Raw genomic sequence first — 46,864 nt, 5'->3', positions numbered from 1 at the left:
CGATAAGACGGACGTTACAGCATTACAGAACACTGTTCAAGCTATGATTACTTCAATCAGTCAAGCCGACTACGATGCGTTAGTTAGTGCTGGAACTGTTGATCCAAAAATTTTGTATGTGATTCCTGATGCTTAAGGAGGTATCTAAATGAATTTAAAAATTGGAGGTAGCAACGTGGGTAAAATTATGTATGGCGGTCAAGAGTTTGGTGGCAGTCAAATGTTGGAGAGTGGAACTATTCTTTTACTTTTAGATATAAACAACAAAGACTGGGCTAAGAGAAGATTGGGGTTAGAATTTTATGGGCTTGCTCCTGGCGATTCAATTACTTGTAAAGCGTTTGGAGTTGAAAAAGATTGGAAAAACGTCTCTCAAATACGCGTGTATGTGGATAATCACGACCCTGAAATTATTGATATCTCAGAGTTAAAAAACGGTCCATGCGATGTTGGTAATAAGGATCTCACTTTGAAACTTGAAGGAAACGAATTTACTTTCAAAAACAACGGACACATCAGATACGAATCAATTCTTGTAGAAGCATACAATGAGTAAAAGTGAGGAGATGATTATTTATGAGAAAGCTATATCTTGACAACGGCGATAAACAGTTTAAATTTGCCGATACCACTACTGAAATCCTTTTGGAAGCGTTCGATAATGGTGACGCCAGAAGACGTCATGTAATTTATAAAAGGAGACAATGATAAAGAAGACCAGCCGTTTGGCTAGTCTTTTTTATTGTTTAAATTTTAGGAGATGAAATATATATGTATGGAACACCAGTACCACTACCAAATGCTGGTTTTACTGATTGGCAATTTGCTATCGAGCATGTGGGAAATAACACTTTACTAAATACACTATTTATTTTGATTATTGCCGACGTGATTACAGGAATAGCAAAATCAATCATTACTCATTGTGTGGATAGTTCGATTGGCAAGAAAGGGTTGGCAATACACTTCACGATTATTTTACTAGTTGCGTTGCTTTATCCATGGTCGATTGCTATTAACTATCAATGGCTAGGCGATTCAGTTTTAAGTTTGTGGATATTCATGTATGCAACCTCAATTGTAGAAAATATAGGACAAATGGGGTTGCCACTACCGAAGTTCATTAAAAAAAGGCTAAATAAATTTGGTCAAGATATGGAAAATCAAGAACCAAAACAAGAAAACGATAACGAAAAGGGGGATAAATAAATGAATTTTAATATTGATAATACTTACGAATTAGGAGCCAATGAAGGCTCATCTCAAGCAACCGGAAACAAGTATATTGTTCTACACGAAACAACAAACATTGGTGCTAAAGCCAATGCAAGTTACTTTAAAAATAATTGGGCAAAAACACAGACATACGTTCAGATTGTTATGGGAGACGGAGGTAAGATTTACCGTGTAGGTGCGGACGGTTACCAGGCTTGGGGAGCTGGTAGCTACGCTAATGCCAATTCACCAGTTCAAATTGAATTGGCTAGAACTACTGATAAGGCTACTTTTAAGAAGGACTATGCAACTTTTGTTAATTTTGCTCGTGCAAAGGCAAAACAGTATGGTATTCCTTGTGTGCTAGACGGTTCAGATAATGGAATTAAAACTCATAAATGGATTAGTGAAAATATCTGGGGTAATCATACTGATCCTGTAGAAAGCTACCTAGAACCATTTTGGGGAATCACTCACGAACAACTAGCTCATGACATTGCCTATGGAATTAAGAATGTGGTAGAACCTAAGAAAGTATTTACAAATATTAATAATGTTGTCACTGTATTAAAAGGCAATGTCAAGGCTTATGCTACTTATAAGCTCGATGGTTCAGCTAACAAAACCACAGACATCGCCCCAGGTACTGGTTGGATTTCAGCTGGTATTGAAATGATTAACGGTAAGCCTTACTACTTAATTGGTGGTAACATTTACATCCCTCAATCAATTACAACCTTTAAAGACAAGGTATTGATTAACTCCGACATCCCTGTACACGCTGTAAATCTCAAGGGTGAGGTTGTAGGTGCTAATCTCAATGGTGGTTCAGCATGGAAATATGCAAGTGTGGTTAATGTTCCTAAGGTTGGTTACTGCTACAAGATCGCCACGGATATGTATCTACCACTTAAATATGCTCAAGGTTCTGGATATAAAGGATAAATTTTAATGGTAAATGCTAGACAAATTAAATAATATGCGTTAATTTAAAGGTGTTCATTGACGTGGACAATATTGTAAACTACCTCGATTTTGAACTAGCTTTGATAGTGTTAAAAGAACCCATCATCTATTAATTTAGGTGGTGGGCTTTTTTATTTTGAAGGCTCTGGACAATTGATTGAGAAAGAACGATATCTTAAATGTATCCACATAGTGGGTAATTCTTTTTTATAAGAATTTAATAAATCCCTTCATGAAAAAATCACTGTTTTTAATTAAGACGGTGATTTTTAATTTACATAGATAATAAAATAAAAAAACTTGACATTTTTACTTTCGAGAGTAATATAATATTTTTAGGAGGTAAGCATATGAAATATCGTATTCAACTAAATACGGATTCACAATTGTTTACCGTTTCAGATAAAAACAACACAAATGTTTCAGCAAACGGTAAGACAATTTCAGAAGCCGTAAACAAACTTCAAAATAATTAAAAACGACTCTCACTCTATAATTTTTAGAGTGAGTTTTTTTATTGAATTAATAAAAAAATCGCTAGTCAATTAAGACTAACGATTATAATTTGCATTCCCACTTTATTTTTTTTCATGACACACCCGTGACACACTTTTTTTGAATCTATATGATACTTATTGAAGTTTATGAAAATCAAAAGCCTATTAAATCAACATTTTGAATCCTATTGAGGTTCATTAAAACCCATATAAGCGAACTACGAGAATCGAACTCGCGACACTAGCTTGGGAAGCTGGTATTTTACCATTAAACTAAGTTCGCATTTATCAACAACTACTAATTATACAACAAAAAATCACTGAATGATAAAGATTAATTAAATTTATATGGGAAACTTGTAATATAAATTGATTTTTTCCCGTCGTTACCATAGAATCAAGGATGTTAGTATTTATTAGAAAAGTTTTTCAAGGAGATTGAAATATGAAAAAAGCACTAGTTACATTATTAGCAACTGTTTCGCTAATGGGTGTTGCAACCGTAGCAACTGGTTGTTCAAATTCTAGCACAAGCCAAACTCAACAATATTCTGCTGATAAGATCACTAAAGCAGAAATCAAAGGTCACGACTATGTTGGGGTAAGTAAGAACAACAAGAACGAGTATGTTACATTCTTTACTGGTAAGGACAACAAGAAAGTTCAATATGTTCGTGTAAACAAAGATGGTTCAAAGAAGACAATTACCAACTTCCAAAAAGCTAAACTTGTTATGAACAAGAAGAATGCTAAGAAGTTCAAGATCGATGGTTTCAGAATTATTGCTGAACCTGACTTTGAATGGAATTTCGTTAAGGTTGGCAAAACAACAATCAAATCTCCTGATGGCAAGAAGTGGAAACTATATCAAGGTAGCCACAAGAAAGCTATAAAAGAAGTTCAAAAGAACGCTAAGTAGTAATTCATTATAAATATGGTCGAAAACACCGAAATTTATCAGTGTTTTACGATCATTTTTTATTTTTTTAATTTTTTAAGCGATAACCATTGCTATTATCTGATTTATGAAGTATAGTTATTGCATTGTGTTAGTAGTTAAGTGTAGGTTTCATTTCACATTCATGAATGAATTTCTGAGCTTTACTTTAAATGCAAAAATAAAATGCGCACAGCGCGGAGGTTTCATTCATAATGGAAAACGGAACAGTTAAATGGTTTAATGCAGATAAAGGCTTTGGTTTTATTACTCGCGAAGATGGTAGTGATGTATTCGTACATTTCTCAGCTATCCAAGGTGACGGCTTCAAGACATTGGACGAAGGCCAACACGTTACTTTCGATGTAGAAGACAGCGATCGTGGACCACAAGCTACAAACGTTACAAAGAACTAATTAACGTTTTAAAGACAACCCCTCAGAGGTTGTCTTTTTTTGTCCAAATTTGTGCGTTAGATTTGCTTTCATTTCAGATACTCGATAAGATGTAAGAGACAAATGATGTTCCATAAAACATTTTTGAGAGGGCGATTAATTATGTTTAAGTTTCAAACTAAACTAGGATCATTGATTGGTTCAATTGGCGGCGACATCTTAGGTGAAGTATTCGTTCTACGTGATAAATTAATTAATAACAAAAAATAAAAAAAGGAATCTTTCGAATTTTCGAAAGGTTCCTTTTTTTGGAGAAACAGCCGTATTATAGCAATTTTTTACAAAAATTCATCATTTCTGAAAACGTTTATAAAATTTTGCTGTTGGTTTTGTAAATGAATAAAATTAAATCTGTCTTAAGCCCTTTCTAATTTTATGCAACCGTTGTCACTGTTGACGCCGATTAAGGGGAGGTTAAAATATTAGAAAATAAAAAAATATATGAAAAAGTTGTGAAATCACTTGCAAAGTTAATCCTAGTATTATATTGTGAGTACTGGTAACGGAATACAAATAAGGAGTGATTATTTATGACTAAACCAATTCATGTTACATCTGAAATTGGCAAACTAGATGTAGTAATGTTGAAACGTCCCGCTGAGGAAGTTGAAAACATTACACCCGACACAATGCCCCGACTATTGTTCGATGACATCCCATATTTGCCAATTGCTCAAAAAGAGCATGATAATTTTGCCCAAATTTTACGTGATAACGGAACGGAAGTTCTCTATCTAGAAAACTTGGCAGCAGAAGCAATTGATGCCGGAAATGTTAAGAGTTCATTTCTTGACAAAATGCTTGCAGAATCTGGTTACGCAGTAGGTGCTGATCATGACGCATTAAAGGAATACTTGATGAGTCTTGATACACAAGCAATGGTTAACAAATTATTCGCAGGAGTTCGCAGAAACGAAATTGACTTTACCCCGACAGATCTAGTCAGTGCTGCTGAAGACCCTGATTATCCATTCTTTATGGATCCTATGCCTAACGCATACTTCACACGTGACCCTGCAGCTTCAATCGGTGATGGATTAAGTATTAACCATATGACATTCGCTGCTAGACAACGTGAATCAATGTTTATGGAAACAATTATTGCTCACCACCCACGTTTTGCTAATAAAGGCTTACACGTATGGCGCAATAGAGATCACACACACCGTATCGAAGGTGGAGATGAACTTGTATTGAGCAATCACGTATTAGCAATTGGTGTTTCACAAAGAACATCAGCAACTGCTATTCAAGATATTGCTAGAAACTTGTTCAAGGAAGACAGTGGCTATGACACAGTTATTGCTATCTCAATTCCTCACAATCACGCTATGATGCACTTGGATACTGTATTTACAATGATCAATACAGATCAATTTACAGTTCACCCAGGTATCCTTGGCGAAGGTGGCAAGATCGATACATGGACAATTCACCCAGGTAAAGACGGCGACCTAACTATGGAACACAACCAAGACCTAAAGGCTACTCTTAAGAGTGCTCTTGATCTTGATGATTTGGACTTGATCCCAACAGGTAACGGTGATCCAATCGTTGCTCCTAGAGAACAATGGAATGATGGTTCTAACACATTAGCAATTGCACCTGGTGTTGTTGTTACATATGATAGAAACTACGTATCAAACGAAATGTTAAGACAACACGGCTTGAAGGTATTGGAGACAATATCAAGTGAATTATCACGTGGTCGTGGGGGCCCTCGTTGCATGAGTATGCCATTGGTTCGTGAAGATCTTAAATAATAATAAATTAAAATTTAATATTAGACTGCAAACCTCATGCAGTTTAGGAGGACACTAATTTGGATTATCAAGGAAAAGAAACATCAGTATTTCAAGGCAGAAGCCTTTTAGCAGAAAAATACTTTACACCTGCTGAACTCGAATATCTTATTGACTTCGGTATTCACTTGAAGGCACTTAAGAAAAAGGGTATTCCTCACAAATATCTTGAAGGCAAGAATATTGCTCTTCTATTTGAAAAGAACTCAACTCGTACACGTTCAGCATTTACTACAGCTGCAATTGACTTAGGTGCACACCCAGAATTCTTAGGTTCTAACGATATTCAACTAGGTAAAAAAGAAAGTGTTGAAGATACAGCTATTGTTCTTGGTAGCATGTTTGACGGAATTGAATTTAGAGGATTCAGTCAACAAGTTGTTGAAGATCTTGCTAAGTACTCAGGCGTTCCTGTTTGGAATGGCTTAACTGATGAATGGCACCCAACACAAATGATTGCTGATTTCATGACTATGAAGGAAACATTTGGAACACTTCAAGGCAAGACATTGACATTCGTTGGTGATGGACGTAACAATATGGCTAACAGTTTGTTAGTTACAGGTTCAATGCTTGGTGTTAATATCCACATTGTTGCCCCTAAGGAATTATTCCCAGAAGACGACGTTGTTAAGACTGCTCAAGGATATGCTGACAAATCAGGTAGCAAGTTCTTGATCACAGACGATATCGACGAAGGTGTTAAAGGCTCAAACGTTATCTATACTGATGTATGGGTATCAATGGGTGAAGAAGATCAATGGGACGAAAGAATCAAACTTCTCAAACCATATCAAGTAAACATGGATATGATGAAGAAGACTGGATTACCAGATGATCAAGTAATCTTTATGCACTGCTTACCAGCTTTCCACGATATCACTACTAAATATGGTAAAGATATCAACGCTAAGTATGGTTTAACAGAAATGGAAGTAACAGATGAAGTATTCAGAAGTAAGTATGCTCGTCAATTCGAAGAAGCAGAAAACAGAATGCACTCCATCAAGGCCATTATGGCAGCAACTCTAGGTAACTTGTTCATTCCTAAGGCTTAATTAGTTATTGAAGAAGAGCTAATCTAATGGGTTGGCTCTTTTTTGCTTTAAAACAGAGGGTGAAAGAAAGACTATTCGTAGTAAGCGGAGGAAGTTGTCTCTCTGTAACCCGTTTATAACAGAGTGAAACAAAGTAATTAGTCACGGATCATTATTGCGATTAATAACCGTTTCACGTAGAGGATTATTGTCGTAATAAGTGCAGTTGGCATGCTTTGTGAACTCCTATTCCAATTCTAAAAATTAGAGAGAATGTATAACATGGAAGAAAAAAAAGGATTATCACTAGGCGCTCTTACAGCTGCCGTAGTTACTAGTTCAATCGGTTCTGGTGTATTTACACTAACTAGTTCATTAGCAGGGGGGGCCGCACCTGGCCCTGTATTGCTAGCATGGGTCGTAGTTGGATTCGGTATTTTAATGCTAGCTATGTCACTAAATAATTTATTATTAAAGAAACCTGAAGCTGAAGGTATTCACGCATATGCTCAAGCTGGATTCGGTAACTTTGCCGGATTCGTAAGTGGTTGGGGATATTGGCTAAGTGCCTGGCTAGGAAACGTTGCCTTCGCCACAGTTTTGATGAGTTCACTTGGATACTTCTTCAAAGTATTTGCTGGCGGACAAAATGTACCATCAATTATTGTCGCAAGTATCGTTTCATGGATTTTGACATATATCGTTAACCGTGGTGTTGAATCAGCTGCGGCTATGAATACGATCGTTACTATTTGCAAGTTGATTCCTCTATTTGCATTTATCATCGTTGCTATTTTCGTCTTCAAAGGCGGAATGTTCACGGCTCACTTCTGGAGCAATGTTGCTTCTAGTGTAGCCGGCGGTGACAACACTTGGACACAATTCAAATCATGTTTAATGATCATGATGTGGGTGTTCGTTGGTGTTGAAGGTGCAAGTATGCTTTCATCACGTGCCGAGAGTAAAAAAGACGCTGGTAAAGCTACTATTATTGGTATTATCAGTTTGTTAGTAATTTATGTATTGGCATCAGTTTTACCTTATGGTTACATGACACAAACAGAATTGGCTAAAATCAACCAACCTGCTATGCTTTACATTTTCCAAGATATGGTCGGAAAATGGGGCGGTATCTTTATCGCTGTCGGTTTGATTATTGCTATTTTAGGTTCATGGTTATCATGGACAATGCTACCAGCTGATACAACAATGCTTATGGCTGAGGAAAAACTCTTGCTTCATACTTTGGTAAGAAGAATAAGAATGGTGCACCTACATTTTCACTTATCTTAACTGCAGCACTTATTCAAATTTTCCTATTTATTCTCTTGTTCTCACAAGAGGCTTATAACTTTGCCTTATCACTATGTACGGCTGCTATCGTTGTTTGTTACATTTTCGTTGGTTTGTTCCAAATCAAGTTCTCATATCAAAATAAAGATATGAAACAAATGTGGATTGGTATTTTCGCAGCTGGCTTCCAGATCTTTGCTATTATCTTGGCCGGTGTTCACTTCTTGATGCTTGTATGTATTGGATACATTCCTGGAATTTACTTCTATTACAAAGCTAAGAAAGAATTCAATATTGATGGCGGAAAGTTAACTAAAGCTGAAGTTATTTACTCAATTCTTCTTGTTATCTTTGCTGTCGCAAGTATTGTTATGGTTGCAACTGGAAAAGTTTCAATTTAGGAGAGTGTAAAGAATGAAAATACCTGAATTTGGTGTCGAAGGTTGGCTCAACGTTCATGAACGTGAAGCTAAGTATGATTTGGCTCAAAGTACGATCACGTCATTCTCGATGAACGAATTAGTTAAGTTAACTGATTCTGATGTTTATGGCGAATTAGATCAACAAAAGATGAACTATGGTTGGATCGAAGGATCACCAACCTTTAAAAAAGAAGTAAGTAAGTTATACAAGAACGTTGACCCCGACAACGTTTTACAAACAAATGGTGCTACTGGTGCCAATATGTTGGCCATCTATTCATTAATAGAGCCAGGAGATCACGTTATCAGTGTTTATCCAAGTTACCAACAACTATATGACATTCCTAAGTCATTGGGTGCTGATGTTAGTTTTTGGAAGCTACACGAAGAAGATAACTGGTATCCAGACATCGAAGATTTGAAGAAGATGATTCGTCCAAATACTAAGATGATCTGTATTAATAATGCCAACAACCCAACTGGAACAATTTTGGACCGTAAGTTTATGGAACAAGTTGTTGAAGTTGCTAAGACCGTTGGTGCTTATGTTCTTGTGGATGAAGTTTATCTACCATTTGATGACTCAGTTGATTTTGCCCCAATCATCGATTTGTATGACAAGGGTATCTCAACAAATTCATTATCTAAGACATATTCAATGCCTGGTATTCGTGTTGGTTGGACTGCAACTAACAGTGAATTAGCTGATTTATTCAGAAAGTATCGTGATTACACGATGATTTGTTCTGGTGTCTTCAGTGATCAAGCTGCTTGTGTTGTATTGCAAAATAGAGACAAGGTTCTTGCTCGTAACAAGAAGATCGTGCTCGATAACTTGAAGATATTCAAAGATTGGGTTGAACGTACTCCTAAGGTTAGTTGCGTATTTCCTAACGGAGTTTCAACATCATTTATCAAGATGGACACAAAGAAATCTAGTATCGACTTTTGTCGAGATCTATTGAAGGATACTGGTGTGCTATTAGTACCTGGTGAAGCCTTCGATGTTCCTGGCCATGCCAGATTAGGTTACTGTGCACCAACTGAGACCCTTAAAAAAGGTCTAGAAGTTTTAGGAGACTATCTAGAAAAGAATTAAGAGTGAAAACTCTATCATAAAAAATCAATTAATTTCTGAGGAGAGATTTTATAATGACAAAAGAACGTATAGTAGTTGCATTGGGTGGAAACGCCATTTTAAGTTCAGACGCTAGCGCAGAAGCTCAACAAGCCGCTGTAAAGAAGACTTGTGAATCATTAGTAGAATTCGTTAAGAATGGTCAAGAATTGATCATAACTCACGGAAATGGCCCACAAGTTGGTAACCTATTATTACAACAAGCTGCTGCTGACAGCAAAAAGAACCCTGCACTTCCACTTGACACATGTGGTGCCATGACAGAAGGTAGCATTGGTTACTGGTTCCAAAATGCTATGAAGGAAGTTATGTTGAAGAACGGTATCAACAAACAAGTTGTTACTTTGATCACACAAACAATCGTTGACAAAAACGATCCAGCCTTTGGCGATCCTTCAAAGCCAATCGGTCCTTTCTACAAGGAAGAAGAAGTAGCACAACTTAAAGCAGATCACCCAGACTGGAGCATCATTGAAGATGCTGGCCGTGGATACAGACGTGTAGTTCCATCACCAAAGCCTGTTGAAATCAATGAATATCCAGCTATCAAAGCTATTGCTGAAGCCGGCGTAATTCCTATCGTTGCCGGTGGTGGTGGTATCCCTGTTGTTAAAGACGGAGACCAATTGATCGGTAAAGAAGCCGTTATTGACAAAGACTTCGGTGCATCAAAGATTGCTCAACTTGTTAATGCTGATAAGTTGATCATCCTTACATCTGTTGGTGGAGTATTCTACAACTTTGGTAAGCCTAACCAAGAAGAAATCTTCGACGTTACAGCTGACGAAGTACAAGAACATATCGACCGTAATGAATTTGCTAAGGGTAGCATGATGCCTAAGGTTAAGGCTGCTGTTAGCTTCGTTCAAGCAACTGGCAAACCAGCTGTTATCGGTGCTCTAGAAGATGTTAAAGAAATCATCGCTGGAGATAAGGGAACTGTTATTCACAAATAAGTATTGTTATTGTGAAAATTATGTGCTATCATGTTTTTGCAAAAGAAGGATTAATTAGTCGGTAGATTCTAAGCGAGATCAGGCATTGGTGAGAGCTGATCGATTCGAAGATTAAGTCGCACTTTCTTTACATTTAAATAAGTAAATTAATGAGTGGATATTAATCAATTAGAGTGGTACCGCGGGAAATCTCGTCTCTTTCAATGAAGTAGTTTATTGAAAGAGGCGTTTTTTTTATCCAGAGGAGGAAAATATGGATTCAAAGAAATTAGTAGTTGATGCATTACTTAAGGTTTTACCTGATGAAATAACAGAAGAGCAAGTACAAAAATTAATTGAAAAACCTAAGACATCAGATTTGGGTGATTATGCTTTTCCAACGTTTATCTTAGCTAAGTCATTACACAAGGCTCCAAACATGATTGCTGAAGATTTAGTTGGTAAGATCGATCAAGCTGGATTTGAAAAGGTAGTTAATACAGGTGCATACATTAACTTCTTCTTGGATAAGAGTTCGTTCTCAAATGACGTATTACACGCTGTTATCAACGATAAAGCAAACTATGGTAACCAAGATGAAGGTAAGGGCAGAAACGTCCCTATCGACATGTCATCACCTAATATCGCTAAACCTATGTCAATGGGTCACTTGCGTTCAACAGTTATCGGTAACTCAGTTGCTAAAATCGAAAAGAAATTAAATTATCAACCAATTAAGATCAATCACTTGGGTGATTGGGGTACACAATTTGGTAAGTTGATTGTTGGTTATAAGATGTGGGGTTCAGAAGCTGACGTTGAAGCTGATCCTATCAACAACTTATTGAAATATTATGTTCGTTTCCACAAGGAAGCAGAAGACAAACCAGAACTTGACGATGAAGCGCGTGCTTGGTTCAAGAAGATGGAAGATGGCGATGAAGAAGCTCTTAAGTTATGGGCATGGTTCAAGGACTTGTCACTTAAAGAATTCAACCGTATCTATGCTCGTTTAGGTGTTACTTTTGACCACTACACTGGTGAATCATTCTACAATGACAAGATGGATGCCATCGTTGATACATTGAGAGAAAAGGGTCTATTAAAAGAAAGTCGCGGTGCTGAAATCGTTGATCTTTCAGACCATGATCTATCGCCTGCCTTGATCAGAAAAACTGATGGTGCAACATTATATATCACTCGTGATTTGGCTGCTGCTAAGTATCGTAAAGATACATTCGACTTTGTTAAGTCACTATATATTGTTGGTAGCGAACAAAGTGAACATTTCAAGAAGCTTAAACTCGTATTGAAAAAAATGGGTTATGACTGGTCAGACGATATTACACATATCGAATTCGGACTTATCACAACTGGTGGTAAGAAACTCTCAACACGTAAGGGTAATGTTATCTTGCTAGAAGGTGTTCTACAAGATGCTGTTGATCTAGCTAAGAAGCAAATCAACGAAAAGAATCCAGACCTTAAGAACAAAGACGACGTTGCTGAAGCAGTTGGTGTCGGTGCGGTTGTCTTCCATGATCTTAAGAATGAGAGACGTGATAGTTTTGACTTTAACCTTGAAGAAGTTGTTCGTTTCGAAGGTGAAACTGGTCCTTACGTTCAATATACAAATGCCCGTGCATTGAGTATCTTGAGAAAAGCCGCAAACCTTGATTATGCTGATGCAGACGATTTGTCACTAGCTGATCCTGAAGCATGGGATACAATCAAGTTGCTACAAGAATTCCCAGCAGTTATCAAGCGTGCTGGTCGTATCTACGAACCATCAGTAATTGCTAAGTATGCATTGAAACTTGCTAAGAGCTTCAACCAATACTATGCACACAGCAAGATTCTTAATGAAGACGCCGGCTTGAATGCAAGATTAGCTCTTGTTAAGTCAGTAACAACAGTTCTTCAAGAATCACTAAACTTATTAGGTGTTAAAGCACCAGAAGAAATGTAAGGTAGCGTGACTTGAATCGAAAACTATTTGTTGAGTTATCTGAAGTAAAAACTACAGTTCTCGATCTTGCGTGGTTTATTCTTACTATAAGTTATGCATATTTAAAATTTAATACCTTCGATTTTATCAATGGCATACTAGGATTTATTGCAGTTATATTTATTCATATAATTATTAATTTTCACAATAACTATATGGATTATAAGAACTCAAAGGATTTAGAGTATCGTCAAAAAATCAGCACTATCGGTATTAATCGTGAATCACTGGCAGTAGTCAAAAAATGGATGTACGGTTTGACCATTTTTCCATTAATAATCGGAGCTTTCCTAGTATACAGAACCGGATGGCCGATCATGGTGATCGGGGTCATCTGCATCGGTATCGGTCTATTATACTCAGGAGGTCCGAAGCCACTCAATTCAACAATGTTTGGAGAAGTAGTGGTGGCTATTGCCATATCCATTCTGATTCCCTTGACTTATTCCTACTTGGGATTGGTTGGAACTGGAAACTTTGATTCTAGCTCGGCAATCGATATTGTGATTATCTGCTTGCCAAATACATTTGCAATCTTTGCCGCACAATTGTGTAACAACACTTGTGACATAGAATCAGACATAAAAAATGGCCGTCATACGTTGGTTTACCACATTGGAAAAACTAATGCATTGAGTTTATTCAAAGCCAGTTGGGCCTTGACCTTCCTGTTGATACCCATACTAGCTTTGTTACAAGTAGTACCTTACGTTACATTGTTAGTGTTACTACTATATCCTGCAATTTGGGATAAGTTCCATCCTTATCTGAAGGAACAAGTTAAAACGCAAACTTATCCTTTAGTTATCAAAGCTGTAACTCAATTAGTTCTAACATATATATTCCTAATCGCTGTCGGGGCGATTATAAATAAGATAATGTCATTACTGTAGTTGCAACTCCTCAGAAAGAGTCCTAAAAAATCACTCCTAAAACTTCTTTCTGAAATAAACAAAAAAAGAAGTCAACTGATCTGTCGGGGATCGGTTGGCTTCTTTTGTTTTGTCAGAAAGTGTAAAAAATCACTCCTAAAACCTCTTGTCGCTCAAAATTCATTGGTAATGAAGTCGGTCATAAAGTCGGGTAGATCGGCTTCAACCGTCTGAATGTCGTCTGAAAATGGCGTAATAAAATTTAATTCATGAGCGAACAACAATAGATTACCATTTTTTGGCTCAGGATTGTAGAGTAAATCGTTAACTATTGGCCATTTTTTGTAACTTAAGTGCACTCTTAGTTGATGAGTACGTCCAGTTAGTAGGTTCAGTCGCAATAAAGCATATTTTTTATTTTGTTTTATGACTTCGTACTTAGTTATAGCTATTTGACCATCTGGGCGAACCATTCGCTTTCGTTTGTCATTTGGGTCCAATCCGATTGGATCATAAATGGTTCCAGACATTTCAGAAATCGGTTGATTCAATTTCACAATGGCCAAGTATTCTCGATGAAGTGTTTTGGAACTTAGTTGTTGATCGAAGATCGGGACTAGATATGGCGTCTTAGAAATTAACATTAAGCCACTTGTTTCCATATCGATACGGTGAACCATATATGGATGTGCGTGTGGAGTCAAGTAGGTTTCAACGTCGTTCATCAATGAATCATCTTCGGTTTTGAGATTGGGATGAGACTTTATACCAGCTTTTTTGTTAACAACGATTATATCGTCATCTTCATAACAAACTTCCACTGGATGATGCCCAGGTAAGTAAGTTTGATTTTCAGAACGAGGTGGGAAATTAAAGTTTAAAGTAATAATGTCGTTATTTTTTACGATCGTATTGAAAGGATGATATGTTTCATTGATCAATACATCATGTTGGATCCTAAAAAAGTGTTGCCATTTTTTGGGAATTAACCATTTTTTTAACAATTCTCGAATAGTAATATTGGATTCGTTTTGGCTCAAATACTTGATTTGGCGACGATACATTGATTAATGTCTCCTTAAGAATTTTTTTGTATTTCAATTATACCCATGTAATGTGATAAAATTTACTTTTATAGCAGAGGTATTAACAATGAATAATAATAATGGTTTTTGGGATTGGTTAAAACCAAAATTACAAATTGCTTGGGCTTTTATTAGGAAGTACTGGAGAAGATTCCAACTTACACGTTGGTTGATCTTACTTTTCCTAACGCTAGTTTTAGTTTTGAGTACTATTTGGACTTATCAAGCTAAAACAGCAAACGTTGAGGATCTGAAATCTTCACTGCAAACAAAAACAACAGTGTTAGATAAAGATAATGATGATGCTGGTGAACTGTATGCCAGCAAAGGTACATATGTAAGTTTAGACAAGATTTCTGAGAATATCCAGAACGCGGTTATTTCAACCGAAGATAGAACGTTCTGGACTAATCCAGGATTCAGTATTAAGGGATATGCTAGATCGGCTCTTGGATATTTGATTTATCATCACATTACTGGTGGTGGTAGTACATTGACACAACAATTGGCTAAGAATGCTTTATTGACACAGAAACAAACTCTGGCACGTAAAGGGGAAGAACTATTCTTGTCGATTGAGATCAATCGAGTTTATTCTAAGAAGACGATTCTGACGATGTATTTGAACAATACATACTTTGGTAATGGTGTCTGGGGTGTCCAAGATGCCTCGGAGAGATACTTTGGTAAGAGTGCCAGTGAATTGAACGCTGGGGAAGCAGCCGTGTTGGCAGGTACTCTTAAAGGTTCCACTATGTACAATCCAATTGATAACATGGATAACTCTAAGGCTCGTCGTAATTTGGTCTTAGATCTGATGGTCGAGAATAACAAATTAACGTCGTCACAGGCTAGCTATTACAAGAGTCAACCTATTACATTGAGTAATAATTATAATGGTGGTAATTCTTATAAATACCCATCATTCTTTGATTCTGTTATCGCTGAAGCTGTTGATAAATACGGCATTAGTGAAGATGATATTTTGAATAAGGGTTATAAGATCTATACGACACTTGATCAAAGTATTCAAAGATCCATGGAGAATTCTTTTGACAATAATTATTTATTCCCAGCTAATGCAAGTGATGGAACTGCAGTTCAAGGTGCTTCGGTTGCTATCAATCCATCTAACGGTGGGGTATTAGCAGTTGTTGGTGGTCGTGGAGAACATACCTTCAGAGGTTTCAATCGTGCCACGCAGATGAAGCGTCAGCCAGGATCGACTATTAAGCCATTAGCAGTGTATACACCAGCAATCGAAAATGGCTATAGTTATGATTCTGAATTACCGGATCAAGTTACTAGTTTTGGTAAGAATAAGTATACGCCGACGAATGCTGACGGGTTGTATCAAGATGAGATTCCGATGTATAAGGCTTTGGCACAAAGTGAAAACGTTCCGGCGGTAGCTTTGTTAGATAAAATCGGAGTGAAAAAAGGTGTATCTTCAGTTGAGAATTTTGGTATCAAGGTACACAAGAATGATCAAAACTTAGCTTTGGCATTGGGTGGATTGGAAACAGGTGTTTCACCGCTACAAATGGCACGCGCCTATACAGCCTTCGCTAATGAAGGTAAGTTATCAGATACACACTTTATTCGTAAGATCGTTGATTCGACTGGAACGGTGATCGTTGATAACACAAGTAATTCTACTAAGCAGATCATCAGTAAAGATACTGCTAAAGAAATGACTAGTATGATGCTTGGGGTCTATAACGAGGGTACTGGTAAGACTGCCAAACCGAGTGGTTATAAGATTGCCGGTAAGACGGGTAGTACCGAGGTTCCTAGTTCATACGGTTATGCCGGTACGAAGGATCAATGGATGATCGGCTATACTCCAGATATTGTTGTTGCCAGTTGGATCGGTTTTGATAACACGGATAAGAATCATTTCTTATATGGGGTGAGTGAGAATGGTGTTGCTTCACTATTTAAGAGTGAAATGACGAATATCCTGCCGTATACAGATCAAACCAGCTTTGGTGTTAAGGATGCTGCAACTATTGCGACTGAAGACAGTAATAGTGACAATAATAATGGCAGCAACGATATTGTTAAATCTTTCCAAGATGGAGTAAATAACGTTAAAGACAAGGCTTCGGAATGGTATAATGATGTTAAGAATTTTTTTGGTCAGTAGGAGGACTGTATGAATATTTATGATAGCGCCAATTCACTAGAACAAGATTTGAGAAAGACAACAGAAGTAGCTGATCTCAAGATTGCTTTTGAGGCTGTTAAGGCTAATGATTTGGCTTTCAAACTTTTTGATAAGGTTCAAAACAAACAATTTGAACTTCAACAAAAACAAATGCAAGGTCAAGAAATCACTGATGACGATATCGAATCAATGCGTCAATTGACAGATCAACTTCAAAACTATGATGAAATCAAGAACTTGATGGATAAAGAACAAAAAATGAATTCTATGATGGAAGAATTGAACAAAATCATTTCTAAGCCAATCGCAGAAATCTATCAAGATAACAAATAATTAATAATTATTAAAAAAGGAGCTGAGACAGTTAATGTCCCGGCTCCTTTTTGTAAAGAGGAGATTCAATGAAATTTATACATGCTGCTGACCTGCATCTAGATACACCATTTGTTAGTATTAGTAATTTTTTCTAATTCATTGCAGGAAGATTTGAAGAAGTCCACGTATACCGCTGCAGACAAGGTTTTTGCAACAGCAATTACTGAGCAAGTAGACTTTGTGATTCTTGCCGGGGATACATATGATAATACTGAGCGAACGCTATCGGCTCAAATCTATTTGCAGGAACAGTTCGAAAGACTTAGAAAAAATGGAATCAGAGTTTATTTAGTTTACGGTAATCATGATTATTATCGTAATGATTTTTCGGTTATTAACATGCCAGATAATGTGACAGTATTTGGAGGTGAAATAACGACTTCTGAAGTCACCGCCAGCGACGGTCAACGTGTTGGGATTACGGGATTTAGCTATTACCAGAACCATATCAGTGATGATATGGTCGCAAGTTATCCTACCCGTGGCAACTATGATTATCAAATTGGAATTTTACATGCCGGAATCGGCGATGGTAATTATGCGTCTTTTACGGTCAATGAATTATTGACCAAGGGATATGATTATTGGGCTTTGGGTCATATTCACAAACGTGAGGTGTTACATCAGAATCCAATGATTATCTATTCTGGTGATACTCAAGGTCGCAATCAAAATGAATTAGGGACCAAGGGTTTTTATTTGGTAGATGTTGCGAACGGGACAACAAATACGAAATTTGTTCCCAGTTCAGTATATGTGTGGGAGTCAGCACAAATTGATGCAAATGAATCTGATACGATCAACGGTTTGTTTGATAAGATCACAAGTACCTTAAGTAGATATAATAATGTTGAAGCCAAGCATTTGGTGACTCTAACTATAAATGGTTCACAAAATCTGGATGAGAATGTTATACGATCAATTGATCGTAATGAACTTTTGAATCATTTTGCTGCAATGAATTCGAATACGATTTTGTATAAGGTCTATACGAAATTTGATCGAAAATCGCAATTAGTCGGAATAGATCAGAAATATTGGGACGAAAGTGAAAAGAATGTTTTTGATCTTAATGATATTAAAGATATGGACAATCGCTTGTTTGGTGAAGAGGTTATCCGCCAGCATATTGATAGTCCAGATTTTGTTGAACATATCAAAGAATTGACCAAAAATACAATTAATAAAAAATACATCGGAGACTGATCGTGAAATTAACTAAAGTTAAGATATACGGCTTCGGTAAGTGGTCCGATGTCGAATGGAATTTTAATAAAGATTATCAAGTTATCTATGGACAGAATGAAGCTGGTAAAACAACATTACTGACATTTATTCAGAGTGTATTGTTTGGTTTTGCATCTGCGCGTGGGGATGAAAAGTTTCAACAATATAAGCCTAAGAATGGCAGCAATTATGGTGGAGAGCTGCAATTTGTCGATCAAAATAATGTTACTTGGATCGTTAGACGAGTCGATGGTAAAAATGGCGGTGATTTAACTCTTTATCGTGGGACTCAACAGGTTCCTGAATCATTGATGACTCGAATAACTGGGGGATTCACCAAAGAGGATTATGTGGGCAGCCATGTATTGAACGATACAAGCATTATGTCGATCTATAAGTTGAATGAGGAACAGCTAGAAACCGAAATAATGGCCGTAGGAGCTGTCGGAAGCAAGGAATGGTTGATGACCGCTGATAACCTAGAAAAGTCTAGTGAGGTGGTCTACAAAGCACGTGGACGTAAACAACCGTTAGTGGAACGGATGGAAGAGCACGATAAGCTGATGAAACGTAAGTCAGAGTATGAAAACCAGCAGGTTGCTTATAAAAAAGCTAGTGCAGATCTGGAAGCAGCAAAGCAAGAATATGATTCCAACACTCAAAAACTAAATGTGATCACGAAACAACAAAGTGAACTGGCGAATCTGAATAAACAATGGCCTAGGTTTGTATCCTATCGAGAATTGAACCAGGTGGATGTCAGCTTAAGTAACCCTATTTCTCGTAACGATTGGGATCAGAGCTTGCAGCTTGAGCAAGAATTAAGAACATTGAAGCAAAACATGGAAAGTATTAATTTGTCCAAACTTGATGATGAAGATGAAGATTTTCGTGATTATTATCAGGCCAATAAAGATGATCTTGATTATTTGAATGCGCAAAAGGGTAATATTAGTGATTTACAGTTCCAACAAAGGAACCTCAATCAGCAAATAAATGATAATGATACTAAAATAGATAATCTATATGCTACAAATAGAAACTTGAAAGACAATATGCAATTGTTGACGGAAGATGAATTGGTGCAGTTAAATACGCCAAAGACTAATTCAGATAACAGTCATAATTTAAATTGGCCGATCATCGGCGTGTCACTAGTTGCCTTAGTTTTGGCAACTTTTACGTCTGGAGCGTTGAGAATTGGTGCAGGATTAGTTTTTGTAGCGGGTATTCTGTATGCCTGGCATGAGAATCAACAAGTTGATGAACCGGAACAAGATAATAATTTGGAATTTTTAGATAAAAAAAGTTATAACGGATTATCAGTCTCTGATATACAAGCGCTACAAAATGTTATTAGACAGCTACATGATTTGAATTCCGAACAAGATCATTTGGAGAAATTACTGCATTCAACTGAGGCAAACCTTGATCAGTGGAAATCACAACTCAATAATTTTGGATTGTTGGATTCGTCTGATAATTTGGCTGAGAATATTGAACATTATTTTGCGCGTTTGAGTTCTATCAATACTAAATCGGAATTGATAGAAAAGAATAATCTTGAGAATAAGCAATCACAACAAGGTAAGTTGAATCGAATATCTGATTTACAAGTTCAGCTTAATAATATTTTGAAACGATATTCTGTGGATTCAATGGATGGTCTTATGAAACTGCATAGTGAACAATTGCAAAAACGCGGTATTGTTAATAAATTAGAACAAGACCGGGAGATACTGGGTAATGATGTTGATTTGCTAAATAAGTTCAGTAATGAGATGGAGTTGCAAAGTAAATTAAGATCTGTGGATCAAGAGTTCAAATCACTTTCCCAACAAAACAATGACCTAAATCGTCAAATTGGATCAATAAAGACAAAACGTGAACAAATATTCAATAATACTGAATATCAAAAATTGGTTGATGACATCGCACAGAATGAAACTGATATGATAGAGTTGTATGATGAATGGTTGGCTGATAAACTTGCTAGCAAGTGGGTTCATTCAATGCTGGATCTAGCGACTGAGAATCGATATCCTAAGATGTTGAAGCGAGCTACGCATTATTTTAATTTATTGACAAATGGTAATTATATCGATATTTTGTTTGATTCAAGTAGTTTGAAGTTAACTCGTCATGATAAGGTTAAATTTGATGTCCATGAGTTATCGAAGGCGACAACAGTACAGTTATATATCTCTTTGCGTTTGGCATTTGTGATTGAAATATCAGATTTGATAGATTTACCAATATTAGTTGACGATGCTTTTGTGGATTTTGATAAAATAAGAACAAATAGTATTTTTGATTTGATCAAGGAAGTTTCAACAGATAATCAAGTTATTTATGTTACTGCTAACTTGAATGCGGAATTGCCTAAGGATCACGTTATTAATTTAGAGGAGGTAAGCAATGACTAAGAAAATTATTGATTATAAGAATGGCGAGCCAATGAGTTTGGAAGCAATTATTAAGAAGTCAGACTTCCGGTTAGCCAAAAATGGTAAGAACTTTTTATCATTGGTTTTTGAGGATAAGTCAGGACAAATTCCTGGTAAGTATTGGGATGCTAAGGAAAATGATGCAGAAACTTACAAGGTAGGAACGGTCGTACAACTTGACGGTAAGAGGGATGTTTACCAAGGTAAACCTCAGGTCATCATCAATCGTCTGGGTGTATTAGATTCTGAAACTGTTGATATGTCGCAATTTGTTCAAACTGCGCCAATCAAGCGCGCCGACATGGAGAACGAGTTCGAGGATATTTTCTTGGAAATAACTAACGGTGCTTGGAATCGTATCGTTAGATACTTGTTTAAGAAGTATCATGATAAGTTCTTTACTAGTGCGGCGGCTAAGAGTAATCATCATGACTTTCAAGGTGGACTAGCTTATCACACGTTGAGTATGGTTCATTTGGCGCAAAAGATTTCTGATCAATATCCACAGATCAATCGTGCATTGCTGATTGCCGGAGCATGTTTACATGACTTGGGTAAGACAATTGAGTTATCTGGTGGATTGGATATTGAATATACTTTTGAGGGCAATATGTTAGGTCATATTACAATTATCGATGAAGAAATCGTCAAGGCTGCGACAGATATGGATATCAGCCTTGATTCAGAAGATATGATCTTGTTGAGACATATGGTCTTGTCTCACCATGGATTACTAGAATATGGATCACCTGAGCGTCCTAAGTTGTTAGAGGCTGAAGTGTTACACGGAATCGATGAAATGGATGCAAGTATCAATATGATCACTAAGGCCTTGGATAAGACTGAGAACGGTAAGTTTTCTGAACGTATTTTTGGCTTGGATAATCGTTCATTTTATAAACATAGCTAAAATTAGACATAAAAAAAGAGCTCGATTTTAAAAAATCGAACTCTTTTTAATTTGCTTAATTATTTTTTAGCAGAGCTTGATGATGAAACATATCCTGAAAGAACATCTTTCAAATCGCTATCCTTGATGGATACATCAGCTTTCTTCAATACCTTAGAAATAACTTTTTGCATTACAGTTGAATCTTGCATCCAGCTAGCATAAATCTTAGATTTAAGTTCAGCTGTGTGGTCACTCATCTTACCCTTTGAAGGTTTCTTATCAAGTTTGATGATGCTGTAACCATAGCTAGTTTTAACTGGTTCTGATGAATAGTCGCCAACTTTTTCAAGTTTGTATGCGGCTGTCTTGAAGTCTGAATCAACACTAGTACTGTCGTTATCGAATGCAGGCATCTTGCCGCCGTTACTCTTTGTGGCATTATCTGTTGAATATTTCTTAGCTAGTTTTGTGAAATCTTCACCATTTTGAAGTTTTGTAATAACTTCTGTGGCTGTATCTTTCTTAGCAACTAAGATTTGAGAAACAGTGATCTTAGGTTGATATGATTTCCATTCTTTTTTAAGTTGAGCATTTGAAACTGACTTATTCTTCTTCAAAGCTACCTTTGTAAGAAGGTTAGTACGAATGTTCTTCTTGAATTGAGCAGTAGTCATACCGTTTTGTGAAAGAATTGAGCTGAATGAAGAACCATATTGGCTCTTGTACTTGTTGAATTCTTTGTCAACTTGCTTCTTAGAAACATCTTTACCATATTGATTCTCTAGGGCATCGGTAATGATCATTGTTTGAAGTGTTTGCTTACCTGACGAAGAACTCTTCATTTCCTTGTAATATTGTTCTTCGGTGATTTTGCTACCCTTAAGTGTAGCAACTGTCTTGTTACCAGAACAACCAGCAACAACTGTTACCATCAATAGGCCTGCTAATGCTAGGACCCATTTTGTCAAACGTTTGTTCATCCTTTACACATCCTTATTTAATATGTCTTCAATTGACAAGATTACCATAAAACAATGGAAATAGTTAATTTATTGATGAAAAAATCACAAAAAATTCATAAATTAGTTACTAATATCTTTGAATTCTTCCAAATTACTCTGCATTTCTGAAACTGATGATTTTAAGTTTTCAACGGCAGGTGCGATGTCTTCCGCGTAATTTGTAATATCAGACTGAAGTCCGGAAAGAACTCCGGGAACGATAGACGCATTGTCTTTAAGTTCAACTAATGTATTCTTTAAATCTTTTATATTGTGGAATAAGTTGGTACTATTATCTACAGATGCATTTTTTTGTGATTGGAGCATTTCTAGTGCTGCACCTGAAATTGCACCAATAATAAATCCGCTAAAAAATTTCATCTTAGTCCTCCAAATGTTGTTTGATCGAATCAGCACGTTTTTGCAATTCTTCGTTAGAGGCCTTGCCAGTGTTGTCGCCCCAAGTCATTGAGAAGTCATCATCCTTGGAGTAACGAGGTACTAGATGGAAGTGTGAATGCATAACACTTTGGTATGCAATTTCACCATTATTTTGGCAAATGTTCATGCCGATAATATCAGGATTAGAATCTTTGATTGCACGAGCAATCATTGGGATTTTCTTGAATACTTTTTGAGCTAGTTCTTCGTCGTATTCGAAAATATTTTGGACATGTTTCTTAGGTACCACCAAAGTGTGACCAGGAGTTACTTGAGAAATATCGAAGAATGCCTTAATGTCGTCATCCTCATAAATCGTAGTGCTAGGAATTTCGTTATTAATTATTTTGCAAAAAATGCAGTCGTCCATATAAAAATCTCCTTTCAAAAAACATTAATATTAATTATCATGCTATCATAATTAGGATAGTAAAAACAGAATAATAGGTGGTTTACCATGACTTTAGAGATAAAAGAACTGACCGGTGGATACGGTCAAGTTTCAGTTTTAAAAAAAGAAACTTTTACAGTTGAAGACGGACAAGTTGTTGGATTGATTGGGCTTAACGGTGCCGGTAAATCAACAACTATCAAGCACATCATTGGACTATTGACGCCACGTGGTGGACAAATTCTGATCGATGGGATGAGTCTGCACGACAATGTTGAAGCATATCGTAAAAAAATTGCTTATGTTCCCGAAATGCCAATTTTATATCCTGAATTAACATTGAAAGAACACATTGAAATGACGATCATGGCGTATGGCTTGGATCATGATAAAACTTGGGAAAATGCCAATGAATTGTTGAAGACCTTCAGACTTGATAACAAGTTGGATTGGTTCCCACAGAACTTTTCAAAGGGTATGAAGCAAAAGGTTATGATTGTTTGTGCATTCATGACTAATGCCAGATTGTTCATTATTGATGAGCCATTTACTGGCCTTGATCCTTTGGCAGTCAATGATTTGTTAAATATTGTTGAAGCTAAGAAAAAGTCTGGATGTTCAGTTTTGATGTCAACTCATGTCCTGGCTACTGTTCAAAACCACGCTGATAAGTTTGTGTTGCTTAATCATGGACAAGTTCGTGCTGATGGAACTTTGGATCAATTAAAAGATAAGTTCGATATGAAAGATGCCAATCTTGATGATATCTACATTAAGATGTCAAATGAGGATCTCTGATGAAAGAACTTTGGAAAAATAGATTAAGAAGACATCAAATCGATCAATTCAAATATTTAAGATTAATTTTTAACGATAATTTTGTGTTAGCGTTTATCGTGTTGATAGGTGCATTAGGATTCTGGTACTCCAACTTTTTGGGAACGATCAAACATGAGTTGTTATTAGGTAAGCCAGTGGTTATTTTGATTTTGTTCTTGATAGCTCAAGTCGGTAGGATCGCCACTTTACTGGAAGAGCCAGACAGTACGTTCTTATTAGTAAAAGAAAAAGAATTTTATCAGTATTTCAAGTCAGCATTGAACTATAGTATTGCGTTACCAGTAGTAGCAATCGTGATCGTTAATTTCTTATTGTCACCATTTGCGTTTACTGGAGCAGGACTGAGCATCATGGATATATGCCTCATTGCTGCCGGGTTAGTATTCTTCAAATTAGCATTTTTGAATGTTGAAATGTTCAAGATCTACGGTCGTGAACAAGTGTCAGGAATGAATTTAAAATTATTACTTAATATATTTTTGATAGTTTCTTTAATAATTTCTGTATACTGGTTTAGTCCGGTTATTTTGGTGGTAGGATTGATTGCCTTTGTTGGCGCACAAATTAATAACAAAAAAATCTGTGAATCAGGGCAAATGCAATGGCAGCAAGCTATTTCTGATGAGAATCAGAGAATGTTTAGAGTTAAGAGATTTTATAATTTATTCACTGATGTACCGGGTGTTAATAGTAAGATCAAGCGTCGTAAGTGGTTGGACTTTGTTTTCAATGGAATTAAACCAGTTCAAAAGAACACGTACTTGTACTTATTTGCACGTGGATTCGTACGAAACAATGAATACATCGGATTATTCATGCGTCTGACTATCATTCAGACAATCATGTTAGCATTGATCGATAATTTCTATATTTCTTTGATAGTAGAAATGCTATTCATATATTTGGTAGGTTTCCAATTGAAGCCATACTTCAAAGAAGTGATGCTGAACATGATGCAGCGTCTATATCCAGTCAGTGGTAAGGACAAAGTTAATGACTTCACCAAGCTTAGCGTATTTGTGTTGTGCATTCAGTGGGTCATCAGTGCCATTGCAATTTTCTACAAATTCGGTCTGAGTGTTAATAGTTTAGTTATTATTGTCGCCGGACTTGCGGTATTATTATTTGTTGGCTATTTTTACATGCCAAGACAACTTAAAAAATATTTAGATAACGGAGCGTATTAGATTTTATGAGACTTAGAAACAAACCTTGGGCAAAAGACATGATTAATGACAACTTGGATTTGATTGCTGTTCAACCCGAGAATATGGCTGGCAAGTGGCAAGATAGATTTGAAAAGTCACAACCATTGTTCCTTGAATTAGGTTCAGGTAAGGGTGGATTTATTACTGAATTGGCCAAGCAGAACCCTCAGAATAATTATGTGGCGATGGAGGTCCAAGAGGGCGCCATTGCCTTGCTACTAAAAAAGCAAGTTGAGAATAAACTTCCCAACTTGCAACTATTATTAGCTAATGGTGCTAACTTGACTGACTTGTTTGCTGAAGGTGAAGTCAGTGGAATGTATTTGAATTTTTCCGATCCATGGCCTAAGACACGCCATGAAAAACGTCGCTTAACTTATAAGTCATTCTTGGAGCAATATAAGACCGTCCTAAAGGATGATGGTTATATTCAATTCAAAACTGATAATCAAGGATTGTTTGAATACTCGCTTGTCAGCATGAATAACTTTGGAATGAAGTTTGATGAGATTTCACTTGATCTTCATAACAATGAAGAATTGAATGAGACCAATATTCCGACTGAATACGAAGAAAAGTTCAGCAAAAAAGGCTTCAGGATTAATTACCTGAAAGCCCAATTTAATTAGTTATTTTGTTTTATTATTATTGAACCTTTTTGATGTTAAGTAATTCGCCAGTGACAGCATCGGCGATAAAGTGATATTGAGCTACGTCAAAGTCGTCCATTGTTGTAACGCCACCGACGATACCCCATGAAGCTTGACCATTAACATTTACACGTTGATAGAAGGGTTCAACCCATGAGCCGATAACTTTGCTATCTTCGCCAAGAACGGATTTAACTTTAGCAATGATCTTTTCACTATCTAGGTGATGCTTTACCAAAACTGTAGCAGCTGCTCCCGCAACAAGTGCTGTACCTGCAACTAGTACTGAACCGATACCTTTTTTACTCATAATAAAATCACTCCTTGATGTTTGTTTTAATCATATATTAACACTATTATATATTAATTCCCTAGCTAAGAACATTTAAATTGACCCATTGAGCAAGAAAAAGTATCTTAATAATGAGAGGTGATATAAATTATGAAAAATATTGAAGATTATGAAACAAAAGATTGGCATGAAGTCACTAAAGAAGGCAAGTTTATTTTGTTCTTCCACGCAGACTGGTGCCCAGATTGCAAGTTTATTGAACCCAAGCTACCAGAACTAGAAAGCGAGTATTCAGACTTCGAATGGATCAGCTTTAACCGTGATAATAACATGGAAGTTGCTCAAGAATTAGACATTATGGGAATTCCTAGCTTTGTTATTATTGAAAATGGTAAAGAAATTGGTAGACTAGTAAATAAAGATCGTAAAACTAAAGAAGAAGTTGAGACCTTTATTAATTCTGTAGTAAATAAATAATTTGAGTGAGGAAATAATGCTATTAAGTTTTTATAATCCAGACGTCTTAGGTGACGTCCTAATCGTTGAGCTAGCAGATGATGCTGGTGTTACACAAGCAGTAGACAAAAAAGATAGTGTTGTAAGAATATATAATGATGAAACTAATGAAGCCATTGGTTTCAATTTTTTTGGTCTAGCCAAAGAACTTGGATTGGATGCTAAGGGACAAGTATTCCTTAACGCTGATCAAGTTTCATTGCTTAATCAAAAGATTTCTGCAGCCGGCTTTTCTGACACACTAGAAGTTGATGACAAGCCAAAGTTTGTGATCGGTCATGTTGATGAAATGACAGAACATCCCGATTCAGATCACTTGCACATCACACAAACAGACGTTGGTTTGGACAAACCAGTCCAAATCGTTTGTGGTGCACCAAATATTGAACAAGGACAACTAGTTGTAGTAGCATTACCAGGTGCAGTTATGCCCACTGGTAGTGAAATTTGGCCAGGTGAACTACGTGGAGTGGACAGTTACGGAATGATTTGTTCAGCTAAAGAGCTGGGAATTCCTAACGCACCAAAGAAACGTGGTATTTTAGTTCTTGACGAAGGTGCCGCTGGACAGGCATTTGATTTTGAAAAAGCAGAAAAAATGTTCAATTAGGAGTAATCATGGAAAAAACAGTCTATCATTTCGTTGGTATTAAAGGTACAGGAATGAGTGCTTTGGCACTTATCTTGAAAGATTTAGGATATGAAGTTCAAGGTTCAGATATTGATAAATATACATTTACTCAAAGAGGACTTGAACAAGCAGGCATTAAGATCATGCCATTTGATGAAAAGAATATTCATGAAGGTCTGACGATTATCAAAGGTAACGCCTTTGATGATGACCAAGTTGAAATCAAAAAGGCTAATGACATGCACTTGCCAGTCGTAACTTATCCACAAATGGTTGGTAAGTTGGTTTCACAATATACTTCGATCGGTATTGCCGGATCACATGGTAAGACAAGCACAACGGGTCTTTTGGCACATACACTAAGCGGTATTGCTAAGACATCTTATTTGATCGGTGATGGTACTGGTAAAGGTGAAAAGGACGCTAAGTTCTTTGTCTTCGAAGCTGATGAATACCGTCGTCACTTCTTGGATTACTCACCAGATTATTTGATCATCACAAACATTGATTTTGATCACCCAGATTACTTCTTCGGTGGAATCAATGATGTTGTTGATGCCTTCGAGTCAGAATCACGTAAGACTAAGAAGGGTATCTTCATCTGGGGTGAGGACAAGCATGCCAAGTCTATCAAAGCCGATGTTCCAATTTACTATTATGGTTTGGATGAAAAAGACGATATCCGTGCTACAAACATTAAGAGAACCGTAAAGGGTTCATCATTTGATGTTTCTATCAAGGGTGAGAATATCGGTAATTTCGAAATTCCATTGTATGGTGAACATAATGTTCTTAATTCACTTGCCGTCATTGGTGTTGGTCACATGGAGAATCTTGACCACGCGTTGATCAATAGAGAACTACAAACATTCGGTGGTGTTAAGAGACGTTTCAGTGAAAAGAAAGTTGCTGATATGGTTATTATTGATGACTACGCTCACCATCCACAAGAAATCAAAGCAACAATTGATGCTGCTAGACAAAAATATCCTGACCGCGAAGTCATTGCTGTTTTCCAACCACATACATACACTAGAACATTAGCTCTAATGGATGACTTTGCTAAGTCATTGGATCTTGCCGATAAAGTTTACTTAACAAATATCTTTGGTTCAATTCGTGAAAAGCACGGAGATATTACAAGTAAAGATTTGGGCGACAAGATTCACAAGGGTGGAGAAGTTCTTACACTCAAAGATATGTCACCATTATTGGATTATCATAATGCGGTTATTATCTTCATGGGTGCCGGAGATGTTCAAAAATATGAAACTGCTTATGAACAAGTGTTGAGTACTTTGAATCCTAATCAACAATAAGAGATAATGAAGAAAATAGAAAAATTGTGTATTTAGGTCTTTGGCAAATTTTTTTGTTAAACTAAAGTAATATTTGCTCGAGATTAATAAATCTCAATTTAATTTTTATATAACTGTAACGGAGGTATCGTTGATTTCAGCGGTATCTCTTTTTATTTGTTTTGAAATTATAGAAGTGAGGAATTTAACGTGGAAAAAGAAGTAAATACACGTGTGAAATTATCAATTTTGGCGGTTGGTTTACTGTCGTTTGTCAGTATCTTAGTTGAAACGTCAATGAATGTTACTTTTCCAACTTTGACAAAAGAATTGAATGTCAGTTTGGGAACAGTTCAATGGCTTACGACTGGATATTTGTTATTAACGACGATTATTATGAGTACAACCGCCTATGTACTGAAAAAATTTGATCCACTGAAAATATTTAGCTTTGCTGTAATATTTTGTTTTGTTGGATCGATAACTTGTTTGGTTGCACTCAATTTTCCAGTATTGTTGTTTGGTCGACTATTACAAGCGGTATCTGCAGGGTTATCTATTCCGTTAATGTTTGATCTTATCTTTGAAGAAGTCCCAGGAACGAAGATCGGTGTCTATACTGGTTTTGCTAGTATCATTGTTTCTTTAGCGCCAGCACTTGGACCAACTTACGGTGGAATCGTCAGTGGAATCTGGTCGTGGCGTGGAATATTTATTGGTGTGATTCCCTTAATTGCTCTTGTAGCAATTCTCGGTTGGTTTACCATTCGCGGCACCGCTCGTGGAGTAGAGGGTATTGACTTTGATTATTTGAGTGTTGTTGGTTTAGCAGTTATTTTCTCGATGATTCTATTTACCTTCGATCAAGCTGGAAGTTATGGTTGGTTCTCAAGCCAATTTATGATTTGGATTGTGATCACGTTGATTTTGCTTGGAATATTTGCTTGGTATAATTCCAGGACTAGTCGTCAATTGATCGACTTTTCTATTTTGAGAAATTCAGTTTTGAGATTAAGATTACTTGGCTATTTTGGACTTCAGTTTATTAATATTGGATTGTCGTTCTTATTGCCAATATTCGCACAGACTGTTTTGAAGTTAGACACCAGTCATGCAGGAATTATGTTGTTACCAGGTTCATTATTAGGCGCTTTGGTAGGTCCATTTGCCGGAGCATTGTACGATAAGAAAGGACCAACGATTCCAATGGTGTTGAGTGGAATATTAGTCACTTTAGGTGCTGGATCATTTTTTGTACTGAGTGATGATCTATCATTTATTTCAATTATTATTTTGTATTCAATTTTGAGAATCGGTTTTAACTTTGGATTTGGAACATCGTTGTCTGACGGTAGTCTTCAAGTTCAAGGCCGTAAGAAGTCTGATCAAAATTCATTATTTAGTATGATGCAGCAATATGCGGGTTCATTAGGTACTAATGTTTTGTCTGTAGTTATTTCAGCTGTTGCAGTTACTAGCGGAACTAACAGTAATGTGGTCAATACGCTTACCGGTACCAGAATTGACTTTGCATTGCTGACATGTTTATCATTATTAATTTTAGTTTCATCAATTTATGTTGCAGTTAAGTATCCTGAGAAAAGTCTAGATTAGTTCTAGGCTTTTTTGTTTCAGTTAATGCAACAACTGTTACAGACTACGTTTATTTGTTAAAATGATAATGGTTAATTTCATTCCAATGGGAGAAAAAATGACGAAAAATAAAAAGTTACTTTTAATTGATGGAAATAGTGTCTCATTTAGAGCATTTTTTGCCATGCATAATGTATTAGATAAATTTGTTTCAGGCGACGGTATCCATACAAATGCCTTGTACGCCTTTAACAACATGTTAGATATAATTTTAAAAGATGAAGATCCAACGCATGCCTTAGTAGCATTTGATGCTGGTAAGACAACCTTTAGAACGGAAATGTTTTCAGATTACAAGGGGACACGTGCTAAGACACCGCCAGAATTGATGGAACAATTGCCATTGATTCAAGAGATGCTTAATCTTCGTGGTATCAAAACCTATCAACTAAAAAATTATGAAGCCGATGACATAATTGGAACAATGTCACGAAAAGGCCAGTCTGAGGGCATGGACGTTACAATTATTACTGGTGATCGTGATTTGACACAGTTAACGACTGATAAAGTTACAGTACGAGTAAATGTCAAAGGTGTCACTGAAACTGAGGCTTACACACCTGAACACGTTAAAGAAAAGTTAGGTATTACTCCTGAACAGATCATCGATATGAAGGGTCTAATGGGAGATACTTCTGACCACTATCCTGGGGTTGAAAAAGTCGGTGAGAAGACAGCTATTAAACTTTTGAATGAATATGGTTCAATGGAAGGACTATATGAACACGTTGATGAGATGAGGAAGAGTAAGCTCAAGGAACATCTGATCAATGATAAGGATCAAGCGTTATTGAGTAAGAAACTTGCCACTATCAATTGTGATGCACCAGTCGAATTGAAGTTAGGTGAATTAGAATATCGTGGCGATAATCAGGAACAATTGATTAAGTTCTATCAACGTATGGACTTCAAGTCTTTCTTAGAGAAAATGGATGTTGATACCGAAGAAGTCAAAGAAGAAATGGCAGATATCAAGTTTAGTGAATTGAATTCAGATGCTGTTGATAAGATTGTAAATGTTGATAAACCACAAACGGTTATCGTCGAGAGTTTCGGAGAGAATTATCATATCTCACCAATTATTGGATTAGCCATTGAAAGTGACAAAGAGTACTACTCTACAACTGATATTTCTATTCTAGAGAACGATAAGTTGAAAGCTTGGCTAGCAGACGATTCTAAGGAAAAATATGTCTTTGATAACAAGAAGACAGTTGCGTTATTGAATCGATACGGTTGTGAGTTTGCGGGAGTCAGTTTTGATATGCTACTGGTTTCGTATTTACTTGATACGAATGACAACAAAACTGATATTGGTCTTGTTGCTCAAAATTACGGTCACAACTTACCTAATGAAGAAGAATTCTATGGTAAAGGTGTTAAGAAGGCCGTTCCTGATGACGACCAAGTTCTGATGAACTTCATCTGTCAAAAGGCACATATCATCAATGTATTGCATGATACAATGATGGCTGAGTTGAAAAAGAATGATCAAGACAGTTTATATGACGAGATTGAATTACCACTTTCGAATGTGTTGGCAAGTATGGAGATCAAGGGTGTTAAGGTTGATGCTAGTCGTTTGAAAGAGATGCAAAATGATTTTGCCGGACGTTTGAGTGATATTGAAAAGCAGATTTATGAAGAAGCTGGCGAAGAATTCAATATCAATTCTCCTAAGCAATTAGGTGTTATCTTATTTGAAAAACTAAAATTACCAGTGATCAAGAAAACTAAGACTGGCTATTCAACAGCGGTCGATGTGCTTGAGAAGTTGAAGAGCAAGTCACCTGTTGTTCAAAAGATTTTGGATTATCGTCAGATTTCGAAGATCAATTCTACTTATGCAGTCGGATTACAAAAGTTTATTCAACCAGATAATCGAATCCATACCATTTACCAACAAACATTGACTCAAACCGGTCGACTATCATCGATCGAACCTAATTTACAAAATATTCCCATCAGAATCGATGAAGGCAGACAGATCAGAAAGGCCTTTGTTCCTCAAAGTGAAGACTGGGAAATGTTTTCAGCCGATTATTCTCAAGTTGAATTACGTGTATTGGCACATATTTCTGGTGATGAGAATATGCAAGAAGCGTTCAAGGAGGATTACGATATCCATGCCCATACAGCAATGAGAATTTTTGGATTGGATAGTACCGATGAAGTAACCCCTGATATGCGTCGCAAAGCCAAGGCAACTAACTTTGGTATTGTTTACGGTATTAGTGATTATGGGTTATCGCAAAATATTGGGATCACACGTAAGGAAGCGGCACAGTTTATTGATTCATACTTTGAACAGTATCCAGGTGTCAAGAAGTATATGGATGATATTGTTAAATTTGCACGTGAGAATGGTTATGTTGAAACAATTATGCATCGTCGCAGATATTTGCCTGATATTCATTCAAAGAACTTTAATATTCGAAACTTTGCTCAAAGAACAGCAATGAATACACCAATTCAAGGTAGTGCAGCTGATATTATCAAGGTTGCAATGATCAACATGCAAAAGAAATTAAAAGAAGAAAATCTAAAAACTAATTTATTATTACAAGTACATGATGAAATGATCTTTGAAGCACCAAAATCAGAAATTCCAATCTTGGAAAAACTCGTACCAAGCGTTATGGATTCAGCGGTAAAACTTGATGTTCCATTAAAAGTTGGTTCAGCACACGGTTATAGTTGGTATGAAGCTAAATAATTAATATAGAAATGAGTGAATAGTATGCCTGAAATGCCAGAAGTAGAAATTGTTAAACGAGGATTGATCTCACAGATTAAGGGTCGCAAGATTACAAATGTTGAAGTCCGCTATCAGAACCTTATTACTGGGGATGTACCACAGTTTATTGATATAGTAACTGGAACTACGATTGAAGATATCGGTCGTCGTGCCAAGTTCTTGTTGATTCATTTAGATAATGGATACACTATTATCAGCCATTTGCGAATGGAAGGTAAGTACCGTGTATCCGCTGACCCAGCAATGATCGATAAACATTCACATGCAATTTTTACTTTGGATAATGGGCAAAAACTCATTTATAATGATGTTCGTAAATTTGGACGCATGCAGTTATGGAAGACAGCTGATCTTGCTAATAACAAATCAATTGCCAAATTAGGACCGGAACCACTGTCGGATGCATTCACATTTGATGCTGTGAAGCCACGTATCATGCGCCATCGCAAAGATATCAAGACGGTATTGCTGGATCAATCTGTGATGAGTGGCTTGGGAAATATTTATGTCGATGAAGTATTGTGGAATGCCAAATTGCACCCTGAAACTCCAGCAAACCATTTGAATGATGATGATATTAGGAATATTATTAAATACTCAAATGAAGAAATGACGATGGGAATTGACGCTGGCGGATCGACAGTTAGATCTTATCTTGATTCAACTGGTCACGCGGGTCATATGCAAGACTTCTTGCACGCTTATGATCGAGAAGGAACACCATGTGATCGTTGTGGAACTGAAATTGAAAAAATCAAAGTTGGTGGTCGTGGTACACACTTCTGCCCACATTGTCAGGTAGTGAAATGAGTAAAGTTTATGGTTTGACTGGTGGCATCGCGGCTGGCAAATCCACTGTCTTAGATTTATTCAGACAAGATGGCTGTGTAGTTTACGATGCTGATCAAGTTGCAAGAGAAATTGTCAAGCGCGGTACTGTTGGTTTAAAACAAATAGTTAATGAGTTTGGCGAAGATGTTTTGTTGAGTGATGGTGAATTAAATCGGACAAAGTTAGGTTCTATCGTTTTTGGAAACAAAAAACAATTGGAAAAGTTAACAAATATCACTGCACCATTGATTCGAAAGCAAATTCTACATACAATAAAACAAGCTCGTGAATCAAATGATAAAGAAATAGTAATATTTGAAATTCAATTATTGTTTGAAGCTAATTATCAGATTTATTTTGATGGTATTATAAGTATTTATGTGCCAGAAGAAATACAGTTAGAACGCTTGATGGAACGTGATAGAATTAGTGAAGAAGATGCTATGAACAAAATCAACGCTCAGATGCCCATTGAACAAAAAAGAGATCTTGCTGATTTTGTGATTGATAATTCTGGTAATATTAATATTTTAAAAACAGAAATTTATAATTTAACAAAAAAATTGTGATACAGAAAAGAGGCTGATGATATGATTTGTCCACATTGTCATCATGATTCGTCAAAAGTTGTCGACAGTCGCCCAAGTGACGAGGGTCGTGCTATTAGACGTAGAAGAGAATGTGAGTACTGTGGTACTCGTTTTACGACTTTTGAGAGAATCGAAAAATCTCCACTACTTGTAATCAAGAAAAATGGTAATCGTGAAGAATTCAGCCGTGAGAAGCTCTTACGTGGTTTAGTTCGCGCTGCTGAAAAATGTCCAGTCACGATCGATCAAATGAATGAAATCGTTGATAAGGTCGAGAATCAAATCCGTGCTACGGGTGAAAACGAAGTCGGCTCGCAAACAATCGGTGAGTACGTTATGAAGATTCTCGCAGATGTCGATGATGTTACTTATATTCGCTTTGCCAGTGTTTATCGTGAATTCAAAGATATGAATGGATTTATGAAAGAGGTTCAAGAAATGATGGCAAATGATGGATCTAAGGATAAATCTGATAAAGATTAGGAAGTGCTCAATTGGCAAAAGAATTTAATTATGATCCGGCAAAGTTTACACCATTGACGGGTTATTGGTGTTTGCCACATGGACAAATAAATGACTATGATCGTCACGTGTTGACCGACCTTTATTTGCCACTGCTTGGAACCCGTGCATATAGTATCTATTTATTGTTATGGGAAAAAGTTCCGAATAAAGAATTGGTCAGTGAACGTCAAAGTCATGCTGACTTGATGAGTCTGTTGGATATTGATTTGAAAACTTTTTATAACGAACGAATCAAAGCTGAAGCATTAGGATTGATCCGCACATATGAGAAGCGTGATGACATTGGTGATTATTGTGTCTATCAATTATTTGAACCCTTGATGCCACATGAGTTCTTCAATGATGACTTAATGAGTATATTTTTGTATGAGCAAATTGGTGAAAAAAATTACCATAAGTTAGTAACTAAATATTCTCAATCTAGTGATATCCTTACTGATTCCAAAGAGGTAAGTAAGGACTTCTTGGAAGTATTCCAATTGAGTAATGATGATCTTATCAATACCCCATCCGAGGTTAAGTCTGCTCAGAATGAGTTTGTGGATGTTGATAAACAGCCACAGCCAAAAATTGAAGATACTGACAATTCTCAATTAGATTGGGAGTTGATTTCGGATCGCATTGAACAATTGTTTAAGATATCCAATGAAAATTTGTTGGAGAATCAAGAATTGATCATAAGTCTGCATGCGTTTTATGGAATTAATGAAACGGCAATTATTAATGTGATCGGTCAGACGGCGGATATTGTTAATAACAAGATTGATCCAGTTCGTTTGAAAAAAACCGTTCAAGATCGTTTCGAAAAAAATGCAAACATATCAATTAAGAATTCGACACCACAGTCGAATAATAGTGAAAATAACCAGCAGAATAACGTTGTGACACATTTTAATCGTGCTGATGACTTGTTGTTACAGCAAGCTAAGAATCTTGCCCCAGCGGACTTTCTCGCTGCTGAGAAAAAGAAGAGTGGCGGCTTCACAGGTACAGTTGAATCACGTGCGTTACGTGATATGGCGATGAAGACTTATTTATCTCCAGCTGTGTTGAACATTATGGTTGACTATATTTTGCAAAATTCACCTACATTGACCTTGCCGCTGATGGAAACAATGGCGAATGATTGGCAACAGAATAATGTCAATACTCCTGAACAAGCTCTGCAAAGGTTGCATGATTTCAGAACGAAACCACGTAATCCTAAGCGTCGTTATAATAATAAAGGTCCACGCCGAGTTGAGCAGGGTACTGACTGGAGTAAGGTTAAAGCTAGTCCCGTTAGTGGGGATGCTCAAAAGAAGCAGCAAGAGCTACAAGAGAGACTCAGAAAAATGAGAAATAAGGATAATTAATCATGGAAAACTTAGGATCAAAATTAGCTGAATATTTAAATTCAAAAAATCTAACTGATGATTATCGTTGTTTGATGAGTCAGGCACTGAATGATCCTGATGTTCAGAAGTTTTTGAAAGAAAACACACAACATATTAATCAGGATGCGATCGATGTTAGTGCCGCTAGTATTTATGAATTTTATAACCACAAAACTCATCCCAGTGAATTGTCAAAAGGATATGTTCCCCAATTAGTTGTAAGTAATCACAATATTGAGGTCGTTTATGCTCCAAATACACAAACCATCAATAGAGAAAAAGAAAGTAGTTATGAATCAAAATTCGTATTATTGAATATGCCTAAAGATATTAGGAAGGCTACACTCGATGACTACGATGGTACTGGCAGACAAGAAGCACTGGCTTCAGCGATAGATTTCATCGATAACTATGAACATAAGGACGACAACTTTGTTCCTGGTTTGTATTTGGCAGGTGATTTTGGAGTTGGTAAGACATACTTGTTGGGAGCAATTGCTAATGAGTTGATCAAGGACGATATTAAGACGACAATTATGCATTTTCCGACCTTTGCTATTGAGATGAAGAACTCAATTGGGCAGAATAATGTCTTGGATCGTGTCAACAAAGTTAAAGACGCTGAAATTCTAATGTTAGATGATATTGGTGCGGACTCAATGTCTAGTTGGATTCGTGATGAAGTATTAGGCGTTATCTTGCAGTATCGTATGCAAGAAAATATGCCAACATTTTTCTCATCGAACTTTTCAATGTCTGAGTTGGAGAAACACTTGTCTATTAATCAGCGTGGAGAAGAAGAGCCAGTAAAGGCACAGCGTATTATGGAACGTGTCAAATATCTCTCAAAAGAAGTAATCGTCAGCGGTCCAAACAAACGTTTTTCAAAGTAGATTTTCAATTTGTACTTGCAAAATGAATTTATAAATGTTTCAATAAGTGCATGAAAGACAACACTTCGGTTCTATTCAGGGAGGGTACGGTCACTGAAAGCTTACCCATTACTGGAGTTACCACTTTCACTAAAAACTGTATAACTGTCGGTTACTTTATAACCAAAAGAGTGAAAACTGTTATTTGTGCAGTTTTAAAGTGGGTGGAACCGCGTAGAAATGCGTCCCTGAAGTATGTATACATTTAGTGTGTATATACTTCAGTGGCGCATTTTTTGTTGCCCAAATTTTAGGAGGAAACCATATGTCAAAAATCAAATTAACATTTCCAGATGATTCTGTTAGAGAGTTTGATGAAGGCACAACTGTCCAAGATGTTGCTAAGTCAATTAGTACATCACTAGGCAAAAAAGCTGTTGCTGGTAAACTTAACGACACTTTGATCGATGTAGAACGTCCAATCAGCCAAGATGGTAAGATTGAAATTATTGCCGGTGAAGATGATGAAGATTCACTTAAGGTTTTGAGAAACACTGCTAGCTTAGTATTCGGTGCTGCTGCTAGTGAATTCAAGAAGAACCTTCACTTCGGTGAAAAAGAATCAAACGATGATGGTTTCTTCGTTGATACAGATGACAAAGATGGTCAAATCAGTGTTGACGAGTTGGAAGAAATTTCAGCTATTATGCACAAGATCATCAAGAACAACGACAAAGTTGAACGTGTCATGATGGACAAGTCAGAACTTGTTGAAATGTTCAAAGACGATCCATACAAGTCATCATTGATCGATGCTATTGAATCAGTTCAAATCCCTGTATACAAATTAGATGGATTTGTTGACTTCGGTTACGATGCAATTCTTCCAAGCATGAAGAATTTGAAACACTTCAACTTACTATCAGTTGCCGGTGCATATTGGCAAGGTAAGTCAAGTAATCCAATGTTACAAAGAATCTATGGTACAGCCTTCTATAAGGAAGCTGATCTTGAAGCTGACGCAAAACGTCGTGCTGAGATCAAAGAACGTGATCACAGAACAATTGGCCGTGACCTTGACTTATTCTTCGTTGATCCAGAAGTTGGTGCAGGACTTCCATACTGGATGCCAAATGGTGCAACTATCCGTCGTGTTATCGAAAGATACATTATTGATAAGGAAGTTGCTTGGGGTTACCAACACGTTTACACACCAATCCTTATGAACTTGAATGCTTACAAGACTTCAGGTCACTGGGAACACTACCGTGAAGACATGTTCCCACCAATGGACATGGGTGATGGCGAAATGCTTGAACTACGTCCTATGAACTGTCCTTCACATATCCAAATTTACAATCACCACAAACGTTCATATCGTGAACTACCAGTCGTATCGCCGAATTAGGTATGATGCACAGATATGAAAAATCAGGTGCTTTGACAGGTCTACAACGTGTTCGTGAAATGACTCTTAATGATGGTCACACATTCGTTGCCCTTGACCAAATCCAAGCTGAATTCAAACGTACTCTTCAATTAATGGTTGAAGTTTACAAAGACTTCGATATTACAGACTACTCATTCCGTCTAAGTTACAGAGATCCTGCTAACACAGAGAAGTACTTCGATGATGACGAAATGTGGAACAAGTCACAATCAATGCTTAAAGGTGCTATGGATGAACTTGGTCTTAAGTACTATGAAGCAGAAGGTGAAGCTGCATTCTATGGTCCAAAGCTTGATGTTCAAACAAAGACAGCTCTTGGTAATGACGAAACACTATCAACTATCCAATTAGACTTCATGCAACCAGAGAAGTTCCAACTTACATATACAGGTTCTGATGGTGAAGAACACAGACCAGTTATGATTCACCGTGGTATTGTTTCAACTATGGAAAGATTTATTGCTTACCTAATTGAAATGTACAAGGGTGCCTTCCCAACATGGCTAGCTCCAACACAAGTACGTATCATTCCTGTTAACCAAAAGATTCATGGTTCATATGCAGAAAACCTACTTAAAGAATTACGTGCTAAGAATATTCGTGCCGAAATCGACACACGTGATGAAAAGATGGGTTACAAGATTCGTGATGCTCAAACAATGAAGGTTCCATACACAGCTGTTGTTGGTGACCAAGAAATGGCCGATGCAACAGTTTCAGTTAGAAAGTATGGAGAAGATAACTCAGAATCAGAAAACTTACCAATGTTTGTCGGCTCAGTTGTTTCAGATATCAACAACTTCAGTCGTAGCAATGGTTAATTATTAATTATAAAGAATCTATTTATTATGTTGACAGTTGGTTTTGAATCGTGTATCATAATTAACTGTTGAGATTAAGCAGAAGCGCCCGCTTCTCACCTAAGCTTTATGCCTCTAGGTTAATACGATTGTGTAGATAATAGTGGGCGTGCGTATGCGCCCACTTTTTTTGTGGGATCAGATTTTTCGGAGGTGACTACTCATAGCAAGAGATCTATTAATAAACGATCAAATCCGTGCTAATGAAGTGCGATTAATTTCAGAAACAGGAGATCAACTTGGCGTTAAGCCAGCAGCAGAAGCCCAACGTTTGGCTGATGCAGCTAATATGGACCTTGTCCTTATGTCCCCAGGTGCCAAACCACCTGTAGCCAGAATTATGGATTATGGTAAATATAAATTTGAGCTTCAAAAGAAGAATCGTGAAGCACGTAAGAAACAAAAAACCGTTAGTTTAAAAGAAGTTCGACTAAGCCCTACTATTGAAGCAAATGACTTCAACACTAAGGTCAATAATGCCCGTAAGTTCTTAGCTAAAGGTGATAAGGTCAAAGTATCTCTTCGTTTTAAGGGTAGAGCAATTACTCATAAAGAGATAGGTAAAGAAGTTTTAGACCGTGTAGCTGAAGAGACTAAGGATGTTGCTAATGTAACAACTAAGCCTAAGATGGACGGCCGTAACATGTTCTTGATGCTTGATCCAATTAGTTCCAAAGACAATAAGAAAAAATAGTGGAGGGGTTTCTAATGCCTAAACAAAAAACACACCGTGCATCAGCAAAGAGATTCAAGAAAACTGCTAATGGCGGTTGGAAAAGAAGCCATGCTTATACAAGTCACCGTTTCCACGGTAAGACAAAGAAGCAACGTCGTCAATTGGCTAAACCAGGAATGGTTAACGCAAGTGATATGAAACGTATCAAACAAATGTTAGCTACATACTAATTATCTATTTGTAATTTAAAGGAGGAGTCATTATGCCACGTGTAAAAGGTGGAACAGTAACTCGTAAACGTCGTAAGAAAATATTAAAATTAGCTAAAGGATATCGTGGTTCAAAACATATCACTTTTAAAGCTGCACATACACAAATAATGGTTTCATACCGTTATGCATTCCGTGATCGTCGTCAAAGAAAACGCGATTTCCGTAAGTTATGGATTGCAAGAATCAACGCTGCTGCAAGAATGAACGAAATCAGTTACAGCAAATTAATGCATGGTTTGAAGTTAGCAAATGTTGATATCAACCGTAAAATGTTGGCTCAATTAGCTATTGAAGATCCAAAAGCATTCACAAGTTTAGTAGACACAGCTAAAAAGCTTTAGCTTAATGATGAAGACGTAATTTGGATATTCCAAATTACGTTTTTTTACTAAGTAAATAAAGAGGACTAAAAATGTTTAAACCATATGTTATGCTCAATAAAATTACTGACCTTGAAGTCGATGATTTGAAGGAAATGAATATTACCACCATAATGACAGATTTGGACAACACACTTTTACCATGGAATAGTAATAAGTACGAACTAACATTGCGTAAATGGCTCAACCAAATGAATAGGGCTGATATTGAAGTAATGATCGTATCCAATAACAGTTATGAACGTGTTGAGAAGGCTGTTACTGATTTACCAGTGACGATTGTCGCTCGTGCTGCTAAGCCGTTGCCATTTGCAATTATGCACCATTTGAAGGAACAAAAAATTGATCCTGAGAGTGTGCTATTTGTTGGAGATCAAGTGATGACAGACGTTTTAGCGGGTAATATGGCCAAGTTGAAAACTGTATTAGTTAAACCTATTGTAAAAACTGACGCAAAAAAAACCCGAGTTAATAGATTTTTTGAGCGTCCTATTTTAAACTTTATACAGAAACATGATTCGAATATGTATTGGAAGGATTCATTAAATGACAGAGACTAGTGAAGAAATGTATTGTATTGGCTGTGGGGCTGAACTTCAAACTGAAGATAAAACTAAACCAGGTTTCATCCAAAACTCTACATTAAAGAAGTATATGGAATCAGATGATGATTCTAAAGAGCTTCTATGTAAGAGATGCTTCCGTTTACGTAATTACAATGAAATTACTGACGTGAACGTTGATGACGATGAATTTTTGAAGTTATTGGACTCAATTGCTCAAAAAGATGGTTTGATCGTGAACGTTATCGATATTTTTGATTACGAAGGTAGTGTTATCCCTGGACTACAACGATTTGTTGGAGACAAGGATATACTTGTTGTTGGTAATAAGGTCGATCTATTGCCCAAGTCAGTCAATCAAAATCGCTTGTTGAACTGGTTACAACAGAAGAGTAAGGAAAATGGTATCAAGTCAATTGATCAAATAATGGTTTCCGCAGAAAAGGGAATCAATGTTGATAAGTTGATGATGATGATCGATAAGTATCGTAAGGGTAAAGATGTCTATGTTGTTGGAACAACAAATACCGGTAAATCAACTTTGATCAACCGTATTATTGCTCAAAGTTCTGATGTTAAGAATTTGATCACAACTTCAAGATTCCCAGGTACAACTTTGGATAGAATCGATATCCCATTGGATGATGGCCACAATTTAGTTGATACACCAGGTATTATTCACAAGTATCAATTGGCACATGTTTTGAATGACCAAGATTTGAAAACTATCACACCAAAGAAGCCATTGCGTCCTTCTACTTTCCAACTTCGCGATGGACAATCAATCTTTGTTTCTGGATTAGCAAGATTTGACTTCTTGGACGAAAAGACTAATGTTGTTTTCTATGTTAATCAAAACTTGTTGTTACATCGTACCAAGACTGTCAATGCTGAAGAATTTTATGAGAAACATGTTGGTAAAGATTTGACACCTCCAACTGATATTGAAGATTTCCCAGAATTGAAGAAGCATGAATTCACAGCTCATGAAAAGTCTGATATTGTTGTATATGGACTTGGATGGGTGACTATTCCTGCACATAGTAAGGTGCAAGTCTATGTACCAGATGGTGTTAGTGTATCAATTCGTGATGCCATTATTTAAGGAGAATATATGATAATTAAAGGAAAAAAGAATAGTTTTTTGAGAGGTAAGGCTCAAACTATCAAACCATTGATTCAAATTGGTCATGAAGGCTTAAGTGATAATCTTTTGGATCAAATTGAATTACAAGTTAACAAGAATGAATTAATCAAGATTTCATTGTTGCAAAATACAATGGTTGATGCAAACGGCTTGATTGACGCTTTGACTGAATTTGATGACCAAATTGTACCAGTTCAAACAATTGGATCAAAAGTTGTTATCTACAAGAAAGCACCAAAGATCAAGAACCGTAAGATCTCATTAGAACTAGAAAAAATTTAGTATTAGTGAACGCAGTGAAAAATAATGAATACAAAAAGTCAATTATTAACTAAAGTAAAACCACAATTTAATACTAATCGTCCTAGACGACATGTTGGAATTTTGGGCGGAACATTCAATCCTATTCATATGGGACATTTGGTCATTGCTGAACAAGTGTATGAACAACTGTGTTTGAATAAGGTTCTGTTTTTGCCGGATAAAATTCCACCACATAAAAATGTTAAAAAAGAACATCCTTCCATCAGTAGTGATGATCGTATTGAGATGATCAAGATGGCGATCCGCGATAATATTCACTTTGATCTCGATTTGACTGATATTAATCGTGGTGGAGTCAGCTATACATACGAGACTATTAAGCTATTGAAGCAATACAATCCTGATACGGAGTATTACTTTATCATCGGTGGTGATATGGTCGAAAATTTGCCTGACTGGGCTCACATTGATGAATTGGTCAATATGATTCATTTTGTTGGAGTTTGTCGAAAGGGTTTTGAGAAGAAGTCGAAGTACCCTATACTTTGGGTTAATACACCTGAACTGGAAATAAGTTCAAGTATGATTCGTGATCGTGTTAAAAAGGGCCAGTCGATCAAGTACTTGGTTCCTGACGAAGTAGAAGAATATATTAAAGATAGGGGGCTATTTCTTGACTAATTTTAATTATGATGAAGTAAAATATGGATTCGACCGCGAGGCGTTAGTCAATCGTATGCAAGAACAGATGAGTGATTTTCGTTTTACTCATTGTTTGCGTGTCGAAGAAGTTTCACGTGGACTGGCTGCAGAATACGGTGCTGACGTTGCCAAGGCCGGCTTAGCAGGATTGTTACACGATTATGCCAAGGAGAGATCAGATCAAGAGTTCATTGATGAAATTAAGTCAAAACAACTTGATCCAGATCTTCTGAATTATAATAATGCCATCTGGCACGGTATCGTCGGTGCAGAAATCATCAAAGATGAATTAAATATTGCTGATGAGGATGTATTGAATGCTATCCGTCGCCACACTGTTGGTTCTACTCACATGACCCAAGTTGATAAGTGCGTCTTTGTTGCCGACTTTATTGAGCCAAAGCGTGACTTCCCTGGAATTGATGAGGCACGTAAGTATGCTGAGAAATCATTGGATTCAGCTGTGGCATATGAATTAAAACATTCGATTGAACATTTAGTTGATAAGAATCGAGAAATTTATCCAGCTACATTTGATAGCTATAATTATTGGATTTCAAAAGGAGAACTTTAATTGAACTCAAAGGAAATTATGGAAACGGCTGTAAAAGCAGCTGATAGTAAACATGCTAATAACATTAGTGTTCTAAACATTAGTGAAGTAAGTATCATGGCAGATTATTTTGTCATCATGGATGCTAGTTCACAACGTCAAGTTGGAGCTATCGTTCAAGAAATCTTGGACCAAATGGGTAAGAATGATGTTGAAGTTGGTCACGTTGAAGGTAAACGTGATTCTAAGTGGATCTTGATTGATTTACACGATGTTGTTATTCATGTCTTCGTTTCAGAAGAACGTGATTTTTACAATTTGGAAAAACTTTGGTCAGATGCACCAGAAGTTGATATCTCAGGTTTGGTAACTGAAGAATGATCTACAATTCATTTGCACGAGTATACAGTGAATTAATGGATGATGATTTGTATAATGATTGGGCCAAGTATGTTGAATTTCGTGCCGGCAATGCTAAGAATCTGTTAGATGTTGCCTGTGGTACCGGTGATTTAACGATTCTTTTGGCTAATCAATATGATGTTACTGGTACTGATTTATCAGAAGAAATGTTGAAGATTGCTGAAGAGAAATCAAAGGACGCAGGGGTATCTATTCCATTTATTCAAAGTAATATGTTGGATCTATTTGAATTGGGTAATTATGATTTAATTACTTGTTTTGATGATTCAATTTGTTATTTAAAAGATGAAGATGAATTAGCGATTGCTTTTAACCAAGCTTATCAACATCTAAACGATGGCGGTAAGTATTTGTTTGATGCACATTCGTTGTATCAGATGGATGAAGTATTCCCTGGTTATATGTTCAATCATAAGGAAGAAGATTCAGCGTTCATGTGGAGTAGCTTTGAAGGTGAAAATCCACACAGTATTGAACATGAATTGACCTTCTTTGATTGGGATGAAAAAATTGGTGGATATAAGGCTAATACCGAAATCCATCGTGAGAGAACTTATCCAATCACAACGTTTGTTTCTATTCTTGAAGATATTGGTTTTAAGAATATTAAAGTCAGTGCTGACTTTGGTAAGTCTGAACCTAAACAAGATTCTAATCGCTGGTTCTTTGAAGCAGAGAAGTAGAGAGGTTTTTATGGTAAAAATTTATGGATTTGTTGCTGAATTTAATCCATTTCACAATGGTCATAAACTTTTTATTGATGAAATCAAAAAAAAAATATCACCCTGACGTCTTGATTGCCGTGGTTTCTGGCAATTTTGTACAGCGGGGTGATTTTGCCATTGTCGATAAATGGAGCCGAACAGATGCAGCAATAAAAAGCGGTGTTGACCTAGTGGTTGAACTACCATTCGCTTATTCTGTTGAGCCAGCAAACTTGTTTGCTAAGGGCAGTATCCGTTTATTACATGATTTGGGAATTAATAACTTAGTGTTTGGAACAGAAACCGATTTGGATTTTGCTAATGTAGCGGCTAAGTTGCTGCGAACTGACACCGAGTTTGATCAGAACTATCAAGATTCATATGCTAGGAATCTCAATCAGGTTTATTCAAACGCGGGTCTGGATGTGTTGAATCATCCTAATCAATTATTAGGATTGAATTATGTTCAGGAAATATTGGCAAATGATTATGAAATTGATGTAAACACAGTTTTACGAAGATCTGGTGGTACGAGTGCCACTGAGATTCGTAATAAAATTAATGATAGCCAAAATATAAATAAATTAATTCCGAATATAATGCAGAATCATTTGAAGGCTTCCAAAAATGTGTTTTGGGACGATTACTTTGAACTTTTGAAGTATCGTATTCAAAGTAGTTCAGTCACTGAATTGCATGATATTTATCAAATGGTTGAAGGCTTGGAATATAAGTTTATAAAAGAAATTGATAAAAGTAATAATTTTAATGATTTTTTAGATGCGGTGAAATCCAAGAGATACACGAGGGCGCGTCTTAGACGTTTATCGATGTATACTCTGATGAATGTTAAATCATCAGATATTAATAGTGTATTTGAGAATCCCTATTTAAGAATCCTAGGATTTGATACAATTGGGAAGCAATACCTCAATGCGTTGAAGAAAAGTATCGATATACCGTTAATAACACGTGTTGGAAAAAAGGAATCTGATCTTTTGTCACTTGAATTAAAAGTTGATAAAATTAGAAGCCTAGTGGACGATAGAGAACAGGATTTCGGTAGAATACCGATTATGGAAGGGGAAAATCAATGTTAAATTGGGAAGTTCAAGATGTACGCAAGTACAAAGACAAACCCTTTGATTTCAAAGAAACTTTAGATTTAAAGAAAGAATTAATGGAACGTTCAGATGATATTATTGATACTGAGGCTGTCCAAGT

Annotated in this window: 48 protein-coding genes, 1 tRNA gene, 2 pseudogenes and 1 other annotated feature; of the genes and pseudogenes, 45 read left to right on the top strand and 6 right to left on the bottom strand. The window is 36.5% G+C overall.

The features are described 5' to 3' along the window. Positions 1–148 precede the first annotated feature (148 nt). From JCM14932_RS10980 to JCM14932_RS17480, 5 genes are all read left to right on the top strand, one after another. Positions 149–556, top strand: a complete 408-nt coding sequence (locus tag JCM14932_RS10980) for a hypothetical protein (RefSeq protein ID WP_025024893.1) — start codon at positions 149–151, stop codon at positions 554–556. Between the two features lie 20 nt (positions 557–576). Beyond that, positions 577–708 (top strand): hypothetical protein, encoded by a 132-nt coding sequence (locus JCM14932_RS17485; RefSeq protein ID WP_268870376.1) that lies wholly within the window; start codon positions 577–579, stop codon positions 706–708. A gap of 63 nt (positions 709–771) precedes the next feature. After that, the gene (locus tag JCM14932_RS10970; protein WP_025024892.1) at positions 772–1,209 is read left to right on the top strand and encodes a phage holin family protein; all 438 of its coding nucleotides are present in this window, start codon (positions 772–774) and stop codon (positions 1,207–1,209) included. After that, positions 1,210–2,160 carry a peptidoglycan recognition protein family protein gene (locus JCM14932_RS16065; protein WP_025024891.1) on the top strand — a complete coding sequence of 317 codons (951 nt, stop codon included), beginning with the start codon at positions 1,210–1,212 and terminating at the stop codon, positions 2,158–2,160. Positions 2,161–2,531: 371 nt separating this feature from the next. Beyond that, positions 2,532–2,657, top strand: coding sequence for a hypothetical protein (locus tag JCM14932_RS17480; RefSeq protein WP_268870375.1), 126 nt, complete (start codon positions 2,532–2,534; stop codon positions 2,655–2,657). A gap of 233 nt (positions 2,658–2,890) precedes the next feature. On the opposite strand, the gene JCM14932_RS10955 is transcribed toward JCM14932_RS17480, so the two are convergent. Continuing rightward, positions 2,891–2,961: transfer RNA gene (locus JCM14932_RS10955), tRNA-Gly, on the bottom strand. Between the two features lie 162 nt (positions 2,962–3,123). Between JCM14932_RS10955 and JCM14932_RS10950 the strand changes: the two genes are divergently transcribed. From JCM14932_RS10950 to JCM14932_RS10905, 9 genes and pseudogenes are all read left to right on the top strand, one after another. After that, positions 3,124–3,597 (top strand): hypothetical protein, encoded by a 474-nt coding sequence (locus JCM14932_RS10950; protein ID WP_025024890.1) that lies wholly within the window; start codon positions 3,124–3,126, stop codon positions 3,595–3,597. 233 nt (positions 3,598–3,830) lie between these two features. Next, complete coding sequence (locus JCM14932_RS10945; RefSeq protein WP_025024889.1) at positions 3,831–4,031, top strand: cold-shock protein; 201 nt, start codon at positions 3,831–3,833, stop codon at positions 4,029–4,031. A gap of 569 nt (positions 4,032–4,600) precedes the next feature. Continuing rightward, the gene (gene arcA / locus JCM14932_RS10935) at positions 4,601–5,833 is read left to right on the top strand and encodes an arginine deiminase (RefSeq protein WP_025024888.1); all 1,233 of its coding nucleotides are present in this window, start codon (positions 4,601–4,603) and stop codon (positions 5,831–5,833) included. A 59-nt stretch (positions 5,834–5,892) separates the two neighbouring features. After that, positions 5,893–6,930 carry an ornithine carbamoyltransferase gene (gene argF, locus JCM14932_RS10930; RefSeq protein ID WP_025024887.1) on the top strand — a complete coding sequence of 346 codons (1,038 nt, stop codon included), beginning with the start codon at positions 5,893–5,895 and terminating at the stop codon, positions 6,928–6,930. Positions 6,931–7,191: 261 nt separating this feature from the next. Beyond that, positions 7,192–8,603: pseudogene (gene arcD / locus JCM14932_RS15380) on the top strand (arginine-ornithine antiporter). A gap of 13 nt (positions 8,604–8,616) precedes the next feature. Further along, entirely contained in the window at positions 8,617–9,723 is a 1,107-nt protein-coding gene (locus tag JCM14932_RS10920; protein ID WP_025024886.1) for an aminotransferase, read from the top strand. Positions 9,724–9,776: 53 nt separating this feature from the next. Then, positions 9,777–10,718 carry a carbamate kinase gene (gene arcC / locus JCM14932_RS10915; RefSeq protein WP_025024885.1) on the top strand — a complete coding sequence of 314 codons (942 nt, stop codon included), beginning with the start codon at positions 9,777–9,779 and terminating at the stop codon, positions 10,716–10,718. A gap of 253 nt (positions 10,719–10,971) precedes the next feature. Then, positions 10,972–12,666, top strand: coding sequence for an arginine--tRNA ligase (gene argS / locus JCM14932_RS10910; protein ID WP_025024884.1), 1,695 nt, complete (start codon positions 10,972–10,974; stop codon positions 12,664–12,666). A gap of 11 nt (positions 12,667–12,677) precedes the next feature. Then, positions 12,678–13,598 carry a prenyltransferase gene (locus JCM14932_RS10905; RefSeq protein WP_025024883.1) on the top strand — a complete coding sequence of 307 codons (921 nt, stop codon included), beginning with the start codon at positions 12,678–12,680 and terminating at the stop codon, positions 13,596–13,598. Between the two features lie 152 nt (positions 13,599–13,750). Here JCM14932_RS10905 and JCM14932_RS10900 read toward each other — a convergent pair whose 3' ends face one another. Beyond that, complete coding sequence (locus JCM14932_RS10900; RefSeq protein ID WP_025024882.1) at positions 13,751–14,641, bottom strand: RluA family pseudouridine synthase; 891 nt, start codon at positions 14,639–14,641, stop codon at positions 13,751–13,753. Between the two features lie 88 nt (positions 14,642–14,729). On the opposite strand from JCM14932_RS10900, the gene JCM14932_RS10895 reads away from it, so the two are divergent. The 5 genes from JCM14932_RS10895 (at position 14,730) to JCM14932_RS10875 (ending at position 21,791) form a co-directional block, all read left to right on the top strand. After that, positions 14,730–16,811: a PBP1A family penicillin-binding protein gene (locus JCM14932_RS10895; protein ID WP_025024881.1), complete on the top strand. Its 2,082-nt coding sequence runs from the start codon at positions 14,730–14,732 to the stop codon at positions 16,809–16,811. Positions 16,812–16,820: 9 nt separating this feature from the next. Further along, the gene (locus JCM14932_RS10890) at positions 16,821–17,165 is read left to right on the top strand and encodes a YlbF family regulator (protein WP_025024880.1); all 345 of its coding nucleotides are present in this window, start codon (positions 16,821–16,823) and stop codon (positions 17,163–17,165) included. 153 nt (positions 17,166–17,318) lie between these two features. Then, the gene (locus JCM14932_RS15375) at positions 17,319–18,413 is read left to right on the top strand and encodes a metallophosphoesterase family protein (protein ID WP_235700594.1); all 1,095 of its coding nucleotides are present in this window, start codon (positions 17,319–17,321) and stop codon (positions 18,411–18,413) included. A 2-nt stretch (positions 18,414–18,415) separates the two neighbouring features. Continuing rightward, complete coding sequence (locus JCM14932_RS10880) at positions 18,416–20,860, top strand: ATP-binding protein (RefSeq protein WP_025024879.1); 2,445 nt, start codon at positions 18,416–18,418, stop codon at positions 20,858–20,860. After that, a complete protein-coding gene (locus JCM14932_RS10875; RefSeq protein ID WP_025024878.1) occupies positions 20,853–21,791 on the top strand; it encodes a 3'-5' exoribonuclease YhaM family protein in 939 nt (312 codons plus the stop codon). Before JCM14932_RS10880 ends, JCM14932_RS10875 begins: the two co-directional genes overlap by 8 nt. A gap of 59 nt (positions 21,792–21,850) precedes the next feature. Here the strand turns inward: JCM14932_RS10875 and JCM14932_RS10870 are convergent, their stop codons facing one another. The 3 genes from JCM14932_RS10870 to JCM14932_RS10860 form a co-directional block, all read right to left on the bottom strand. After that, the gene (locus JCM14932_RS10870) at positions 21,851–22,753 is read right to left on the bottom strand and encodes a peptidylprolyl isomerase PrsA (RefSeq protein ID WP_025024877.1); all 903 of its coding nucleotides are present in this window, start codon (positions 22,751–22,753) and stop codon (positions 21,851–21,853) included. 102 nt (positions 22,754–22,855) lie between these two features. Beyond that, positions 22,856–23,155 (bottom strand): hypothetical protein, encoded by a 300-nt coding sequence (locus tag JCM14932_RS10865; RefSeq protein ID WP_025024876.1) that lies wholly within the window; start codon positions 23,153–23,155, stop codon positions 22,856–22,858. A 1-nt stretch (position 23,156) separates the two neighbouring features. Beyond that, positions 23,157–23,585, bottom strand: coding sequence for an HIT family protein (locus JCM14932_RS10860; RefSeq protein WP_025024875.1), 429 nt, complete (start codon positions 23,583–23,585; stop codon positions 23,157–23,159). Positions 23,586–23,672: 87 nt separating this feature from the next. Between JCM14932_RS10860 and JCM14932_RS10855 the strand changes: the two genes are divergently transcribed. From JCM14932_RS10855 to trmB, 3 genes are read left to right on the top strand one after another with little or no spacing between them, the layout of a single operon-like run. Further along, positions 23,673–24,404: an ABC transporter ATP-binding protein gene (locus JCM14932_RS10855; RefSeq protein ID WP_025024874.1), complete on the top strand. Its 732-nt coding sequence runs from the start codon at positions 23,673–23,675 to the stop codon at positions 24,402–24,404. Next, positions 24,404–25,633: an ABC transporter permease gene (locus tag JCM14932_RS10850; protein ID WP_025024873.1), complete on the top strand. Its 1,230-nt coding sequence runs from the start codon at positions 24,404–24,406 to the stop codon at positions 25,631–25,633. Before JCM14932_RS10855 ends, JCM14932_RS10850 begins: the two co-directional genes overlap by 1 nt. A gap of 5 nt (positions 25,634–25,638) precedes the next feature. After that, positions 25,639–26,283, top strand: a complete 645-nt coding sequence (trmB, locus tag JCM14932_RS10845) for a tRNA (guanosine(46)-N7)-methyltransferase TrmB (protein WP_025024872.1) — start codon at positions 25,639–25,641, stop codon at positions 26,281–26,283. 16 nt (positions 26,284–26,299) lie between these two features. Here trmB and JCM14932_RS10840 read toward each other — a convergent pair whose 3' ends face one another. Beyond that, positions 26,300–26,614 carry a hypothetical protein gene (locus JCM14932_RS10840; protein ID WP_025024871.1) on the bottom strand — a complete coding sequence of 105 codons (315 nt, stop codon included), beginning with the start codon at positions 26,612–26,614 and terminating at the stop codon, positions 26,300–26,302. A gap of 132 nt (positions 26,615–26,746) precedes the next feature. Here JCM14932_RS10840 and JCM14932_RS10835 point away from each other — a divergent pair, with 132 nt between their 5' ends. From JCM14932_RS10835 to JCM14932_RS15360, 23 genes and pseudogenes are all read left to right on the top strand, one after another. Next, complete coding sequence (locus JCM14932_RS10835; protein ID WP_025024870.1) at positions 26,747–27,073, top strand: thioredoxin family protein; 327 nt, start codon at positions 26,747–26,749, stop codon at positions 27,071–27,073. Between the two features lie 16 nt (positions 27,074–27,089). Then, positions 27,090–27,722, top strand: coding sequence for a YtpR family tRNA-binding protein (gene ytpR, locus JCM14932_RS10830; RefSeq protein ID WP_025024869.1), 633 nt, complete (start codon positions 27,090–27,092; stop codon positions 27,720–27,722). Between the two features lie 8 nt (positions 27,723–27,730). Next, entirely contained in the window at positions 27,731–29,062 is a 1,332-nt protein-coding gene (gene murC / locus JCM14932_RS10825; protein WP_034543273.1) for a UDP-N-acetylmuramate--L-alanine ligase, read from the top strand. Between the two features lie 189 nt (positions 29,063–29,251). Next, positions 29,252–30,655, top strand: coding sequence for an MFS transporter (locus JCM14932_RS10820; RefSeq protein ID WP_025024867.1), 1,404 nt, complete (start codon positions 29,252–29,254; stop codon positions 30,653–30,655). Positions 30,656–30,752: 97 nt separating this feature from the next. Next, on the top strand, positions 30,753–33,410 hold the full coding sequence (gene polA / locus JCM14932_RS10815; RefSeq protein WP_025024866.1) for a DNA polymerase I: 2,658 nt from the start codon (positions 30,753–30,755) through the stop codon (positions 33,408–33,410). A 24-nt stretch (positions 33,411–33,434) separates the two neighbouring features. After that, positions 33,435–34,262: a bifunctional DNA-formamidopyrimidine glycosylase/DNA-(apurinic or apyrimidinic site) lyase gene (gene mutM, locus JCM14932_RS10810; RefSeq protein WP_025024865.1), complete on the top strand. Its 828-nt coding sequence runs from the start codon at positions 33,435–33,437 to the stop codon at positions 34,260–34,262. Beyond that, entirely contained in the window at positions 34,259–34,852 is a 594-nt protein-coding gene (gene coaE, locus JCM14932_RS10805; protein WP_025024864.1) for a dephospho-CoA kinase, read from the top strand. The genes mutM and coaE overlap by 4 nt, the downstream gene beginning before the upstream one ends. Before the next feature lie 21 nt (positions 34,853–34,873). Beyond that, a complete protein-coding gene (gene nrdR, locus JCM14932_RS10800) occupies positions 34,874–35,356 on the top strand; it encodes a transcriptional regulator NrdR (protein ID WP_025024863.1) in 483 nt (160 codons plus the stop codon). Positions 35,357–35,367: 11 nt separating this feature from the next. Beyond that, on the top strand, positions 35,368–36,753 hold the full coding sequence (locus tag JCM14932_RS10795) for a DnaD domain protein (protein WP_025024862.1): 1,386 nt from the start codon (positions 35,368–35,370) through the stop codon (positions 36,751–36,753). 2 nt (positions 36,754–36,755) lie between these two features. After that, entirely contained in the window at positions 36,756–37,667 is a 912-nt protein-coding gene (gene dnaI / locus JCM14932_RS10790) for a primosomal protein DnaI (protein ID WP_025024861.1), read from the top strand. A gap of 304 nt (positions 37,668–37,971) precedes the next feature. Beyond that, positions 37,972–39,917 (top strand): annotated as a pseudogene (gene thrS / locus JCM14932_RS15370) (threonine--tRNA ligase). A gap of 70 nt (positions 39,918–39,987) precedes the next feature. Then, positions 39,988–40,095: a sequence feature (ribosomal protein L20 leader region), on the top strand. A gap of 24 nt (positions 40,096–40,119) precedes the next feature. After that, a complete protein-coding gene (infC, locus tag JCM14932_RS15365; protein ID WP_034543268.1) occupies positions 40,120–40,650 on the top strand; it encodes a translation initiation factor IF-3 in 531 nt (176 codons plus the stop codon). A 14-nt stretch (positions 40,651–40,664) separates the two neighbouring features. Further along, positions 40,665–40,862, top strand: coding sequence for a 50S ribosomal protein L35 (gene rpmI / locus JCM14932_RS10775; RefSeq protein ID WP_025024860.1), 198 nt, complete (start codon positions 40,665–40,667; stop codon positions 40,860–40,862). A 32-nt stretch (positions 40,863–40,894) separates the two neighbouring features. After that, entirely contained in the window at positions 40,895–41,245 is a 351-nt protein-coding gene (gene rplT, locus JCM14932_RS10770) for a 50S ribosomal protein L20 (protein ID WP_025024859.1), read from the top strand. 71 nt (positions 41,246–41,316) lie between these two features. After that, positions 41,317–41,844 (top strand): YqeG family HAD IIIA-type phosphatase, encoded by a 528-nt coding sequence (locus JCM14932_RS10765; protein ID WP_025024858.1) that lies wholly within the window; start codon positions 41,317–41,319, stop codon positions 41,842–41,844. Beyond that, complete coding sequence (yqeH, locus tag JCM14932_RS10760; protein WP_025024857.1) at positions 41,831–42,952, top strand: ribosome biogenesis GTPase YqeH; 1,122 nt, start codon at positions 41,831–41,833, stop codon at positions 42,950–42,952. The genes JCM14932_RS10765 and yqeH overlap by 14 nt, the downstream gene beginning before the upstream one ends. Positions 42,953–42,961: 9 nt before the next feature. Further along, the gene (locus tag JCM14932_RS10755; protein ID WP_025024856.1) at positions 42,962–43,276 is read left to right on the top strand and encodes a YhbY family RNA-binding protein; all 315 of its coding nucleotides are present in this window, start codon (positions 42,962–42,964) and stop codon (positions 43,274–43,276) included. A 24-nt stretch (positions 43,277–43,300) separates the two neighbouring features. Further along, positions 43,301–43,939 carry a nicotinate-nucleotide adenylyltransferase gene (locus tag JCM14932_RS10750; RefSeq protein ID WP_025024855.1) on the top strand — a complete coding sequence of 213 codons (639 nt, stop codon included), beginning with the start codon at positions 43,301–43,303 and terminating at the stop codon, positions 43,937–43,939. Beyond that, positions 43,932–44,534, top strand: coding sequence for a bis(5'-nucleosyl)-tetraphosphatase (symmetrical) YqeK (gene yqeK / locus JCM14932_RS16800; protein ID WP_025024854.1), 603 nt, complete (start codon positions 43,932–43,934; stop codon positions 44,532–44,534). The genes JCM14932_RS10750 and yqeK overlap by 8 nt, the downstream gene beginning before the upstream one ends. Continuing rightward, entirely contained in the window at positions 44,535–44,894 is a 360-nt protein-coding gene (rsfS, locus tag JCM14932_RS16795; protein WP_025024853.1) for a ribosome silencing factor, read from the top strand. Beyond that, complete coding sequence (locus JCM14932_RS10735) at positions 44,891–45,619, top strand: class I SAM-dependent DNA methyltransferase (protein ID WP_025024852.1); 729 nt, start codon at positions 44,891–44,893, stop codon at positions 45,617–45,619. Before rsfS ends, JCM14932_RS10735 begins: the two co-directional genes overlap by 4 nt. Next, positions 45,552–45,725, top strand: a complete 174-nt coding sequence (locus tag JCM14932_RS17690; protein WP_369342904.1) for a nucleotidyltransferase family protein — start codon at positions 45,552–45,554, stop codon at positions 45,723–45,725. Before JCM14932_RS10735 ends, JCM14932_RS17690 begins: the two co-directional genes overlap by 68 nt. Further along, entirely contained in the window at positions 45,643–46,740 is a 1,098-nt protein-coding gene (locus JCM14932_RS15360) for a nucleotidyltransferase family protein (RefSeq protein WP_235700593.1), read from the top strand. Before JCM14932_RS17690 ends, JCM14932_RS15360 begins: the two co-directional genes overlap by 83 nt. The last annotated feature ends 124 nt before the right edge of the window (positions 46,741–46,864 follow it).

The organism is Companilactobacillus nodensis DSM 19682 = JCM 14932 = NBRC 107160 (assembly GCF_000615905.1).
GTDB classification, from domain to species: Bacteria; Bacillota; Bacilli; order Lactobacillales; family Lactobacillaceae; genus Companilactobacillus; species Companilactobacillus nodensis.
This window is presented reverse-complemented; position numbering and strand designations above follow the sequence as displayed.

Bases quoted from the DNA above. Each gene is read 5' to 3' on its own strand.
- JCM14932_RS10980 (WP_025024893.1), top strand. From the start codon at position 149: ATGAATTTAAAAATTGGAGGTAGCAACGTGGGTAAAATTATGTATGGC.
- JCM14932_RS17485 (WP_268870376.1), top strand. From the start codon at position 577: ATGAGAAAGCTATATCTTGACAACGGCGATAAACAGTTTAAATTTGCC.
- JCM14932_RS10970 (WP_025024892.1), top strand. From the start codon at position 772: ATGTATGGAACACCAGTACCACTACCAAATGCTGGTTTTACTGATTGG.
- JCM14932_RS16065 (WP_025024891.1), top strand. From the start codon at position 1,210: ATGAATTTTAATATTGATAATACTTACGAATTAGGAGCCAATGAAGGC.
- JCM14932_RS17480 (WP_268870375.1), top strand. From the start codon at position 2,532: ATGAAATATCGTATTCAACTAAATACGGATTCACAATTGTTTACCGTT.
- JCM14932_RS10950 (WP_025024890.1), top strand. From the start codon at position 3,124: ATGAAAAAAGCACTAGTTACATTATTAGCAACTGTTTCGCTAATGGGT.
- JCM14932_RS10945 (WP_025024889.1), top strand. From the start codon at position 3,831: ATGGAAAACGGAACAGTTAAATGGTTTAATGCAGATAAAGGCTTTGGT.
- arcA (WP_025024888.1), top strand. From the start codon at position 4,601: ATGACTAAACCAATTCATGTTACATCTGAAATTGGCAAACTAGATGTA.
- JCM14932_RS10920 (WP_025024886.1), top strand. From the start codon at position 8,617: ATGAAAATACCTGAATTTGGTGTCGAAGGTTGGCTCAACGTTCATGAA.
- arcC (WP_025024885.1), top strand. From the start codon at position 9,777: ATGACAAAAGAACGTATAGTAGTTGCATTGGGTGGAAACGCCATTTTA.
- argS (WP_025024884.1), top strand. From the start codon at position 10,972: ATGGATTCAAAGAAATTAGTAGTTGATGCATTACTTAAGGTTTTACCT.
- JCM14932_RS10900 (WP_025024882.1), bottom strand. From the start codon at position 14,641: ATGTATCGTCGCCAAATCAAGTATTTGAGCCAAAACGAATCCAATATT.
- JCM14932_RS10895 (WP_025024881.1), top strand. From the start codon at position 14,730: ATGAATAATAATAATGGTTTTTGGGATTGGTTAAAACCAAAATTACAA.
- JCM14932_RS10890 (WP_025024880.1), top strand. From the start codon at position 16,821: ATGAATATTTATGATAGCGCCAATTCACTAGAACAAGATTTGAGAAAG.
- JCM14932_RS10875 (WP_025024878.1), top strand. From the start codon at position 20,853: ATGACTAAGAAAATTATTGATTATAAGAATGGCGAGCCAATGAGTTTG.
- JCM14932_RS10870 (WP_025024877.1), bottom strand. From the start codon at position 22,753: ATGAACAAACGTTTGACAAAATGGGTCCTAGCATTAGCAGGCCTATTG.
- JCM14932_RS10865 (WP_025024876.1), bottom strand. From the start codon at position 23,155: ATGAAATTTTTTAGCGGATTTATTATTGGTGCAATTTCAGGTGCAGCA.
- JCM14932_RS10860 (WP_025024875.1), bottom strand. From the start codon at position 23,585: ATGGACGACTGCATTTTTTGCAAAATAATTAATAACGAAATTCCTAGC.
- JCM14932_RS10855 (WP_025024874.1), top strand. From the start codon at position 23,673: ATGACTTTAGAGATAAAAGAACTGACCGGTGGATACGGTCAAGTTTCA.
- JCM14932_RS10850 (WP_025024873.1), top strand. From the start codon at position 24,404: ATGAAAGAACTTTGGAAAAATAGATTAAGAAGACATCAAATCGATCAA.
- trmB (WP_025024872.1), top strand. From the start codon at position 25,639: ATGAGACTTAGAAACAAACCTTGGGCAAAAGACATGATTAATGACAAC.
- JCM14932_RS10840 (WP_025024871.1), bottom strand. From the start codon at position 26,614: ATGAGTAAAAAAGGTATCGGTTCAGTACTAGTTGCAGGTACAGCACTT.
- JCM14932_RS10835 (WP_025024870.1), top strand. From the start codon at position 26,747: ATGAAAAATATTGAAGATTATGAAACAAAAGATTGGCATGAAGTCACT.
- ytpR (WP_025024869.1), top strand. From the start codon at position 27,090: ATGCTATTAAGTTTTTATAATCCAGACGTCTTAGGTGACGTCCTAATC.
- murC (WP_034543273.1), top strand. From the start codon at position 27,731: ATGGAAAAAACAGTCTATCATTTCGTTGGTATTAAAGGTACAGGAATG.
- polA (WP_025024866.1), top strand. From the start codon at position 30,753: ATGACGAAAAATAAAAAGTTACTTTTAATTGATGGAAATAGTGTCTCA.
- mutM (WP_025024865.1), top strand. From the start codon at position 33,435: ATGCCTGAAATGCCAGAAGTAGAAATTGTTAAACGAGGATTGATCTCA.
- coaE (WP_025024864.1), top strand. From the start codon at position 34,259: ATGAGTAAAGTTTATGGTTTGACTGGTGGCATCGCGGCTGGCAAATCC.
- nrdR (WP_025024863.1), top strand. From the start codon at position 34,874: ATGATTTGTCCACATTGTCATCATGATTCGTCAAAAGTTGTCGACAGT.
- dnaI (WP_025024861.1), top strand. From the start codon at position 36,756: ATGGAAAACTTAGGATCAAAATTAGCTGAATATTTAAATTCAAAAAAT.
- rpmI (WP_025024860.1), top strand. From the start codon at position 40,665: ATGCCTAAACAAAAAACACACCGTGCATCAGCAAAGAGATTCAAGAAA.
- rplT (WP_025024859.1), top strand. From the start codon at position 40,895: ATGCCACGTGTAAAAGGTGGAACAGTAACTCGTAAACGTCGTAAGAAA.
- JCM14932_RS10765 (WP_025024858.1), top strand. From the start codon at position 41,317: ATGTTTAAACCATATGTTATGCTCAATAAAATTACTGACCTTGAAGTC.
- yqeH (WP_025024857.1), top strand. From the start codon at position 41,831: ATGACAGAGACTAGTGAAGAAATGTATTGTATTGGCTGTGGGGCTGAA.
- JCM14932_RS10755 (WP_025024856.1), top strand. From the start codon at position 42,962: ATGATAATTAAAGGAAAAAAGAATAGTTTTTTGAGAGGTAAGGCTCAA.
- JCM14932_RS10750 (WP_025024855.1), top strand. From the start codon at position 43,301: ATGAATACAAAAAGTCAATTATTAACTAAAGTAAAACCACAATTTAAT.
- JCM14932_RS10735 (WP_025024852.1), top strand. From the start codon at position 44,891: ATGATCTACAATTCATTTGCACGAGTATACAGTGAATTAATGGATGAT.
- JCM14932_RS15360 (WP_235700593.1), top strand. From the start codon at position 45,643: ATGGATTTGTTGCTGAATTTAATCCATTTCACAATGGTCATAAACTTT.